Origin of the sequence: Streptomyces sp. NBC_01264 (assembly GCF_026340675.1) — a bacterium.
Classification (GTDB): Bacteria; Actinomycetota; Actinomycetes; order Streptomycetales; family Streptomycetaceae; genus Streptomyces.
Genome location: NZ_JAPEOX010000002.1, coordinates 1 through 57,671 on the forward strand (window position 1 = coordinate 1; position 57,671 = coordinate 57,671).

Consider the following 57,671-nt stretch of genomic DNA (forward strand, 5'->3'; position numbering starts at 1 on the left):
GGTGCCGGTGGGGCCGGAAGTGGGGTGAGATCCGGGTGAGATGCCGCTGAACGCGGCCAGGAACCGTTGGGCTGCGCCGACGGAACGGAACCCCTTCATCGCGCGTTCCGGCGTTGTCAGGTTGAGTGGGGGTGTCGCTCGGTGGGATGATCATCTGTCTGGTCGGGGTTGCTGGAGGGGCTGCTCGTGGAGACGGTGTCGTACCGGGGTTTCCGCTTCCCGCCGGAGATCATCAGCCACTGCGTGTGGCTGTACCACCGCTTCGGTCTGAGTCTGCGTGAGGTCGAGGAGCTGATGCTCGAGCGGGGCGTCGAGGTGTCTCTACGAGACGGTCCACCAGTGGACCCGCCGGTTCGGCCCCGCCTACGCCGGCGCGCTGCGCCGGCGCCGCCCGCAGCCGGGCGACAAATGGCACCTGGACGAGGTCTTCGTCAAGATCAACAAGGTGCAGAAGTACTTGTGGCGTGCCGTCGACCAGGACGGGAACGTCCTCGACATCCTGCTGCAGAACCGCCGCGACGAGGCCGCGGCCAGGCGTTTCCTCCGGAAACTGATGAAGAAGACCCGCTCGGTGCCCAGAGTGATCATCACCGACAAGCTCCGCTCCTACGGAGCCGCCCACCGCATGGTGATGCCCTCGGTGGACCACCGCTCCCACAAGGGACTCAACAACCGGGCCGAGAACTCACATCAGCCGACGAGGCAGCGGGAACGCGCGATGAAGGGGTTCCGTTCCGTCGGCGCAGCCCAACGGTTCCTGGCCGCGTTCAGCGGCATCTCACCCCACTTCAGACCCCGACGCCACCTCCTCACCGCCACCGGCTACCGCACCGAAATGATCACCCGCTTCGCCATCTGGGACCAGATCACCGCCACCGCAGGCCTGCCCGCGGCCACCTGAAACAGACACCACTACCACGGCCAGACACGTCCCTGACGCACCACGAACGATGCCTGCCGAGAATCGACTCAACCTGACAACGCCGTTGCGCCCCACCCGGGCTGCGGAACCCTTTCATCGCGCGTTCCCGCTGCCTCGTTGGCTGGTGGGAGTTCTCGGCCCGGTTGTTCAAGCCCTTGTGGGCACGGTGCTCCACGGAGGGCATCACTTCCCGGTGCGCTGCCCCGTACGACCTCAGCTTGTCGGTCACGACCACCCGGGGTACCTGCCCGGTGGAGGTGAGGAGCCGACGGAAGAAACGCCTGGCCGCAGCCTTGTCACGCCGGCTCTGGACCAGGATGTCCAGGACGTTTCCGTCGGCATCGACGGCCCGCCACAAGTACTTCTGCTTCCCGCCGATCTTGATGAACACCTCGTCGAGATGCCACTTGTCGCCGGGCTGCGGGCGCCTGCGGCGCAGCGCGTTGGCATAGGCCTGGCCGAACTTCAGGCACCAGCGGCGGACCGTCTCATAGGAGACGACCACGCCCTGCTCGAGCATCATCTCCTCCACCTCGCGGAAGCTGAGGGGGAAGCGGAAGTACAGCCACACACAGTGCGCAATGATCTCCACCGGGTAACGGTGATTCGCATACGACGGCGTGCTGGACGACACGAACCCCACCCCTCGCCGGACGGACAACCCGAAGATCATCCCACCCTGCCCCGACAACGTGACAAGGCCTTCTTAGATACTCAGGGCGTAGTCATCCACCAGGCACGTCAGCGCGTCGTCGCCTATCGCCTTCCCCGGACCGATAGCTTCCCTGAGGAGCGCTGCGCGTACCGGCGGGCATGTTCGGGAAGCGTTCATAAACGCGACGAGTTCCTTGAATTTGCTGAGACTCAAGAGTCTGTCAACGTGCTGCAGAAGCACTGCGGAAAGAATTGCGGATCCGTCAATATCACGCGCCATCAGAGTCTCACGACCAAGGGCTGCGAGACTTGCCATGGCCTGTTCACCTGAGGCCTCCAGAAAACACCATGAGATCTTTTCATAGGCCCTGAGAACGTCGAACTCGCGCAGCATTGATGCGTCGGCGGCGTTCTTTTGATGCATCTCGGACAAAGCCTTGAGATAGTCGGTCACGAACAGACTGCGGAGCCGGGTCGCCTCTTTAGAATAAGGGCTGGACCACGTGTTCTCCATACCTGCGATGTTCCAATTCGTCCGCGCGTCGTTCGCGTTTTCGAGGTCGGCACAGACCAAGAGATGGAACGGGCCGCTGAGCCTACCCAGAAGGCCGGTGCAGGAGTGCGGATCGGGAAATGCGCACGCGCCTGTGCAGAGCTTCTCCCCCTCGCTAGCCATAACAAGCCAGCGGTGGGCGCTGTCTGGATCATGTAGAACATCGAAGACCCTCCCGAATTCATCCTCAGTGAGTGGCGAGAATGAAAGATTCGGGACTATGAATGCTTCGTCGACCGGGCCCATTCTGGCCAAATCAACCGTTCGACCTGTCATGGGCTTCGGAAATATCTCAAGGCCTTGGTGTGCATGCCCCCGCGAGATGTCCTGCAATACCTTGAGGGCCGCAATCCCAGCCATAGTCTCCCCGACCCGGGCGTAGAGATGCAAGGACTCAGGGGGGCTTTTTGCGACATGCGTATAGTCGTTAGTGGTGTACCCTGCATGGCCAATGACTACGTGCAAAGTGATCTCCATGGTGAGTGGTTCTGGAGACGCAAGACTATAGAGGAGCCCATTCCACACGCTTCCCTTACAGCTAGGATTTCGGGACACATGCGTGGGGCGTCGGCAGGGCTAATTCATAGTCGTGTTGATCTCTCGGAGTCCGGCGGCGATGTTGTGGTGGCCGGCGTCGCGGCAGGGCGGGGCATCGTCGGCTTCCACCTGCGCAAGAAGGTCCGCACCACCCTCCCCGAGCCGTCGGCGACACCGGTTCCCGACCTGCTGCGGCGCGACTTCACCGCGCAGGCGCCGAACACGAAGTACGTGGGCGACATAACCTATCTCCCCGTCGGGAACGGCCGATTCCTGTATCTGGCAACGGTGTGGGACCTGTCATCGAAACGCCTGGCGGGCTGGTCGATCGCCGACCACATGCGCACCGAGCTGGTCACCGACGCGCTGAAGGCCGCGGCGGCGGCCCGGGGCGCCGGCGGCCTGCTCGGAGCGATCTTCCACAGCGATAACGGGGCGCAGTACGTCTCGAAGGAGTTCGCCCAGGTCTGCACCGACCTCGGCGTGGTCAGATCGCGCGGCGCGGTGGGCACAAGCGCGGACAACGCCGCCGCCGAATCGTTCAACGCGACCATGAAACGCGAGACCCTCCAGGGCAGGAAACGCTGGTCAGGAGCCCGCGATGCCCGTCTCGCGGTCTTCCGGTGGGCCACCCGCTACAACACCAGAAGAAGGCACTCCAGCATCGGCCAGATCAGCCCGAACGCCTTCGAACAACAATCAGCTACGCTGACCGCCGCCGCATGACAACCGGTGTCCACGATCTTGGGTCAGGGCCCATGGCGTAGTCGCTGGTCACAGGAGGGTCCGTATGCAGGGCAGGCATGGTCATCTGAGCCGGGAGCAGAAGCGGCTGGCGCTGAGGTTGCATGCGAAGGGGTGGCGGCTGGTCGATATCGCCCGTGAGGTCGGCTGCAGTGCGCCGATGGTCGGGATCATGGCCCGCGACCGTCGTCACCTCGAGGCGAAGCCGTTCGGCTGGGAGCCTCGTTCCGGCCATCTGACGATCGACGAGCGCGAGCACATCCTGCTCGCCGTCAACCGAGGTGACAGTCTCACAGCCATCGCCAGGCATCTGGGGCGGGCCGTGTCCACCGTCAGCCGGGAGGTCAATCGGGGCGGGGGCCGAGCCGGCTACTCCGCGTGGCGCGCGCATGAACGGGCCCGGGAGCAGGCGCGACGTCCCAAGCCGTTCAAGCTCGCCGCGGGCCGGCTGCTCACGGAGGTCGCCAGGAGGCTCGAGGAGCTATGGTCACCGCAGGAGATCGCTGCGCGTCTGCGGCTGGAACATCCCGGCGACCCGGAGATGCAAGTGAGTCACGAGACGGTCTACCGGTCGCTGTTCGTGCAGGGCCGGGGCGAGCTGCGCCGCGAGCTGGCACGCTGCCTGCGTTCTGGACGAACGACCCGCAAAACCCGGGGAACGACTGACGGCCGGGGACGGATCCCCGGTATGACGATGATCAGCGAACGTCCCGCCGAGGCCGAGGACCGGGCAGTGCCAGGGCACTGGGAAGGTGACCTGATCCTCGGTGAGGGCAGCCGCAGTGCCGTCGGTACGCTCGTCGAGCGCTCCACCCGTATGACCCTGCTGCTGCACCTGCCGGACGGCAAGAGCGCCGAACAGGTCGAAGCTGCCATGCGAAAGGCCATCACCGCACTGCCGACATCACTGGCCCGGACGGTCACCTGGGACCAGGGCGCCGAGATGGCCAGGCATGCCGAGTTCACAACGGCCACCGGGATCCCGATCTACTTCTGCGATCCCCACTCACCCTGGCAACGCGGCAGCAACGCGAACACAAACGGACTCCTGCGCCAGTACCTGCCCAAGGGCAGCGACCTGAGCGCCGTCAGCCGCGATGAGCTCACCGCGATCCAGGACAGCCTCAACAACCGCCCCCGCAAGACACTCGGCTATCTGACACCATCAGAGAAGTTCACAGAACTCCTTGCGGCCACCGGTTGAATCCGCCCATCCTCAAGGCCGCGGCGAGTTTCTTCGCGGCCGAGCTCGACCGGCCACACCTGCGCTCGTAGCGTTCATCGACGAGCACCGGGACCGCTTCGGCGGTGTCGAGCCGATCTGCCGCGGGTGCTGTCACGTTGTCGGTGGTGTGATCTCTGGGGGCGTGAGGAAGCCGTCGGCGGCTGGTTGTTCAGGCCGCGGCGGGCATGCCGGCGGCGCCGGTGATCTGGTTCCAGATGGTGAAGCGGACGGTCATTTCGAGGCGGTGGCGGCGGGCGGTGATGAGGTGGCGTCCGGTCCGGAAGTGGGGCGAGATCCCGGTGAACGCGGACACGAACCGCTGCGCCCCGCCGACGCTGCGGAAGCCTTTCATCGCGCGTTCGCGCTGCCGGGTGGGCTGGTGGGAGTTCTCGGCCCGGTTGGTCAACTCCTTGTGGGAGCGGTGCTCCACCGACGGCATCACCTCACGATGCGCTGCCCCGTACGAGGCGAGCTTGTCGGTGACGACCACCCGGGGCACCTGCCCGGTGGAGGTGAGGAGCCGGCGGAAGAAACGCCTGGCCGCAGCCTTGTCACGACGGCTCTGCACCAGGATGCCCAGGACGTTGCCGTCGGCGTCCACGGCTCGCCACAAGTGCTTCTGCACCGCGCCGATTTTGATGAAGACCTCGTCGAGGTGCCATTTATCGCGGGTCTGTGGCCGCCTGCGGCGCAGGCTGTTGGCGTAGACCTGGCCGAACTTCCGACACCAGCGGCGGACCGTCTCGTAGGAGACGATCACGCCCCGCTCGAGCATCATCTCCTCCACCTCGCGTAAGGAGAGCGGGAAGCGGAAGTACAGCCACACGCAGTGCGCGATGATCTCGGCCGGGTACCGGTGATTCTTGTACGACGGCACCACAGACGACACGGTCGAGCCCCTCCCCGGACACGGACACAGACAACCCGAAGATCATCCCAGACCGCCGGACAAGGTGACAGCGCCCCTCGGACTGCCCCTGACCTGCAACGCAGCATGATCCACCCGACTATGAATTAGCCCTGCCGTCCCGAGGTGCGAAAACGACTGCTTGCCCTCACTTCTGCCCATACGGGATGGCGCTCCCGGGTGTCAGAGCCATAGGACGGGGGAAGGCGCCATCGGGGCCGATCGGGACAAGCCGAAGCCAGACAAGAGGAACCATGGAACAACACTTTGCACGCGCAGCTCTGAAGTCGCTTGAAGGCGCAGATGAATACAAGTCGATTTCACAAGGAATCGTCGCCCGAATCACAAGGAATGGGGGGAGCGAGTGCACTTTGATCGACCAGATCACCGAAGATGCGGTCCTTGAGGCTGTTTTCCCCACCTATACCTCCGGGAGTTTCGGGTGGCTTAATTCTGTAGAGTACAGCCAATTCTGCCAGCTGCGGACCTCTGATTCAGCCACACCTGAAGTGATCGCAGCGTTTTTCGGCGGTGTTCTGACGCGATGGGACTCACGGGCGGCGCACGAGGCGGTTGCAAACACGGGGAATCACCCCGAGGTGACCGAAAAAGGGGTGCAAATTCCTCTTGAATCGACCTCGGCTCAGAGCCTGAAAAGGAAGCATGAGGACCTGGGCGCTGCAACGGGAAGCGAGAATACGGGCAAAAGGGCCAAGGATGCGCATTCGGGTGAGCTGACGGATGACAAGTTCTCCGAAATGTGCGCAAAAATAAAGGACATGATTCGCGGGTCGGTCGACCCGTTCCTGCGCAGGGGTGCGTGGCCGGAATCATTGATTGAGCCCAAGGGGCGCATCCAGGCGGCAGTTATGAAGATGATCCCTCTCCTGCCGAGGGGTGCGGATGCGCGAGACGCCATTAAAGCGGAGGCAGAGGAGTTGGGGAAGGCCGGCATCTCCTTCGCCAAGGCCTACGAAATTCTCCCCGAGGTGAAGGAGGGTAGCGTCGAATGGAAGGCGAACAAGGGGCTCCATGCCCTGTTTGAAAAGAATGTGGATCTCGGAGGTCTCTCCATGATTGCCGTCCTCGGAGGGCCCGCCGAATCCTCGGCAATAGAGAAGAGGTCCGTTGTGGTGACGGAGAGCGAGAAACGGAACTGGGCCAGCTTCAAGCAGTCCTGCGAGAGTGCAGCCAAGGAGGGTGCGCCGCAGCTGAACATTCTACTCACAAAGCAGGCCGAGTGGCCACCGAATGGGAGCATCCCCAGCACGCTGGAAACATTGAAAACCCGCCTTCGGGTTGCCGTCAAGCAGCTGTGTGATATTGCAAACGGAAAATCCGACAATATCAACCTCAGCGCTGATGCTGCAGAAATCGAAGCTGCAGCTCGCAGTTTCCTTGCCGAATATGACAACACCGTTGTCCATCCCGAAGGCGACGCAATCGTAATCCATGAGGCGGTTCGAAGTCTTGTTGTAGTCTCGTCGGCCTCTGGGAATTCCGTGATTGACCTCTATCGGTATATTTCAGGAAATTACTCCGGTAATGTCGCAGACGTAGGGGTGGATTGCGTCGCCGTGGTTTGACCCCAGGGCTGATTTTCGCCCCGATCCGCCAACCTGGTGTCGGGTGGGATTTTCGCGCGACGCCGCGGCAGCGCCAGGCTGCGAAGCACCGGTTTCGTGACAGCGCCCGACAAGGCCGAACGCCGCCCTGTGTCGGTACAGCAAGACCAGGCACCACGTTCGTGTCAGCGAGCACATCACACCTGAAGACTCCGCCGACGGAAGCCGGAGGACCTCTCCCTCAGTCGGGATGCCGGCGTCAGCCGTATGCCGGATAACCGCCCACCGTCGCGGGGTGGTGGCAAGGAAGGCCCCTACTGGGCTTGGGATGCGGTGTCGTCGAGGGGCTGGTGGGATGGCACTGTCACATTGTCGGTGACCGTCTGGGATGATCTTCGGGTTGTCCGTCCGGGGAGGGGCTCGACCATGTCGTCTGGGGTGCCGTCGTACAAGAATCACCGCTACCCGGCGGAGATCATCGCGCACTGCGCGTGGCTGTACTTCCGTTTCCCGCTCTCCTACCGCGAGGTCGAGGAGATGATGACGCGATGGCCTTGTCCCAGCATGACTTACTTCGCCTGATGGAGTCACTGCGCACCGCGGACGGAATCGAGTTGATCAGGGTTCTGGCCCAGAGGTTTCTGCAGGAGCTCATCGAGGCCGAGGCCACTGCCCACATCGGCGCCGAGCCCGGCGAGCACACCACAACCCGCACGACGATGAGCAACGGTCATCGGGAGAAGGTCCTGACCACGCAGGCCGGGGACCTGGACCTGGCGATCCCCAAGGTCCGCACCGGTTCCTTCTTCCCCAGCCTGTTCGAGCGCCGGCGTATCGACCAGGCTCTCTACGCCGTCATCATGGAGGCATAAGCCCTGGGCAGCGACACCGGGATCTCCAAATCCGAGGTCTCCAGGATCTGCGGTGATCTCGACGAGGAGCTCGGCGTATTCCGCACCGCCCTCGGGATCACACCCGCTTCCCCTACATCTACCTGGACGCGACATACTGCAAGGCCCGGGTGAATCACCAGATCGTCTCCCAGGCCGTGGTCATCGCCACCGGCATGAACGAGGACGGCGGCCGCGAAGTCCTCGGACTCATGGTCGGCGACAGCGAGACCGAGGTCTTCTGGAGCGAATTCCTGCGCTCGCTGCGCGAGCGAGGGCTGACCGGGGTCCGCCTGGTCATCGCCGACCACCACTTGGGCCTGGTCAAGGCCGTCCGCAAGGTCATGCTCGGCGCCGCCTACCAGTGATGCCGCGTTCATTTCCTGCGCAACGTCTTCGCGGTGATCCCCAAGGACTCCGCCGAGATGATCGCCGCAACGATCCGCACGATCTTCGCCCAACCCACCGCCGAGGCGGTCCGCACCCAGCTCGACACCGTCGTCGACCTGCTCGGACGACAGTTCCCCAAGGTCAGGGCGATGCTCCTGGAAGCCAAGACCGACCTGACCGCTTTCGCCGACTTCCCCGAGCGACATTGGAAGAAGATCCAGTCGACCAACCCCCTGGAACGGGTCAACCGCGAGATCAAGCGCCGCACCGACGTCGTCCAGATCTTCCCCAACCCCGACGCCCTCGAACGCCTCACCACCGCCGTCCTCATCGAAATGCACGACGAAGGGATCGCCTTCCCCCGCTGCTACCTCCCCGAAGGCAGCATGGACAAGATCTACCCCAACGAAGATCAACCCCACACGGCTACACCACTCCAGGGGACATGACCAGGTCGCGACACTCGTCGACCGAAAGACCCGGTTCCTCCACGTCGTGAAGCTCGCCAGCCGCCACACTGCCGTCGTCGTTCCCGCTCTGGCCGAGGCCTACGCACGTATGGATTCCCGCCTGCACGGCACGCTGACCTGGGACCGTGGCATGGAACTGGCAGCCCACAAGCGTCTGAGCGCCGAGGCGGGCATCGACGTGTTCTTCGCGGCACCACGGAGCCCCTGGCAGCGAGGCACCAACGAGAACACCAACAAGTTGCTGCGTCAGTACCTGCCGAAGGGGACGAACCTGTCGATCTTCAGTCAGGACGATCTCGACGCCATCGCGGCGAAGCTCAACAACCGTCCTCGCAAGTGCCTGGGATTCCGCACGCCAGCCGAGAGCGTTGCCTCGACCGGTTGAATCTAAGGTCCCGGTGCTCGTCGGTGAACGCTACGAGCGTGTGCGTGGCCGGTCGAGCTCGGCCGCGAAGAAACTCGCCGCGGCCTTCAGGATCTCGTTGGCCCGCTTGAGCTCGGCATTCTCCCGCTTCAGAGCCTTCATCACGGCGGACTCCTCCGTCGTGGTGCCTGCCCGCAGGCCGCCGTCGACCCCTGCCTGGCGGACCCACTTGCGCAGCGTCTCCGCGCCCACGTCCAGCTTGGCGCCAACCGAACGGATCTCCTCGAACTCGGTCTTGTACTGATCACGCGTCTCGAGCACCAGGCACGTGGCCCGGTCCCGCACGTCCTTCGGGTATGGCTTTCGCATAACGAACTCGACCCTTCCAAATGATCGAGCCTCGGTCAAACCCGGAGCGATTCAAATGGGGAGAGGCGGGGCCCGCCCGAAAAGCGTGCGCCCGATGTTGCCACCACAATGAACATGTGTCCGACTTTGGCCCCCCCCAAGCGACGCATCAGAGGAGGATCCGATGCCCGCTCAGAACACCCCTCCAGGCTCAAGGCCCCCGACCTCTGGCGGATTGCCCGGCTGGCTAACCATCCTGTTGGCCACAGCCTGCGGGCTGACCGTGGCCAACCTCTACTATGCTCAGCCGCTGCTGGACATCCTTCGCGACGCGTTCGACCTCCCGGTGTCGACCGCAGGCGTCCTGATCACCGTCACCCAGCTCGGCTACGCCCTGGGCATGCTCCTACTCGTTCCGCTAGGTGACACCGTCGAGAACGCCCGGCTCGTACAGGTCCTGCTAGCAATCACCGCGGTCGGCATGGCCGCCGGCGGGCTGGCCCCCACTTTCGCGGTCCTGGTCGTGGCCGCCGCGATCGCGAGCGCGACATCGGTGGTGGCCCAGGTCCTGGTCCCCTACGCAGCCGACCTCGCCCCGGACCACATGCGCGGGGCCGTCGTGGGACGCGTGATGAGCGGACTACTGGCTGGCATTCTCCTATCACGCACGGTAGGCAGCTTCATTGCCGAAATCGCCGGCTGGCGCGCCGTCTACCTGATCTCCGCAGTACTCATGGCTGGTCTCGCCGTCGTCCTGCGACTGGCGCTTCCCCGCCATCCCCCGACCAGCAGCCAGTCCTACGCCGCACTTCTCCGCTCCACTGCACAGCTGGTACGCACCCACCCCCAGTTGCGACGGCGCTCCTTCTACCACGCATGTGTCTTCGCCGGCTTCAGTGCCTTCTGGTCGACCATCGCATACGTACTGACGAGTTCGCCGTTCAACTACTCCCTACTGGGCGTGGGCATCTTTGCCCTCGTAGGAGCAGCTGGCGCGCTCGTGGCACCATTCGCCGGACGCCTGGCCGACAAGGGCTATGTCCGCCGGCTGACTCCGGTCGCCTGCCTCCTCACCGCCACCAGCCTCGTATGGGCCGGGTTCTCGGGGCACCAGATCATCATGCTGGCCATGGCCGCGATCCTGCTGGACACCGCTGTCCAATGCTCCCTCATCTTCGGCCAGCACACCATCTACCTACTCGACTCCAGCGCACGCGCCCGAATCACCAGCGTATACATCGCCGCCTTCTTCGTCGGCGGTGCCATCGGCTCCCAAGTCGGGACCTACGCCTACCACCTGGGCGGCTGGTTCCCTCTGACCCTTACGGCAGCAGCCTTCCCGGCGCTGGCGGCTTTGGTGTCATTCACCGAAAGGCTACCTCGCACCCCGGCCCGTCAATCGAATGTAGACGCCCCGTAGTCGGGCCTGCCGTCGAACGGTGACGGACACGCCGACGGAGCCCTCTATGGGCACTGTCACGTTAACGATGCATGGCATGGGCGCGTCAGTAGATCTTTCGGTGGGCGCCCCGGAGCGCATCGTCAGGCGAGAATTCTCCGTGGCGGATACGTTGGAAACGCCCAGATTTTCTGACGTGGTCACGCCAATTTCAATAACGTGACAGCGCCCACCCCCGGCCCGGCCCCACCACACCCTGACCCACCATCAAACGATCATGCTGGCGACAACGTGACAATGCCCAGTCGGGTCAAGTCCAGGCTGCCCGCCTGTCGCGTCGGTACCGATCCCGCGGCGGGTCGATGCTATTCATGATCCCCTACAGCGCCGATCCAACAGGGAGTGATCTCATGAGACTAGGATTCCCGCGTGGCTGCGTGCGCCACCGCCGCACTGTGCGCAGCCGGAGCCCTTTGAAGTTCCCCCTCTGAGCTGGACAGCCTGATACTGGGACGGACAGTCCCGGAGGAAGCAGTCCCAGGTAGTGAGCAAGAAGAGCAACACGAGCAAGCGGTACACGGCCGAGTTCAAGCGCGACGCGGTGGCCCTGGTGCACTCGTCGGGCAAGACGGTCACCGAGGTCGCCCGGGAGATTGGCGTGAGCCCCGAGGGACTGCGTAACTGGGTCAACCAGGACAAGACCGACCGCGGCCAGGGGCCGACGGGCGCGCTGACCACGGCCGAGCGCGAGGAGCTGGCGCGCCTGCGCCGCAAGGTCCGCGAGATGGAACAGACCATCGAGGTACTGGGAAAAGCGACCGCCTTCTTCGCGAACCGCAAGACGAAGTAGACGCAGCCACGCGCTACGCGTTCGTCGACGCGGAGAAGGCCGGCCCCGAACGCCCTGACGGCTACAGTGTCTCGCTGTTGTGCCGGGCCCTGGAGATCTCCCGCTCCGGCTACTACGCCTACCTCGCCGCCCGTCCGGCCGCCGCCGTCACAGCGCGCGAGGAGGACGAGCTGGTGGCCGAGATCCGGCAGGTCCACGAGGAATCCCGTCGTGCCTACGGCGCCCCGAGGATCACCGCGGCCCTGCGCCGAAAGGGCCGGAGGGTCAACCGGAAGAAGGTCGAGCGGCTGATGCGCGAGCACGACATCCGCGGGATTACCCGCCGCAAGCGCCGAAACCTCACCAAGGCAGACCGCAGGGCGGCACCCTCCCCGGACCTGGTCGGACGCGACTTCACCGCGGCTGAGCCGGGCACGAAGCTGGTCTCGGACATCACGTACCTGCCGACGCTCGCCGGCTGGTGGTATCTGGCGACCGTCATCGACCTGGCCACTCGCGAGGTGATCGGGTACGCGATGGCCGACCACCACCGCGCCGAGCTCGTCACCGGCGCCCTGAAAATGGCCGCCGGCCGCGGCGCCCTCAAGCCGGGCTGCATCGCCCACTCGGACCGCGGATCTGAATACACATCAGGCGAATACCGCACGCTCATATGGGAGTTGAACCTGAGACAGAGCATGGGCAGAACGGGCTCATGTTACGATAACGCCGCAGCCGAAAGCTTTTTCGGATTGCTGAAAGCGGAGATCGGGACCACCGTCTGGGAGTCCCACGAGGCGGCCCGCGCCGACGTCTTCCGCTTCATCGAGGTCGAATACAACCGCACGCGGCTGCGCAAGCACCCCGTGTATGGCTACGTCACCCCACTCGAAACCAGAGCGCTGGCGACCCACGACCTCACCCCCGCAGCGTAACCACCCGCTGTCCAGGTTCAGGGGGGAACTTCACTTTCAGGAAGCGCTCTAGCTGACGATGGACTTGATGGCCGCGGCCACGCGGTGATCTTCAACAGCGGCGCGAACAGCACCATCAACAACGCCGGACGGGATCTCGCCATCGGGGGGCGGCGTTGCAGGGGTTGGGCACTCCCTCGGCCTCGTGCGGGGCGTCAGTCCGGACTTCTTCATCCACAACAACACCCTCATCAGCCTGCACGTGAGGTGCACGACGACGGGGTGTGGTGACGCAATCTCCATCGCGCCGGGAGCGTCACAGGACTTTGAAGATGCCACCCCAGGCACCGTCTACAGCGTGTACGCCTCGAGCACGGCAGGGGATGCCCTCGGCCGCTTCACATGGAACAGTCAGCAACCAGAGTGCGACACCAGCGCGCTGCCGCTGGCCTGTGCTGTCTCTACGGGCCCGGCACCCACCGTTACGTTCTCACCTCGCACCTGACACACTCGCGGCTGTCGAAATGGCGTTGTCACGTTGTCGGCGGCGTGATCGTTTGATGGTGTGTCAGGGTGGCGCCGTCACGTTGTCGGTGGTGTGATCGTTTGATTGTGCGTCAGGTTGTGCGGGGGCCGTCGGCGGCCCGCTGCTCAGGCTGTGGCGGGCATGCCGGTGGCATCGGTGATCTGGTCCCAGATGGTGAACCTGACGGTCATCTCGAAGCGGTGGCGGCCGGCGGTCACCAGGTGCCGGTGGGGATGGAAGTGGGGTGAGATCCCGGTGAACGCGGACAGGAACCGCTGCGCTCCGCCGGAGCTGCGGAAGCCTTTCATTGCGCGTTCACGCTGCCGGGTGGGTTGGTGGGAGTTCTCCGCCCGGTTGTTCAATCCTTTGTGGGAACGGCGTTCCACCGAGGGCATCACCTCGCGATGTGCGGCCCCGTAGGACTTCAGCTTGTCGGTGACGACCACCCGGGGCACCTGCCCGGTGGAGGTAAGGAGCCGGCGGAAGAAACGCCTGGCCGCAGCCTTGTCACGACGGCTCTGCACCAGGATGTCCAGGACGTTGCCGTCACGGTCGACGGCCCGCCACAAGTACTTCGACGCCCCGGTGATCTTGATGAAGACCTCGTCCAGATGCCATTTATCGCCAGGCTGCGGGCGTCGCCGGCGCAACGCGTTCGCGTACGTCTGGCCGAACTTCAAACACCAGCGCCGGATGGTCTCGTAGGAGACGATCACCCCGCGCTCGAGCATCATCTCCTCGACTTCACGGAAGCTGAGGGGGAAGCGGAAGTACAGCCACACACAGTGCGAAATGATCTCGGCCGGGTACCGGTGATTCTTGTACAACGGCACCACAAACGACACGGTCGAGCCCCTCCCCAGACACAGACAACCCGAAGATCATCACAGACCGCCACCGACAACGTGACAAGGCCTGTAGCCGGGCAAGACGGCGAAGAGCATGCGGTCCGCGCACCGGTTGAGGTTCTCCACCTTGCCCTTCAGATGAGGGCTGTAGGCAGGCAGATCCTCGAACTTGGTATCCAGATCGGTGAAGGCGGCCAGGACCGTCTTCGACAGGAAGTCCCGGCCTCGGACGACCCGCACACGCTCGGGTATGCCACCCGCGGGTCCGTACGGGCCGGCGCGCAGCACCGCGGCACGCAGAGCTGCCAGGATCGAGGCCCGGGACGGATGGCCAGGGGTGACTTCGGTACCCGTGATGGTCTTCGTCGCGACGTCGATGAACCACGTCACCCACGGGCGCACCAGCTCCCCGTCCGCGTCGACTACAAGCGGCGTCTGGACGTGGTCGGCCTCCCAGTTACGGTTCCGCCACTCCGTCGGGCGACGCCCGAACACATCGTGGGCCCGGGCTGCCTCGGGCCCCCGGGCCAGACCCGCGCGCTCGCCTGCGGTCAGGTCACGGCGCACCGCGCGCAGGAACGTCGACAACGACGGCACGGGATCGATTACTGAGGACTTCAGGGTGGGATCGGTGGGTTGATAGCCAGGCCGGTGGCGGTGAGGCAGCCGTCGATCAGGTGTGAAGTTCCCCCCTGAACCTGGACAGCGGGTGGTTACGCTGCGGGGGTGAGGTCGTGGGTCGCCAGCGCTCTGGTTTCGAGTGGGGTGACGTAGCCATACACGGGGTGCTTGCGCAGCCGCGTGCGGTTGTATTCGACCTCGATGAAGCGGAAGACGTCGGCGCGGGCCGCCTCGTGGGACTCCCAGACGGTGGTCCCGATCTCCGCTTTCAGCAATCCGAAAAAGCTTTCGGCTGCGGCGTTATCGTAACATGAGCCCGTTCTGCCCATGCTCTGTCTCAGGTTCAACTCCCATATGAGCGTGCGGTATTCGCCTGATGTGTATTCAGATCCGCGGTCCGAGTGGGCGATACAGCCCGGCTTGAGGGCGCCGCGGCCGGCGGCCATTTTCAGGGCGCCGGTGACGAGCTCGGCGCGGTGGTGGTCGGCCATCGCGTACCCGATCACCTCGCGAGTGGCCAGGTCGATGACGGTCGCCAGATACCACCAGCCGGCGAGCGTCGGCAGGTACGTGATGTCCGAGACCAGCTTCGTGCCCGGCTCAGCCGCGGTGAAGTCGCGTCCGACCAGGTCCGGGGAGGGTGCCGCCCTGCGGTCTGCCTTGGTGAGGTTTCGGCGCTTGCGGCGGGTAATCCCGCGGATGTCGTGCTCGCGCATCAGCCGCTCGACCTTCTTCCGGTTGACCCTCCGGCCCTTTCGGCGCAGGGCCGCGGTGATCCTCGGGGCGCCGTAGGCACGACGGGATTCCTCGTGGACCTGCCGGATCTCGGCCACCAGCTCGTCCTCCTCGCGCGCTGTGACGGCGGCGGCCGGACGGGCGGCGAGGTAGGCGTAGTAGCCGGAGCGGGAGATCTCCAGGGCCCGGCACAACAGCGAGACACTGTAGCCGTCAGGGCGTTCGGGGCCGGCCTTCTCCGCGTCGACGAACGCGTAGCGCGTGGCTGCGTCTACTTCGTCTTGCGGTTCGCGAAGAAGGCGGTCGCTTTTCCCAGTACCTCGATGGTCTGTTCCATCTCGCGGACCTTGCGGCGCAGGCGCGCCAGCTCCTCGCGCTCGGCCGTGGTCAGCGCGCCCGTCGGCCCCTGGCCGCGGTCGGTCTTGTCCTGGTTGACCCAGTTACGCAGTCCCTCGGGGCTCACGCCAATCTCCCGGGCGACCTCGGTGACCGTCTTGCCCGACGAGTGCACCAGGGCCACCGCGTCGCGCTTGAACTCGGCCGTGTACCGCTTGCTCGTGTTGCTCTTCTTGCTCACTACCTGGGACTGCTTCCTCCGGGACTGTCCGTCCCAGTATCAGGCTGTCCAGCTCAGAGGGGGAACTTCAGGTGGGGTCGAAGCTGGATTCTGCGTAACTCGCGGCGAAGTGTGCGGTCGAGGTCGTCGGGGGTGTCGAAGGCGGTGTTGGCCGTGGCTCTGCGCACGAGGGACCAGACGGCTTCGACGGGGTTCAGGTCTGGTGCGTATGCCGGGAGGCGGATGGTTGTGAGCCAGTCGTGTTCGGCCTCGTAGCGCTTCAGCCCGGCGGCCAGGTGGGTGTTGAGGTTGTCCCAGACCACGATGATGGGGCCGCCGAGCTGGCTATGTGCCCTCACCAGCAGGTCGCGGTAGTCCTGCCAGGAGAAACTCTTGCGGGCGCCCTTGAGCAGGAGATGGTTGCGGGGGCGGTGGATGAGACGGCTCTTCTCTCCGGGTTTGTAGCAGCACAGGGCCGCGACCGAGGTCCTGCGGCGGGAGCGTCCGCGGACGCGGATGACAGGGGTGTGTGTCCGCGCCGGCCCCAGGTGCGGGCGCGGGGCGGCGTCATGGAGAATCCGGCCTCGTCCTCGAAGACGATCCAGGCCCCGGACGTCGCCGCGAGGCGTTTGCCTCCGGCCACACCTCCTTCTTCCAGAGCTCGACGGCGTGCTCGTCCCGCTCGAGTGCTCTGCGGGCGGGTGCCTGCCAGGACCAGCCGTGCCGTTTCAGCAGCCGCCACACCGTTGCCACCGACAGGCTCACCCACAGCCGGCGGCGGATCAGCGTCTGAACCCGGACCAGAGTCCAGCGTTCGTCCTCGAAGCCGTGCGCTGAGGGCCCTTTGCCGAGTTCCTCCTCGAGTACGGCGAACTGGGCATCGGTGACGGTCGGGGAGTTGGCCGGGCCCGTCGAGTGCAGGGCCTCGATTCCGCCCTCGCGCCAGGCACGGCGCCAGCGCTCCACGGACCGCACACTCACCCGCAGGTCCTTCGCGATCACGATGGTCTTCTCGCCCGCCGCGAACCGCTCACCGGCCTGAAGCCGGTTCCCCTCACGAAACGCCCGACGCTCAGCGGTCAGGCCCCCACCCTCCGGATACCTCACCCCACCGGCATACCGCAGGGATCATGAACCGTCACCACCCGACGGCAACCCGCAAAGCTCAGTAGATAGCTGCGCACTCGGCGGCGGTTGCGCTGCGTTCGATCCAGGTGGGCGAAGAAGCCTGGGAGGTCGTGGGTTGGGTCCAGGTCCAGGGGACGACCGTGTATGCCTGTGACTTATTGATCCATACCTCCGCCTTCCCGGAGAAGATCTTGAGGGCGGGGGTGATGTAGAGCGTCTCCACCTTGCCGGGCGGCACGTTCACCACGACCTGCTGGGTGAACGTGGTGGTGTCCGTGACGCTCTCCGACCAGGTGTTCTTGATCGTGTTCGTTGCGCTGATCTTGAACCAGTCCGCGGCCGCCACCTCCACCGTGCTGCTGGTCTCCCAGCCGAAATCATGCGAGTGGGTGCTGGAGAGCGTCTTGGTGTACCAGAGGGTCTGAGTCTGCGCAACTGTTCCGCAGTTGATGCCGTGGGTCGCGTACACCTTTGCGCCGGTCCCGAAGGTTTCAGGACTCAGCGGTCTCCTTGCAGTACGCGGTTCCGTTGGAACACGCGATGATCGCTTCCTTTTGGGTCGGCGCGTGCGCAAGACGGACAGAGCTGATCTCGTTGTAGAGGCTCGTTCCAGCCGTGTGGTAGTCGATCGACTGCAGCGATGACATGTTTCCGGTGTAGCCGGGGTGCTGGGCGCCGCCGATGGAGCAACCGTTCATACCGATCTCTGAATTGACCTTGTTGTCGTACAGGCCTCCTGTGGAGCCCGTGGCGTCGACGCGGTTGAGGTCGATGGTGATGGGCTCGGAGGAGATGGACGCGCAGGCGGAGCGGCTGGGGTGGATGAGGATCATGGCGTCGCCGGTGAAGTCGGGATTCTTGAACCACATTCCTATGATCCGAGAGTCCGCGGCTGCGATCTTCTTCACGAGGTCGGGACTCAACCCGCCGCTCGGGAGCGTGTCGGGGACTCCCGCGACCGGGGTGCCACCCAGGACGCTCAGCAGATTCGTTACGGCAGCCTGGAAGGAGGGGAAGCATCTCCGCAGCCCACCGTCCTCGCTGCCGGCGGCCATGAAACAGGTGGGCGTTCCCGTAGCGGCCTGGGCAGGCGCCGGAGCCATGAGTCCGACCGACGCTGCGAGCAGGGCCGCCGACCCCAGGGGTAAGAACTTCAACATCTCACTCTCCACTTCTGTGCGCATACATGGGCCCACAGTCGAGACATTGCAACGGCTGTCTGAATGCTCGACAGGTGCGTGATTCCGTTGCCGCGCGGCATGCGTGCTGCCTACGCGCAAATCGGAACCGGGTGGGGGTTCCTCGCGTTTGGTTCCGTCGAAGCAGCCTTGGAGGGGATTCTGATGGCCACCGCGTGCTACGCAGGATTCTTCCGGGCATCGGTACCTCGGGGGCATCCACCGATCTGGGTCGACCACCCGGCGGTGGTGCACACGATGGATGGCCTAGCCTCGCCGTGGCGTTGTCACGTTGTCGGCGGTGTGATTGTTGATGGTGTGTCAAGCCGTGCGGGGGCCGTGGGTGGCCCGCCGCTCAGGCTGTGGCGGGCGTGCCGGTGGCTTCCAGATGGTGAAGCGGACGGTCATCTCGAGGCGGTGGCGGCCGGCGGTCATGAGGTGGCGGTGGGGCCGGAAGTGGGGTGAGATTCCGGTGAACGCGGACAGGAACCGCTGCGCTCCGCCGGGGCTGCGGAAGCCTTTCATCGCCCGTTCGCGCTGCCGGGTGGGCTGGTGCGAGTTCTCCGCCCGGTTGTTCAGGCCCTTGTGGATCCTGCTGGCCAAATGTGGGGGGCAGTCAGGCCGTGAGGGTGAGGTCAAGTCTCGCGAGGTGACTGGTGCGGGTGTGGTCGAGGGGTTGGTTGTTCCACCAGGCGTCGAGGCGGATGAGGTTGAGGGCGACGGCGGAGTAGACGTGTTCGAGGTGGGTCTTCGCGAGGCCGCGATAGCGGGCCCTGCGGTTACCGGTGACGGCTGTGGCCTGGCGGATGGTGCCCTCGACGCCGGCGCGCAGGGCGTATGTGGTCTGCCAGTCGGCGTCCTGCTGGGCGGCGTGGTTCGTGTTGATCAGTTCCTGCAGGTCCCGTGGGCGCAGGGTGAGCTGGCGGCCCTGGCGTGTGGCGTCGGTGCATGCCGCTCTGACCGGGCAGGGGCCGCAGTCGGCCTCGTCGAAGCGGACCGCGATCCCTTCGCGGCCGTGTTGCCGGGCCGGGCTCCAGAACCTGCTGGTGGCGCCCTGGGGGCAGGTGGCTTGCTCGGCGTCCCAGTCGATGGTGAAGGCTTCGCGCTGGTAACCGGCGTTCTCCCGGTCCTGGCGGGAGGTGCCCGCCAGGAGCGGTGCGACCAGGGTGATCCCGAAGGCGGCCCGGGCCCCGGCGAGGAGTTCCGCGCTTGCGTAGCCGGAGTCGAGGTAGTGCTCGGCGGGCAGCAGGCCCCGGTCGGCGAGGGCCCGGTGGACGGGCTCGACCAGCTTCACATCGGGCACGGTCGCGTCCGTGGTCGCGACATGTGTGATCACGTTCGGGATGTCCGGACGCGCCCGGCGTCCCGGCCGCGGGGTCCCTCCGCCGGGCCGGGGCCGCTGGCAGACCTCGCTGATGTGCAGTTTGTACCCGGTCCAGTGTAGGGCGTTCTTGGTGCCGTTGCGGGCGTCGAGGTCGTAGGGCGAGGCCAGGCGCAGTCTGCCGGGCGGGAGACCCTCCTTGTCCGCCTCCCGCCGCTTGACCACCTCCCGCCCGTCGCCGCCGGTGGTGACCAGGTAGTTCTGCACAGTGATCCGGCGCAGGACCTGGACCGCGGGCAGCTCGCGCAGCCACAGGGGCGAGTGAGGGTTGTGGACCGCCCGCAGCAGGGCCACCGCGTCACGGCCGTAGTCCAGTACGAGTTCGTCCCGCTTGGCTTTGGAGCTGGCGGGACGCCAGCTCTCGTCGATGCGCCGCCCGTAGCGGCGGTTCCACCCACGGACGTCCACGGCCTGCGCCACCCAGTGCGGGGCCGCGGCGGACAGCGCCTCCAGCGCGGCCCGCACCGACTCCCCGCACAGCTCGAGGCGGTTCAGGTCCCGCACCGCCGCCAGCACGTGGGTGGAGTCGGTCCGCTGCTTACCCCCAGCCTTGACCAGGCCCTTGCCCTTCAATGCCGCCAGCAGCAGATCCAGTACCCGCTCCTCCAGGCCGTGCTCGACCACCCGGGTGCGGAACTCCGAGAGCACCGAGGCATCGAAGCCGACGTCCTCCAACTCCAGGCCAAGGCAGTACTTCCACGACAGGTCGAACCGGACCCGGTGGGCGGCGGCGCGGTCGGTCAGGTTCTCCGCCATCTGCAGCACCGTCACCATCGCCAGCCGCCCCGGCGACCAGCCCCGCCGGCCCCGCAGACCGAACGCCCCGGCGAACTCGGCATCCGCGAACAGCCCGCCCAGCTCATCCCGCACCCGCATAGCCAACGGCGGCGCCCCACGACCAGCCACCGCCCGCGCGACCCGCACCGTCACCTCAGGGACCTCGGGCCACTGCTCCGGCAGCAACGACATGACTCCCACCCCACCAGCCGGGAACGACAGAACCGGCCACCACCATGCCAACCGCCCGCCCTCACCGCAGGACACGACATTTGGCCAGCAGGATCCCTTGTGGGAGCGGTGCTCCACGGAGGGCATCACCTCGCGGGGAGCTTGCCGTTTAACCTCCGGTGCCCGACGGGGCAGGTTCGCTCGGCGTGGCGAGGGTTACTTGGGCGGTCCATGACCAGGGCTCCGTGGGCGGATCCCAGGTCACCTCGACGTCGGCGTCGTGGACGTCGCGGGCGAGTTCCAGCACCATGACTGCCGCAGCGGCTCGTGCGTCCTGCGGGGTCGGTGTTGATCGGAATGTCCAGGCGCCCGCAGAGCATGCCGCCTTCGACGGGTTGGATCATGAAGCGCCAGCCCTCCGGCGTCGCCAGCAGGACGATCACCTTCGGAATGCCCCAGGCGGGCCGCTTCTTCTTTTCTTGCGTCTCACCATGCCGCTATCCAACATCGTCGGGATCGTGGCGGTGAACGGGGGTAGCGGGGCTGCTGCCTCGGCGCGGTTTGGTGCCGACCTTGTGGTGCGCGGGGCGGGCGTAGGGCTCGCCGGTGGCGAGGACGCGTCCGACGTCGTAGCGGGTGGCGGGCTGTCGGTTCTTCGAGCCGGCCGGGCGACCGGGGCCGGGGCGGGTGCGTTTTGGTGCACTGGCTGGCGTGCCCGGAGGCTGTCGCACGACTTCCGCCGGCCCGGAGTCAAGAGCGATTTGATGTTCGGTTCAGCTCTTCATGGGATCGTCGGAGTGTGAGTTGGTGGGGCGGAACTTTCTGGTGTGCGACCGTGAACGTGATCTTGAGATGCCGGTGAATCCCCGGGACTGGCTGCCACCGGGACACCTGTGCTAGAGAGTGCTCGATGTGGTAGACGAACTCGACCTGTCGGCCTTCGAGAACGGCCACCGTGCTGATGGCCAGGGCGGTGCCGCATATCCGCCGGCGGTCCTTACGGCGCTGCTCATCTACTGCTACAGCAAGGGCATACGCTCCTCACGCGGTATCGAGCGGGCCTGCTGGGACGATCTCGGATGCCGGATCATCACGGTGAACCGCCCTGCGGACCACTCCACTGTCGCGCGCTTCGCCCAGCGGGCACTGTCACGTTAACGGTGCATGACATGAACGCGTCAATAGATCTTTCGGCGAGCGCCCCGGATCGCATCATCAGGCGAGAAATTTTCCGTGACAGATGCCTCGAAGGGATCCAGATTTCCTGACGCGGTGAAAGGATCGAGTCATGGCACGCCCTTCCTCCTATCCCCTTGAGCTGCGCAAACGAGCGGTCCGCATGGTCGCCGAGGTTCGTGGCGACTATCCGAACGAGTCAGCCGCGTTCAAGGCGGTCGCCGGCAAGCTGGGCATCGGCTCGACCGAGACACTCCGTAAGTGGGTCCGGCAGGACCAGGTCGACTCCGGGGCCCGTCCGGGAACGAGTACGGAGGAATCTACCCAGCTCAAGGCGATGAAGAAGGAGATCGCCGAGCTGAAGCGGGCGAACGAGATCCTGAAGGCGGCGGCGAGTTTCTTCGCGGCCGAGCTCGACCAGCCACACACACGCTCGTAGCGTTCATCGACGAGCACCGGGACCGCTTCGGCGGCGTCGAGCCGATCTGCCGCGTGCTGACCATGCATGATTGCAAGATCGCCCCCTCCACCCACTACGCCCATCACAAACGGCTTGCCGAACCGTCCGCCAGGACCGTGCGGGACGCCGAACTCAAGCCCCTGATCCACCAGGTATTCAAGGACAACTACCGTGTTTATGGAGCGAGGAAGGTCTGGCGGGAGCTGAACCGGCAGGGATATGCGGTGGCCCGCTGCACCGTCGAGCGCCTGATGCGAGAGCTCGGAATCGCCGGAGCGGTCCGCGGCAAACGAGTGATCACCACGCTTCCCGGCGGCCAGGCCGGGCGGGCTCCCGACCTGGTGGACCGAGACTTCGCCGCCGGCGCCCCGAACAGGTGCTGGGTCGCGGACTTCACCCACGTCAAGACCTGGGCCGGTATCGTCTACGTCGCCTTCGTCGTAGACACCTTCTCCCGCCGGATCGTCGGCTGGTCCGCGGCCACCGCGAAGGAAACGGTCTTCGTGCTGGACGCCCTGGAGATGGCGATCTGGCAGCGCGACCGCGATCAACACCCAATCCAGCCAGGCAAGTTGATCCACCACACGGATGCCGGGTCGCAAGGCGGATTCAACTGGTCGTCGCAACACCTCGTGATCGTGGAGGTGTGGGGTGGTTCGTCGTCAGCAGGCAGCGGACAGGGCGGTGCGTCCGAAGTTGAGGTCTCCGGGGCATCCGAAGTACCAGCGTCATGTCGAGGCGGCGTTCTGGACGGAGATCGCCAAGGGCCTTCTTGCCGAGGAGGCCGCGGCCGTCGTCGGCGTGGCGCCGGCGGTCGCGACGCGCTGGTACCGCCAGTGTGGCGGCATGCGACCGTTCGATCCGAAGCCGCCTTCGGGCAGATACCTGTCGTTTCGCGAGCGGGAAGAAATCGCGCTTCTCAAAGCCCAGGGCAAAGGAGTGCGCGAGATCGCTCGAGATGTCGGTCGTGATCCTGGAACGAGTTCCCGGGAACTGAGGCGCAACGCGGCCACGAGAGCCGGCAGGCGTGACTATCGGGCGTCCGTTGCCCAGTGGAAAGCCGACATGGCTGCACGCCGCCCGAAAGCGGCAAAGCTCGTTGCCAACCCGCGGTTGCACGCCTACGTCCAGGAGCGACTGTCCGGTCAGATCAGCACGCCATGCGGCAGGGCTATCGCAGGTCCTGCAACAGGCAACTGGACGGGACGGAACAAGCCGCATCGCGCGGATCGGGCATGGGTCCAGGCTTGGAGTCCGGAGCAGATCGCGAACCGGATCAAGCTGGAATTCCCGGATGATGAGTCCATGCGCATCAGCCACGAGGCGATCTACCAGGCCCTCTACATTCAGGGCCGCGGAGCGCTGAAACGCGAGCTCATTCTGTGTCTTCGAACCGGTCGCGCTCTGCGTGCGCCGCGGGCGCGTTCACGCCGGAAGACCTGGGCGCACGTGACGCCGGAAGCGTTAATCAGCGAGAGGCCCGCCGAGGTCGAGGACCGTGCTGTTCCCGGCCACTGGGAAGGGGACCTGATCATCGGGCTGGAGCGTTCCGCGATCGGCACCGTAGTCGAGCGGTCGACCCGGTTCACGATGCTGGTCCACCTGCCCCGCGAGGAAGGGTTCGGGACAATCCCCCGAACGAAGAACGGCCCCGCCCTGGCCGGTTACGGAGCGATCTCCATGAAGAACGCACTCGCCAACACGATGTCGACGCTGCCCGAGCAGCTGAGGCGCTCTGTGACATGGGACCGCGGCAAGGAGATGTCGGCACACACGCAGTTCCGCATCGAGACCGGTATCCCTGTGTTCTTCGCCGATCCACACAGCCCATGGCAGCGAGGCACAAACGAGAACACGAACGGGCTCCTGCGTCAGTACTTCCCGAAAGGCACCGACCTTTCACGCTGGTCCGCCGAGGACATCGAAGCTGTCGCCCACGCACTGAACACCAGACCACGCAAGACACTCGGCTGGAAGACCCCAGCCGAGGCACTCAACGAGCAAGTACTGTTGCTCCAACAGGCCTGTGTTGCAACGACCGGTTGAGTCCAAGCAATACACGAGCTTCCGGCTCGCCGAGCACCTGGACGCCGCCGGCATCGCAGCCTCGATCGGATCGGTCGGTGACGCCTACGACAATGGGGCCTTGACCCCGGATTTTGAACACGTCTATGCGGCTTGGGTCAGGGTAGTTGCAGCTGGCTGGAGGTCGTTCTCGTAGGCGATCGGGGACCGGTGGCCGAGGCGGGAGTGTCGGCGGCGGGTGTTGTATCGGGTCAGCCAGCGGAACGCGTCCAGCCTGGCCTCGCGCTCGCTCGACCAGGCTTTGCGGCCTTTGAGTGTCTCCCTCTTGAAGGCGGCGTTGAAGCTTTCTGCGGCTGCGTTGTCGGCGCTGGATCCGATCGCGCCCATGCTCTGCCGGACCCCGGCTGACCTGCAGATTTCAGCGAAGGCCCTGCTCGAATATTGGGATCCGTGGTCCGTGTGCATGATCGCTCCGGCCAGGTTTCCACGGGTCCGCTCGGCTGCCGCCAGGGCGTCGATGACGAGTTCGGTTCGCATGTGATCGGCGATCGCCCACCCGGCCAGCCGGCGCGAGCACAAGTCGATGACGGTCGCGAGGTAGAGCGGCTTCGCGCCGCTGACCGGCAGGTATGTGATGTCGCCGACGTATTTTCTGTTGACGTCGGCTGCGGTGAAGTCGCGTCCGATCAGGTCCGGTGCCTTCGACGCGGCTTGGTCCGCGACGGTGGTGCGGTGCCGGCGGCGCAACCGGACTCCCTCGAGCCCGATGGTCCGCATGATCCTGGCGACCCGCTTGTGGTTGACCACCGGACCCTCCTCGTCGCGGAGTTCCGCGGTGATTCTGGGGGCTCCGTAGGTGCCGTCGGAGTCCTGGTGGATCTTGCGTATCCGGGCCGCGAGCCCGGCCTCGACGCTCTGCCTGGCCGCTCTCGCGGCCGCGGTGCGACGCCAGTAGTAAAAGCTCGACCGGGCCAGGCCGAGGATGTCGCAGAGCCGCTTCACGCCGTGACGGCGCTGGTGATCGTCAACGAACTGGTAGCGGTTCACCAGCGCGTCTCCGTCGCGAAATACCGGGCCGCCTTGCGGAGAATGTCCCGTTCTTCCTCGAGCTCGCGGATCCTCTTGCGGGCGGCGGCCAGCTCCGCCTGAACGGCGTCGCCGACGGCCTGCGAGGCGGCCGGCGGTGCGGAGTGGGCGCCAGGTCGGCGGCCGTCGGCGGCCCGGATCCAGTTCCTCAGCGTCTCGGTGTTCACCCCGAGATCAGCGGCGACCGACTTGATCGTCGCTCCCGGCCTCGACCGGTACAACGCGACCGCGTCCGCCTTGAACTCGGCGGGATAGTGCTTCATCCCCACAGGGACTCCGTTCTCCTGGACCATCAAGATCCAAGTGTCTCCGGTGTCCAAAACCTGGGGTCAAGGTCCATGCCCTGATGGAGAGCGCGATCGGCCTGTTCAAGACCGAGCTGATCAAGCCCCGACGGCCCTGGAAAACACTGTCCGACGTCGAGCTCGCCACCGCCGAGTACACCGACTGGTACAACCATCGGCGACTCCATGGTGAGATAGGCCACGTCCCACCCGTCGAATACGAGAACAACTACTGTCGCGCAACCACAAAACCCCAGGTCACAACCACAATCTGAAGTCTCTACCAAACACGGAACGGTTCAGCTTCTCGGGTCAAGGACCATGACCGAGCTCTGTTCCAGGGGATTGACATCTTGAGGTTAGGCGGGCGTGATTCCCTCCTTCGCCCAGCGGCCGTAGATGAATATGCGGAAGTGCTCCCACCATTCGTGCATGTACCCGTCGACGACCACCTCAAGCTGACGTAGGGTCATGACGTTCCTGACCTGCGCTTCGTGGTACGTGGCTGTGATGTCCCCGCCGCACTGCGCGAGCAGGTCCAGGTCGTCCTGGTCGAAGGACTTCATGGAGATTCCCCGCTCCCGGGAGCCCTCAGGGAGGGAGGCCGCTGCAGAGAACCTGCCGACCCGCCCGATGGAATCCTCGAGTGCTGTGTGGTCGATGCCCGGGTACATGCCCGTGCTCTCTCCTTGGCCCGTCAACATGTCCAGGATGTGGCTGTCGAGGACTTCAGGAGCAGAAAGCGTCAGCCCCGTGTCAGTCGGGAACACCGTCGGGTTGAAATGCTTCTTGACGGCGATCCACAGCATCAGCCGGCAATGGCTGACACCGTCGATCTGTTGGGGACCGTGCATGTACTTCCAGAAGAGGTTGCGCCAGCCGTTTACGAGCCAGGCCTCGGTCAAGGTGGTCGGGGGGTGCCCGAGCCTCCCCCACAACGGACCGTACTTGAACGCCGCGGGTTCGTCCTTCTTGGGCCATTCCTTCTCGGGGAGGCTCGCGTCCTTCCATTCGTACGCCGCGGTGAGCCCTATGCCCGCTAGGGCCGCCCTGGTGGCCTGGGGGAGGGCTTCGTACTCGGAGAGGAAGGTGGCGTAGTCGACCCCCATGGTGCGCATCTTGTGGTATCTGCGCGCCAGCAGCACGATGTACCGCTGGTCATCGGGGGCGTACTTGAGGTCCCTCACGTTGCCCAGCGTGGCCTTCTCATTGGCAGGGGTCTGCTCGTGTCCGAGGGAGACCGTCGTGGGGAGGTCCCGGAACCGCCCTACTTCGGGTCGGCACGCGACGAAGTGGATCTTCGCGCCGCCTGCGATGTCGCCGGCCAGCAGGGCGAAGACCTTGGCGAGTCCGATCGAGTCGGGCAGTGACTTGATCTCCTTCGCGACCGGATTTTTCACACTCGCCTTGCGGAGGACCTCGTGCACGTCCGCACCGACGACGTAGACGACTCCGTCCGTGGCCGCGGAAAGGGACGCCAGGTGCTGGATCAGCTCGAAGTCGCTCCACTTGGTCAGGTGGATGTCGCGCTTCATGGACCCGCGGTACTGACTGTGGCTTCCGATGCTCGATCCCGCATTCAGGACGGCGAGGCCGACGGAACGCAGGGTGTAGGAGTCGACGTCCGTGTGGAGGTTGACCTCGACGCCCTCGGGGATCTTCACCTCTCCCTCAACGTAGGAAGTGCCGTGCGAAAGCACGTAGATCACCCTGCCGGAGGAGCCAGCCGTCCCCTTGGGGGAGAACGCGGGCGCGACGTATGTGGTCGGCGTTGGAGCCGGCCGCTTCGCCTCGTCGGAGGTCGTGTCGTCGCCTTCGAGGCGGCGCTTCATGCCCCGTCCGCCTTCACTCGGGCTATGTGTCGGGTCGATTTCCATGTCAACCTCTCGAAGCGCGCTGCTGCGCGACGTGCGGGCCTGTGGCAGGTGTTTCTTGATCAGCCGCATGCTCTCGCCGTATCGAGGCCGTCGCCTTTCGCCCTGCCGTAGCAAAGTCGCACGGGGTCCCCCGGGGCGCGACAGCCGTTCGGACAAGAGGGCAGGCAGGGACTGTCAATCCCCTGGAACAGAGCTCAGTCATGGTCCTTGACCGAGTGCGTCTTCGCGGAAGCGGTGGCACGCGGGGCATCGCCAGATGGTGCTGATCAGGGCCACTTGGAGGAAGGCCACGGCTTGATAAAGGGCGAAGCTCAGCCGCTCTCCCTGTTCCGCGTCGGCGAGGGCCAGATCGAGGGCTGTCAGGACCCGCTCGGTCCCTCCAGCATCGCGGCTGCCGCGTGTCGTGGTGAAGAAGTCCCGGAAGCCATTGCGCGCCGCTGCCTCCGCGTCGGGGCGAGTGGCGCTCCAGCGCGGCCACGTGATCTGCGTGCGAATGCGCAGCCAGCCGGCGAGAGCATCCTGCTGCTGGTCAGATGCGGACGTCACGGGTTTCCGTCCAGGGTTCGGGCAAACCGCGAACTCACTGTGTCGACCACCACGACGTCCGGTGAAGTCCAGCTGCCGAACCGGCCGCCGATCGCGCTTTCCACGATCTCCCGGGCGCGCTCCTCCTCGATGCCGTTGTAGGCGAGGAACCAGCCGAGGACTTGCTTGGAGTGCGTGTACCAGCCGCTCTCGGCCTGCGACCGTCGGCCACCACAGTCACCAGGCGCGTGCATGCCCGCTCCCAAAGCCAGGGGTCCACGGGGACGAGGACACCTCTGACTGCGACGGCGGCGACAAGACAGAGAAGCGCTCTGCCAGATCCTCTATCCAGTCACGCCACTCGAGCAGAGCCGCGACCCCTTTCAGGCCACCTCTACGCAGTTCGAAGTACCTCTTCGGCACAGACAGCGGCAAACGGTTCGGCGGATGCCTCTGCATAGGACCGGCTCCTTTCAGGAGTCGCGACCACCGATGGAAACCGCCCCGCGTCCAGAGGCCGGTTCTGCCAGGTCACGAGCTCGTCAATCACCGCGTCGGTGACCTTGCTGATCAGGTCCGGGCTGACCTCGATCCCGTAGATCTGGGCGAGGTGGGAGCGGATGTCACGCACGCTCATCCCGCGAGCGTAGAGCGAGAGGATCCGGTCGTTGAACCCAGCGAGACGGCGGGCGTTCTTCGGGACCAGCCTCGGTTCGAAGTCGCCGTTTCGGTCACGCGGCACCGCCAAAGTGACCGCTCCGGCATCGGTCAGGACCGTCTTGGGCGAGGTTCCGTTGCGGGAGTTCCCAGACCCGTGACCTCCGGAATCTCCGCGCTCGTAGCCGAGGTGTTCACTCATCTCGGCTTCCAGAGCCCGCTCCAGGACGGCCTTGGTGATCTCGGTCACGAGCCCGCCCTCACCGAGAAGGGCCGCCCCGGAGGCGTCAGCTTTGTCGAGCAGCCGCTCGACCACCTCGTCGACCGTATTGTCGCTGGCCACGGACGCGGCCGCTTCGTTTTTGTCTGCCATGACTCGTCCGATCCGCCCGGCCCACAGGCCCGAGGCCGAGCCCCGGGCCAGGCTTCCACATCACGGACTTACACGATCTTTCAGACACGCTCGGAAGCCCCAAAGGACAACTCCGATGCACAGAACAGGAGCAGGTGGAGGCGACGTGGTCGATGGCTGGCCATTCGTCGCTCAGGGCAGTCAGGCCCAGGGGTCATCGGACGGTTCGGGTGCTTCGGGATGGAGCATGCGGCGGACGCAGTCCAGGAGCCCCGGCACGCCGCGTCCAGCGGCGGCCATCCAGGGCAGGGCGTCCATGGCACGGGCGCGTTCTTCGGTGGCGAGGGCTTCGACGGCGGCGTGCAGGGCATCGGGGACGGGTTCGTCGGTAAGACAGAGCCAGCCGATAGCGGCGGCAAGGCGGACTTCAGGTGCCTGCGGCTGGTCCTGCCACAGCTCACGGTTCCATGCGGTGGCCGGCTCGTACGGGTGGGCACGTGTGCTCTCTGCCGTGGCGAGAACCTGGGCGCAGCCGTCCCTGGCGTACACGTCACGGAAGCGCGGTCAGAACCTTCTAGGTGGCCCAGCTGGGCTACGCGGCGGGCGCTCGAATGGCAGCCACGGTGCGTCTCATCTGCGATTTTGGCCATCTGGGCTACGGAGTGATCCTGTCCGTATGGACCATGCGCTCGCTTTCTGGGACAGCCCCTTCATCAACTTCAGGCACTTCGACTTCCCCGACGGGCTGGGCCACGGCTACCGGTGGGTCCACATCAAGCGCTTCCACCTGCCACCCGCTTCACCGGCCGACCAGGACCTTCTGGCCGCCTTGATCGCCCACCCCGAGTTCCGGGACACCTACGACGGGAGCCGGCGTCTGGCTCGAACCGCGCCACGGCCAGTGGCGGTCCGATCGGATCGCTCCCAACACATACACGGCCGTCGACGAGACGAGGGCGGCCGGCACGATCCGCATATGGGCCACCAGTGGCGTCCCGCTTCCCCCTGACCTGGACGCGAGGCTACAAGAGGCGGTCTACGCCCCAATCGGCCAAGCGACGAGTCGATACGCACTCGGAGCCCTCCCCGAGGATGCACACCACGACTACGGCCCCATCCACATCGAGTTCCATGAACTCGTGCTGATCGACCGCCGCCTCGGAACCCTCACCCTCCTCGTAGCTGCAGACGACTGAGACGGCTGCTACGGCCGAGTCCCCGGACCGGCCGACGCGTCGCAGCACACTGAGCGTCCTACTTGGCCAAGCAGGCCAAGTAGCGCGCTAAGTCACTGTGCTGTCTCATCGAAGACTGAGCGATGTCACCGAAGGTTGAGCGGCCGGACCTGAGCGGCACTGGGAGGACATCCTGCGGATCATCGGCTCCATTCGCACCGGAGCCGTCCGCGCCCACGACGTGATCCGGATGCTGTCCCGCGACGGGCGCCCGACCCAGCTGGGGGACGCGGTCGCGCACTACGGTCGGATCGCCAAGACCCTGCACATCCTGCGCCTGGCCGACGAACCCGCCTACCGCCGCAAGATCAAGGTGCAGGCCAACCTCCAGGAAGGCCGTCACGCGCTCGCCCGGAAGATCTTCCACGGCAAGGCCGGGCAGCTCTACCAGCGCTACCAGGACGGCATGGCAGACCAGATCGGCGCCCTCGGCCTCGTGCTGAATGCCCTGGTGCTGTTCAACACCCGGTACATGGATGCCGCTGTCACTCAGCTGCGGGCAGACGGATTCGACGTACGCGATAAGGACGTCGCCCGCCTCTCTCCATTCGTCCGCCACCACATCAACATGCTCGGCCGGTACTCCTTCCAGCTCCCTGACCTGCTTGGAGGAATGCGGTCCCTGCGAGACAAGAACGCCCCCAAGGACGAGTAGCGGCGTGGCCGCCTACTCGCTCAGCACGTTAGTGCTAGTCAGAGGCGTGGAGAGCGTGGCAGCGTTTCCGCCAACCCATAACGCCTTGTTGCTCCGCGCGGCCAGGAATGAGGCTGCCCGGCACGGAAGGGGCGCGTCCAGGGGAAAGTCATACGGGGCGGCCGGCCGTTGGCTGGAGGCGGCATCGGCTGATTGGTGAGGTTCCCCAGGCGCCTCTGTGGGGCCAAAGGGCCTACAGAGGGAATGCCGCCCGGGAATGGCTGGACGAGGGTGGCGGTGAGGCAGTTCCCCGCCGTCACTGAGGGAGACCCGGTTCGTGGCCACATACAGATCTCTTCGCGTCCTGGTCAGCGTGAACGCCGGTGTCGCGATCCTGCTGGCCGGTGCGTCCGGCAGTGCGCAGGCGGCGCCGGGCGAGGTGGCGGATTTCCAGCAGGTCGTGGCGGATGCCGCCAGAGAGTTCCAGGTGCCGGAGGAGGTGCTGCTCGGCGTCAGCTACCAGGCTTCCTGGTGGGAGGGGAACGGGGGCCGGCCCAGCACGCTGGGCGGCTACGGCCCGATGCACCTGACCGACACGACGGCGGGCAAGGCCTACGCCAACCGTGCCGGTGAGGGGCCCGTCGACTCGACGGGTACCAAGGACCCCTCCGAGCACACGTTGAACGTCGCGGCGGAACTGATCCATGTGCGCCCCGACAAGCTGCGGACGGATGAGAAGGAGAACATCCGGGCGGGCGCGGCCCTCCTGGCCTCCTACCAGAAGGAAGTATCGGGAACACGCGCCAAGGAGCCCGGCCGGTGGTACGCGGCGGTCGCCCGCTACAGCCAGGCCGGCGACCAGGCCAACGCGGCTGCCTACGCCGACGCCGTCTACACCTCCATCCGCACCGGGCTGGAGCACACCCGCAAGGACGGCCAGCACATCGTTCTGACCGCCGACCCCGCGGTCACGCCCGACAGGGACCAGCTGCCGAAGCTGCGCCTGCGCCGAGGGGTCCCGCTGCCCGCGCAGGCCGAATGCCCGAAGTCCCTGATCTGCCGGTTCGTTCCGGCCGCTGCGAACAACTACCAGGTCGCCTCACGGCCCGGAAACAAAATCAAGATCGACACCATCGTCATCCACGATATCGAGGGCAGCTACCAAGCGGGAATCAGTACGTTCCAGAATCCCTCCAGCGGGGTGTCCGCCCACTACGTCATGAAGTCCGACGGCAGCCAGACCACGCAGATGGTGCCGAACAAGGACATCGCCTTCCACGCGGGCAACTACTGGGTCAACATGCACGCCGTCGGCATCGAGCACGAAGGCTTCGCCGCGCAGGGCGCCACCTGGTTCACCCCCGCCACCTACGAATCCACAGCCAAGCTCGTGCGCTATCTGGCGGCGAAGTTCGATGTGCCGCTCGACCGGCAGCACATCATCGGCCACGACAGCGTCCTCACCGCTACAGCGGCGGGTATCCCCGGAGCCCACTGGGACCCCGGACCCTATTGGGACTGGAAGAAGTTCATGATCCTGCTCGCCTCACACGGCAAAGAGGGCGGGCACGAGGGCGGCGGGCACCGCCATGGCACAGGTCGCCCCGGCCAGGCGGTGACCATCGCACCGGGCTTCCGCCACAACCTTCAGACCGTCCAGGTGTGCAGCACCATGCCTTCGGCCGGTGGCGCGGGCCGCTCCACGGCCGGCGGCGGCGCAGGAACCGGATGCACCACGCAGACCCAGCCCTCGAACTTCCTCTTCGTACGCACCGCACCACACCACGACGCGCCCCTGTTCGCCGATCCCGCGATCCACTCCGACGGGACGCCGGGGAGCGACAGGATCGACGACTGGGGCAGCACCGTCGTCGCAGGCCAGCAGTTCATCGTCGCAGACCAGAAGGGCGAATGGACGGCGATCTGGTACACCGGCAGGAAGGCCTGGTTCCACAACCCCCACGGTCACCACACCAAACCGGCACCCCACGCACGCGTCATCCGCCCCAGAACAGGCCCAGCAGCCGTACCCCTGTACTCGACCGCCTACCCACAGCCTGATGAGTACCCCAGCGGCCTGTCTCCCTCCGCCCAGACGCCCCTCGGCATCTACACCTTCCCCCAGGGCCAGGCCTACGTCGCCACCGCACCTCCGCATTACACCGTCGACTTCTTCAAAGCCACCCCCACCCGCCCGGAAACTGTCGTCACCGGCCGCGGCACCTATGACGTGATCCAGTACAACCACCGCTTGGCGCTCGTCGACCACCACGACACCATGACCCCGCAGGGGAAAGACGGCGAAAAAGGGGCACAGCTCAGGGCGCCAAATGCCTTGGGGATGTCAGACTTCCGGTTCTCACCTACCGCGGCCCTGTGCTCCCGCATCCAGGCGACGGCTCCCCTCAGCAGCTGCGGAGGATGGTGATGACCTGCCTTTTACTGCGTTCCCACCCCAGAACCCCGACATGAGGGAACTTATGGAGATCCCTGGATCTCGATGACGGTGACCCCGTTGGCAGCGGTGACCTGGGGTACGGCCTGCTCACATTTAGCGTCTGCGGTTCCGGTGTCCTGCGGATTCAATTTGATGGTGCAAGAGATTCCGTCCGAGTTCTGTGCGGTAACGGTCGCCGGAGCTTGATCCACGTCCGTCCAAACGGAAACGACTTCCGCAGGTTTCCCGGGGTCTCCGTTATCGGACAGCGGCACTTTATTTGGGCTGCTGTCCCATGTCTGACCTCCCGCGGAGGTGGAGTAGGTCAAGCCCAGAATCGTCCGGCTCCCTGTAGAATCCACGATCTGATACGTTCCGGTGACCAATCCGGGACCCGGCGTATCGGCGAATGCAGATCCGGCCGGAGCGACGAAAGCAGCGGAGATCGCAACGGTCATCAATCCGCCACGCAGTGACGAAACTTGCACGAGAATCACCATCCCAAATGGTGCCAGTCCGAGTGAAATCTGTCAGTCCGTCGATTCCGCGACCACTCAAGGTTTCGAGGCAGCAAGGCACCCATTTTAACCTTCTCCCCCAGCCCACCGCAGGTCGACGCGGAAGGCGAAGCGGCACCCAGCCGCCAGCACCAAATTTGACACAGCGTAGCCAAGTGGCCCGTTTCGCGCGTATTCTCCTCCCCCAAGCCGTAGACATCCCTGCCGGCCATGTGGACCGACGCATCGCGGCCGTCCACCAGGAGATCTGCCGGCTCGCGGCACGACCAACCGTCTGGTCCTTGACCAGCAACAGCACTGCCCGTCGCCGTCCTCAGCGCCGGGTATCACCCGGTGCCAGGAGACTGGTGAGCTCGGCGATGGCCTCAGGAGACGGTTTGAAGTAGCGCCGGACGTTCTCCGGCTTCTTGTGCCGTGACTTGGCCATCAGCATCAGCAGGGATGCGCCTTGTTCACCCAGGTGAGTCCGGGAGGAGGGCGGTATTCCTGCAGGTCCCAGCCCGTCCCGATCCCGCGTACGGCTGTGTGTTCGTCGAGCAGCGCACGGGCCTGCCCGTACGACAGCCGGGCCCGCCCGGTGTCCGGGCAGACATCGCGGGCGCTGACGACCTTGCCCGGCCCCGGGCGGCGGTGGGTGACGAACACCGGTCCGCGGGTGCGGCCCTTGAGAAGCCGGGGCAGCAGTCGGGCGGTGCCGGCATCCCAGTAGACGGTCTCCAACACATGGTCTCCAACACGTGGTCCGCGCCGGCCTGGCCCCGGCGGCGGGACTTGGATTTCGCGCCCTTGGCCTTGACCGGGCAACGACGCCCGGCGAAGTCCAGCTCCTCGATGTTCACCCCGAGGACCTCCTCCGCGCGACCGGCTGTCTCGTAGACACGGCAGCTGTAGATAGCCGCTGGCGTGGTTCTGATCATGGTGTGGTGTCGGCGTAGGCGTGCCATCGGCGGTGGCGGAGGCGGGCGTGGTGTTGATGACGGCGGCGCCAGGTGGACCACCACAGCAGGTGCTCGCGGTCTCGTCGCGGCGGTGGCAGGATCAAGGTTCTGAGCAGGCGGAGGAGTTCGTGGCTGCTGAGGGGGACGAGGCCGGTCTCGTCGGGGTCCCGGGCGGTCTGTGCTGTGCGTTCGAGGGCTGCGGCGGTGGCCAGGAACGCGTATGCGACCAGGGTGATCACGCTCCAGCGGTGCCAGGAGTTCCAGCAGGTGACCTGGCCCTTGTCGAGGTGGCAGGTCTCTTTCGCTTTCTGGAAGTCGTCTTCCACCCGCCATCTTCGGCACGGCAGTGACACCAGGCGGGTCAGGGTCACCGGTCCGGGGGCGAAGCAGCGGTAGTAGGATACGGTGCGGGTGTGTCGGTGGCGGCGGACCAGCAGGACGGACGTACCCGCGTCGCGGCCGTGTCCGTCAGGGGTGTCGTCGGCGGTGACCTCGATCATCGCCCAGTCGTAGTCGCGTGTCCCCTTCTGGCACGTGCCGGTCTGCATCCGGTGCCAGGCCCGCTTCGGCAGCCGGGCGGCGGCCCTGGCCGCGTTCAGCTCCCGTCCGGGGTGGTGACCTGGTGGTTCGAGCGCACGGCCACGACGTAGCCCAGGCCCAGCTCACGGCAGACACCACGTAGTTCCCGTCCTCCATAGACCTCGTCCCCCAGGAAGAACGAGGCGGGTATCCCCTGGCCGGCAGCGCGGAGCATGTCCGCCGCGAGCTGCGGCTTGGTCGCGAAGCGCAGCCCGACCGGGACGCCGGTCAGCTCGCGGCGTTCCTCATCTGCGGCCCACTCCTTGGTGAAGTACAGGCGCCGGTCGATCAGGCAGTGCCCGACGGTGGTCCTCGAGCTCCATCAGCATGCCCCGCGTCATCCGGGCAAACGTCTCCCGGGTCTCCGAGCGGGCGAAGCAGCCGGCCAACGAGGCCAACAGGTCCCCGAACGCGGTCTCATGGACTCCGCGGTCTACGATGGCCGAAGCGGCCGTCTCGTTCTGATGTTGCGTCACACCACGTCATGATCAAGGCGGCCGCCCTCATGCCCGCAGCCACCCCCGTCACAACTTCCCGGAGAGTGCCCGCGGAAGGTTCTTGCGGTTTCTCTCGTTGAGGCCCTTGCTGTGAAGGCGGGTGAGGATGCCGAGAAGGTGGTTGCTGCCGAGGATTGTGAGGACCGTCGAGAACTCCTCGCGAGAGACACCGGCGGCCGCTCCGCGCCGTCGATCCTTCAGTAGATCCATCACTGCGGTCGTCCGCTCCACCCCTTGCTTCAGGTGGACGTTCGCCGTGACTGCCCGGTTCACCAGGTCGAAGGAAGCCTTGCTCTTGATCAGGTCGCAGAAAAGGACCACGTCCTGAGATGTCAGATCGGCTAGGGGGCCAACAACTTCGACCGGCAGGTCACAGAGCTGGTCAAGGAGTACCAGGCGACGGTCGTACAGGCTGGCCCGTGGCCCGTGCGTCTCCACGCCTTTCTGTGCCTGGGCAACGCGAATACTGTTCATGTTTTGTGCCTGATGTCGGTCGTTGTCCCGCCCTTCATCCATGACCTGGCACGTAATGGCGAAACCTTTGACGAATTCCTCGTAAGCTGCGTCGAAAATCCTGCCTCGCCCAATCCGCTTGAATTCCTCCCGGATATAGGAGACCGCAACTTCGTTGCGGAAGTCGTCGTCCTTATCGTACATCTTGACGAGCTGCGGCAGATATTTCTTCACCACATCGATCTTAAAGCCGAAGAGAAAGCCCTTGAACTCGTCCGCCAGTGCGGGGTGCTTGTCCAGCTCTGCGGAATGCCGACCCGAATGCTTCTTTAGCATTTTCACGCTCTTCGAAGAATAGAGTCGCTCGCAGCTGTCGGGGCTCTGGGGCGCCTGCCTGGCACTCGGCTGGGACACCCTCTTGGACTGCCATCCACTCTCGGGAACAGACCTTCCGTGCTCCGGAGGCTCCTGATCCCACGACCTCGTGACACCGAAGACGTCCTGGGGCCTCGGTTGCGATCCGGTACGGTGAAACTCCACGACGAGTTTGAACTCGTTGAAGACTTCGAATCCCCTTTCCTGGAGTATCTGGTCAGCTTCCACGGACAGCTCATCATTAGGGTCGAGCTTCCTGGGCTTTGGCCGGCCGGAATCCTTGCAGGTGTGGAACGCGACGCGCTCGCAATGCGTCCGAAACGCCTCGACGAGGTCGAGATCTCCATTGCTGAGCATGTCCTGAACGTGGCCGTAGTTCCACAAATTTGCCATCTGTGTCGGATCACACCGGAGCAGCGCTGCATTGAAATCTGACTCGATTTTTGCTTCCTCTTCCGAGTCCGACCCGAGGGGCGCTTCGATAGAGTTTTCCATTTGAACGACCTGTTTTCCTCAACGGCACCCTCTTCAGTGAGGGAGGAACTCGAATGGTGCTGAACACGCCGGAGTCTGGCACTGCCTTCTACACCCACCAGGCCCGATCGGGCAGTCCTCCGAGCACGCTGGTGACCGGGGAACAGCCAGCCAGCGCTGGTGTTCGCGGCCCAGCCCTGGGGAGCGGGGCGGTCGGCGAGAGTGTTGAGGAGGTCGGCGAGGGGGATGGGCAGCGGGATCGGGGTCCTGCCCAGGGTAAGGAACGTCGTCCCGTCATGAGTGGTCAGGGCGGTGGCGGGCAGTGCTGCGATCCGGGTGAGGTGCTGGCCGAACAGCAGGAGGATCGCGCCCGCGGCCCGGACGTCGAGGTCAAGGCGGGTGTCGGTGAGGCACTGGTGGAAGAGGTCCCAGTGGGAGTCCTCGTCCATACCGACCGGGTCGGCCTTCGGGCGGTGCGGTACGAGGCGGCCGCGGGCGTGGTGGCGGCGGTGGGCCCAGACGACGAAGTCGCGGACTTCGTAGCGGGTGCCTGGGTTGGCCGCGAGCCAGGCGTCGAGACGGCCTTGGTCGAGGGTGGCGATGGTCAAGCCGTGGTCGGCGGTCGTGGTGAGGAGTTCGGCGGCGAGGTTGATGCGGGTGTAGGCCCAGCGGAGTCGGTGCTTGACCCCGCCGACCCGGGCGGCCTGGTGGCGTTTGGCGCGGGGCAGCAGGGACCAGCGGACGTAACCGCGGAGCAGCACGCCATGCTCAGGGTGCCGGGCCACCGTCCGTTCCAGAGGGCGGACGATCCGCACCGCGAGTTCGTCCCGGGGCTCCAGGACCTGGTAGGCAGTCAGCAGGCCGCGCAGATACTCGGCGGTCATCGCCGTGGATCGGCCGGCGATCGTGGCGCCGAGGTCAGTGTGGGAAAGCGGGCGACCGGTGGTCATGAGGTCGCGGAGAAGACGAGCGGAGCGGGAACCGCGCAGCCAGTTCAGGACCGTTCCCGAATCGGGGGCCTGAGCCAGCGCCGTCCGCATCGCTGTGAGCGACCCGGTACCCACCCCTTCGGGCAGGCCGGTAAACAAGTCCTCCAGGTGGTCGGCGACGGCGCAGCGGTCGCAGAGTCGGCCGACCTTGTAGGAGCGCGGTCCGGCGCATCGTTCGCAGGCGTAGGGGTCGGGGACGTCGGCGCACGGCCCGCAGACCTGACGCTGGTCGACATCGCCAATCAGTACCCGGGTCCGCTCGCACCCCGGGCAAGGCATGGGGTGGCTGCGGGCGGTCCGGTAGCAGGAGGTGCAGACCGGGCCGAGCGGCCAGCGTGCGGTCACGGGCGCGGTGGTGTGGCAGAACGCGCATGCGGTCGCCGGCTGGGGGCGGCAGTTCGAGCAGGGGTCCAGTTCGGCCGGTTTACCGCAGGCAGAACAGGTGCGCGTCGCCATGGTCTGCCGGCGACGGCAGGCCGCGCAGGTGTTCCGGCTCGGTCGCGGTCTGATGGATCCGCAGACCGTGCAGGCGCCGATGTTGCCTCGGTTCGCGAGGATCCCTTCACACCCGAGACAGACCCGGCCCCCCGCCACTTGGAACCGCCGACAGGTCGGCAACCAGCTCCGCTCCTTGCTCCGCGAGTACTACCCCGCGGCCCGGACCGCCGTCGCGCACTGGAAGAACGTCCTCTGCCGGCCCGAAGCGCTCGCCCTGTTCAGGGCAGCTCCGACCCCCACCGACGCCGCCCGCCTGACCCGCCCCCAGATCGCTGCAGCACTCCGACGTGCCGGCCGCCAGCGCGGAATCGAGGCCGAGACTGAAAGGCTCCGGGAGATCTTCCGAGCCGAATGGGCCCACCAACCTACTCTCGTAGAGAAGGCCCTGGGCCAGCAGATGCTCGCGCTGCTCGCCCAGCTCGAAGCCGCGTGCACCGCCGTGAACGACCTCGCCCAGGCCGCGGAAGACGCCTTCCTGCAACACGAGGACGCGCAGATCATCCCGAGCTTCCCCGGACTGGGACCTCAGCTCGGAGCCCGCGTGCTGGCCGAGCTCGGCGACGACCGAGACAGATTCGCCGACGCCCGCGGCCTCAAGGCGTACGCGGGGTCCTCGCCCATCACCCGGGCTTCCGGCAAGAAGTCGAGCATCTCCCGCCGCCGCATCAAGAACGACCGGCTCAACCACGCCGGCTACCTGTGGGCCTTCTCAGCCTTACGAGCCTCACCTGGGGCCATGGCCCGATACCGGCAGCGCCGTGACGAACGCGGAGACTGGCACGCCCCCGCCCCGCGCAACGTCTTCAACAGTCTGATCGGACAGCTCTACCACTGCCTCCAGCACCACAAACAGTTCGATGAAGCCGCGGCTTTCCGGCCTCGGTCACCCAGATCTCGCAGGCTGCGTGAGGCAGGGCAAGACTGTTTCCGCCGGCCCAGAAGGGCCAAGCGCCAGTGCCGTGCGGGGCTACCGCAGGGCCGGGCAGTTGGCCGCCTCGTACTCATCCGAGACGGTGAAGACGCTGGCACATCTCGGGCACTCTGCCTTGCCGAAAAGGTGGGCAATTCCCTCGGCAAGTCCGAATTCCCCATCCCGGAAAGCCACCTCGCGCATCCACTGGCCGACACCCGAGAGCTCCTCGTCGGGCGCCGGCCGGAGGTCGCGCCGGTCCACGTCGCCCAGGTTCCAATCGCGGATCGCCGAGTAGCGCCCGTAGTCCCCGATTGCGATCGTCACCTGCGTCGCGCAGTGAGGGCACGATAGGTCGTAGAAGTCATCCGTGAAATCCTCCAGGACGTTGGCCCAGTGGTACTGCTTCTCGACCGCGAGGAGTGCGCGGAAGGTCACCAGGCAGTCGGCCGGCCGGGACTGCAGGTGCTGGTCCAGGAGGATGCCGAACTCGGCGATCGCATCGGCGCTGTCGGCCAGGAGCTCGTCACAGCCGTGGTGTCCTGCCGCGCGCTCCATGATTTCTCCGGCCAGGTGTCGCGCCTCCATGCTCCCCGAGGCGAGGTGCACAAGACGGGGCAGGCAGCGAAGCCGGCGGGAGACACCAGGTCGTGCTCCAGGATCAACCGGTATCCCAGCTCCAGCCAGGCCTCGTCTCCGCCCTCGCACTCCACGCGGTCCAGGAGCTCGGGGACTCGGTCCACGTCAGATTGCCAGTCGTACATCTGTGCCCAGTTCACCACCCGGGCATTGAACCGTCCTACGAGCCCCCAGTCGAACCCGCCCCCACGGCGTCGCCATCGGGAACCCTCGTCAACTTGACGCCTAGCGTCGTGAGGTGTCTGCGGTGAAACCGGCCACCCGGCCGAGTGAGCTGCCCGCTTCAGCGGAGCTGGAAGGCGTCGGCGAGGAGTGTGGTCTGTACGTCGAGGAGGAGGGCCGGGTCGTGGCCCATGCCCGTGAACTGGCCCGAGACTTCCAGACTCACCGTCCCGTGCATCTGCGTCCAGGCCATGACCGCCCCGGTCAGTGCGACGGCCGCTGCGGGGGCGTCGGCGGACAGGTCCGTCCATTGTCCGACCCAGGCCGCTACCTCCGCTTCCCCGGACAGCCAGGCCCGCGGCCCGTCCAGCAGCGGGTCCACTGCGGGCTGCGGGCGTCCCCGGGCGAAGACGGACAGGAACGGTCCGAGGACGGCACGCGCCTGCAGCAAGGTCTCCGCCGGTGCGGTGAAGCCCGCCACGGGGGTGCCCTGGATGAGCAGGTACAGGTGGGGCTGCGCCATCGCCCATGCACGGTAGGCGCTGGTCAGAGCATGGAGCGCGGTGCGACTCGACCCGCCGGCGTCCACCGCGTGCATCACCTCGGCCGCGCCCCGGTAGGCGTCCAGCACCATCTCCGACAGGAGGTCGTCGCGGCTGGCGAAATAGCGGTAGAGCGCCGGACCGGACATGCCGATCTCCTTGGCGATCCTCAGCAGCGCCACGCTCTCGACACCGCCGGCGGCGAGCTGACGGACCGCCGCCGCCTTAATCTCGGAGCGGGTCTGCTCCCGGTACCGCTCACGCGGACTGCTCACGCGCGCCGCCATTTCCGCACCTCTTACCGATCTCCCCGGCGCTGCGGGGACGGTTGCCGGGTGTGGTCCTACCGGACCAATTCACCTCTCGCGAACGCTTCACCCTATCGCTTCTGCTATAGGTGCGACTCCTCCCCGGCCTTTGCCAGGAAGGAGCCGCACCTTGCTTTGACCTGCATAGATGCGGGTCAGCCGCGCGACTGGGCGGCGAGGAAGCCGCGGTACCACTCCAGGGTTTCCTCCAGGGTGGCTTCGATCGCGGTGGGCTCGACGCCGAACTTCTGCTGGAAGGCGGTGGAGTCCATGATCTGCGGTTCGGTGTGCTGGTAGAAGAGCTCGGCGTAGGAGTTCATGAACGTCTCGTCGAACGGCCCGAAGGGACGCGGCTCGTCCATGGTGACGGTCTCCGGGGAGTGGCCGACCAGGTCGCCCAGGAGGCCGAAGATCTCCCGGGTGGTGCGGGCCGGGGCGGTGGGCAGGTGCCAGACCCGGCCGTCGCCCTGCGGGTTCTCGCCAAGCGTGGCCAGGCCGCGGGCGACGTCGAGGATGTTGGTGTAGCTGTGCTTGAGGTCGATGTCGCCCAGCGCCAGTACCTCGCCGCCCATGAGCGCGGCGGGGAACACGGTTCCGCCCATCGTGGAGTTCAGCACGCGGGGCCCGACGAAGTCCGCCGAGCGGCCGAGAGCCACCTTCGCGCGGCCTTCCCTGTGGGCGGCGAGGTAGTTCTCGTCCAGGGCGGCGCGCATCTTGCCCTTGGCGGTGGTCGCCCGCCACGGAGTGTCCTCGGTCATGACCTCGCCATGGGTCTCGCCGTACGGGTACAACGTGTCCAGCACAACCAGGCGGGCGCCGGTGCGCTTCACCGCGCCCAGGACGGCTTCCTGGATGCCGGGCATCACGTCGACCTGGAGGTGGTAGGCGACGTTGACGCAGTGGTAGACGACGTCCGCGCCCTCGATCGCGGCGAGCGCCCCCTCCAGCGTGGCGACGTCGCCCGCGACTCGCTCAACGCCGTCCAGCGGCTCACCCGAGCCGGAGCGGTCCACTAGGCGTACCGCATGCCCGCGTCGCACCAGCTCCAGGGCGACGGAGGTGCCGGCGGGACCGGATCCCAGAACGGTGTGGAGCGAACCCTGTGCTGCAGCCATGACGGAGTCCTTTCAGGACAGGAAGAACGGAAAACCCTTACCGTTATTGACGAACACTTACGTTATACATCGTAACTAACGTGTTGGTGCATCGCAACACTGGTGCGGCTAGCGCGCTAGCGCAGCAGGTAGCGACCGGCAGGGAGAGTCGGCGGAGGGTCGGGCGGGGTGCCTCTGACAGCAGGGCGAGATGTGGGCGTCCGATCGCTGATGGCAAGCGAGCCTTCCAGCCGCCGGCACCTTCGAGACGGGCAGGGCGGCTCGGGTGGATTCCGGCCGTCTTCGGGCCGTGCCACAGAGAGCGCTCTGCCCCCTGGAGGCGGGCTACCCCGTGGCGGACCAGGAGCGTGGGGACAACCAGCGCGCCAGCGCTCGACCATGGAGAGCCTTCAAAGGCGTCCCGATATCGATGCGCACGCAACAAAGCGATGCCGAACTCTTGTTCGACCCGTGAGGCTCGCACCTGCTGTCCGGATCAACTGACCGGACGTCAGAACGGAAAGGGATCTCCATCGTGCGTTCCGCAAGACTCCGACCCGTCTCCGTGTTCCTCACCACCCTGGCGCTCGCCACCACGGCGGCCGTCGCGGCCCCGGCTTCCTCCGCTGCCCCGCGCCCTGAACCCACCGCCTTCGTGACGGTCGACGGCCACAAGGTGGTCAAGGGCACCATCATCGGCGAGTGGGGCAAGACCGCCGACGGGCAGGCCTTCTCCTACACCTACACGGCCGGCGACGCCAAGCCGGCAGAGGCCGCTTCCAGCGCTGCCGCCGCGGCCATCTGCTCGGTGTACATCTCGGACGTCGGCTTCTATGGTGCAGGGTCCAGCGCCTACTTCCAGTGGGAAACCTCCCACGCGTGCTCCGGCTCCTACGGCTCGCAAAAGCTCCAGACCCAGATGTGGCGCAGCTCCTGGAGCGGACCGCGCGGATACAACTCCTGGACGGGAACCTCGACCACGACCAGCAACTTCATCGATTACGGCTGGTCCGTCGACTGCAACGACGGCGGAGGAACCTACGACTACTACCCTGTAATGCAGGGCTACGCCAGCGGCATCGGATGGGGCCCCAAGACCCGTTCCGACAACCAGCTGCGGAAGAACTGCGGAACCTCCGCCCCCTAGGGAGGCACCATGACCGGGCAACCTCACCCGCGCTACCCGCGTGAAGGCCAGCGGCTCGATTCCGGCACTACGGCCGACGTCGACGCCGAGCACACCGGCCGTGTCACGTACTCCAGCGGCACTCCGCTGCGTCAGCGCCTCATCTGGCGACTGCGTGACCTCCTCAGGCGCCCTGTGAGGAACACCCCCCGCCGCTGAACGCCTGCGCACCTCCCGGCACCCGTTGCCTTCCGGAAAAGTGAGCAGAATGGCCCCCGCCCTGCGATACCGGCAAGGCGGGGGCCTTCGCACACCAGATGACGGCTACGTCACCTCCGCAATGCCGGAGAGGGGTATCGTTCTTCAGCTGCATCCGGGCCTTCACCAGGGCATCGCCGGGGATTGTTTCGCCAGGGGCGAGTGGGCCAAGTTGAAGCCCGCGGGCCATCCCGAGAGGCGAGGAGCCGGGCTCAGCTCAGCGTGGCGACCAGGCTGGCCGACAGTAGTCCGGAACTGCTGTCAGTCCGCTTGCAATACGGAGCGGTCAGTGGCGGAGCGCGTAGTGGGTCAGGCGCGAGTCGGCCTTGTGCGGGGAAAGGCCAAGCCCAGTTCCGATCGCTTCAGCGGTGAGCTCGTCGTCCCTGGCGTTGTAAGCGGCGGTCCTGGCTGTCTGTCGGGTGCGTTCCAGGGCGGCCACGGCCCGGAGCGCGGACAGCGGGGCGGGGTCGTCAGCCGGGCGATGCCCTATCTCGTGGCAGCCCGCCTGGTATATGTCATCGGCCGCGGGAAACTCCGGATCCGCCCTATGCTCGCCCGCCACCTCACCCCACAGGACCGGCGCGCGGCCCTGGCAGCTCTTGCTCCGGAAGACCGGCTCGATGTCGGCCACTTCGAGGAGGAGCACGAACGGCGCCTGGCCCCCTTTACCAGGAGGAGAAGGCCCGCAAGAAGGCGAGCGAGCCGACAACCATCTGCGCAGCGTCCACTGACCTCCGGCCAGAGATGCGGGCGGCGGGGCGGTACCCAACTGGGCATCGCCCCGCCGTAGACCTGGCAGGCCGGGGAGTCCCGACAACGTGGGGTGCGCGGTGCGTTGGGCGCCGACATGCTGGCCCCTCGAACATCAGGTGCGACTCTCGTCCGCGCTCGCCCCGCCGACCTGACGATCGGCGGGGCTCCTTCCATAGCCCCGGCGATTCCCCAAGACCTCGGGGGTCCTTTCGACCGCAATCAGCACACCCGTCAGGGCGTTCTCATCGAACAGATCATCGTAGAGTTCACCGGTGAGCATCGTGGTGTTGATGGTGACGGAGGGGGTGCCTGGTCCAATCGGATCCTCCCCGGTCTGCCGGTACGCCGTCAGCGACGCGGTCACAAAATCGCTGTATTTCATCGTGGACACCGCGGTGTCGAAGGCCTCGCTCCGCAATCCCGGTACCTTGTCCGCAAGGCTCAGCAGGCGCTGCGTGGAGTAGCCGCCGGACGCCTCCGCCTCTGCCTGGTTCTCCATCAGCACGGCGTGGAACTCGGTGAACTTCTGCGCATCGAGAGCCGCACGTAGGGCATTGACCGCGCGTTTAGAGCCGTCACCACCAAGGCTGCCGTCCTTGAACGAAGCAAGTACATACTCCGTCCGCGTCCGCCCCTGGATGGTCTGAGCGCGGATTGCTTTGGCCCCGGTCGACTCGAAGTCCGCGAGGACCGGGCAACGCGGGTCCTCATAGAACCGGACGACCGTCTTTGCCTTCGGGTCCCCCACCACGATCTTCGTGCCGTCCGACGACAGCACCTCAGGCAGTTCCGTGGTGTCCGCGTATGCCTGTGGTGCGGGTGCGGGCGCGACGTCGGGGCTCAAGCCCGCCAACACCCCCGGACCGAAACTGACCGCAGCGACCGCGAGCGCCCCCCACACCGCCACGTACGCCAACGTTCTGACATATGTGACCTGCATCGATTCCCTCCCCTTGTGAATGCGCACACCCTAGTAGGGCTGTTCCGGTTGGGGCTGGTGTGGGTATGCCGCGGTGACAGGCACAGACGCAGGTTCATGCGACCATCGCCCTTGACGGGCCGGCGTCCCCCGGACTCTGATCGAGCGGACGACCTCGTAACCCCCTTCGTCCAGGACGCGACGGAGGTGAACCACACCAGGTCGTGCTCGGGCTGGATGACGACGAAGGTGTTGTCCGAGTCGTTGAGGTCGTCGATCAGCATGAACAGCGCGTCCTCGGAAGCCGCTTCCTTCGCCCGGACCAGCGTGCTCATCGGTACGGGCTCCACCGTCCGAAGCGAGCCATCAGCTTGCGTACCGCGTCCTCGTCGAGCTCAAGGTGGGTGGCGGCCTGCACGGTGTCGGTCGACCGCGATGCCGCCCAGTAGCCGACCCGCTGGGCCACCACCTGGCGCCGGCGGTCCGACCGTGCTGCCGCATCCGGTTGGTGGACTTCTGCACAGCACTGGGGCAATCGCGCCGATAGAGAGCCTCAGATCCAATTATCTCCATTCAGTAGGCGTCCTGCGGAGTTCAGCTTGGTTGGTCGCGGCGGCGGCGGTGAAACAATTTGCTCAGAAGGTTTGCACTCTGCTCATCGGCAGCTGATGATCTCCTGGGCAGGGAACGAGGACGCAGCAAAGTTCGGGGTTCTCTCGGCTAGCCGCCTCCTTTCCACCATCACATCTGCGGCGTGTAACGGGGTTGGGTGGCGATTGGCAGTTTCATGCCCTGGGATCCAGGCGCCGTGTGGCTGGCTCTGGCCGGGCCCCGCGCCTACAACGGGACTCTCCGCTGTCTGCGGACGTCTCTCACTCGAAAGTCAGGACCAGTTGAAGAGGACTCTGCGCAGAGCAGTCTCCATAGCCGCCGCGGCGTCCGCTGTCGCGGCCGGTCTCGGTGTCATGGCGGGCCCGGCAGTAGCCGTTGACGCCGCTCCCATCACCGGCCATCCCGGGGACGAAGTCATGATGCCCGGTACCTTGTGGCAGAACGGGGTGGGGTTCGGTGTCACGCGCGGCACGATGATCTACGCGTTCTCCACGAAGCCGCTCGACGGGCCGGTAGCGGCGGCCGACGGACTGCCCGCTTCCCTTACCAGGGAGCCCAATGCATGCGAGAAGGTCGCCGGGGCGACCTCCGTCTACGCCTGCTCGGTGTGGGAAAGGGCCTCTCCGGACCTCTTCATCGGCAAGGACACCGTCGACATGACGACGGTCTACCAGGGCTACGCCTACGTGCCCGCCGGCGGGGACCTGAAGGCCGCCATAAGACCGTGTCCTATGTGGTGAGGCGTCGTTGAGCTTTGCATGGGGCGGGGTACTTGGAGTTGGATTGTTCCGGACGGGCTGTGGGATATCGCGGAGCCGCTGATCCCCCCCCTCGAAGGTGCGGGCGCAGGGTGGCGGAACTGCGGATACGCCTGATGAGACGCTGTTCGCAGCGATCATCTACGTGCTGGTCAGCGGATGCGCTTGGCGGTCACTACCGCCGTGCTTCGGGATATCGAAGTCGACCGCCCACCGCAGGTTCCTGATCTGGTCGAGAGCCGGAGTCTGGGGCCGGCTACACGAGGAGATCCTGCACCGCCTCGACGACGCCGGCCTCCTCGACCTCTCCCGCGCAGTCCTGGACTCCGCCCACGTCCGCGCTAAAAAGGGGGCGAACTCACAGGTCCGAGCCCCGTGGACCGGGGCAAGCCGGGCTCCAAGATGCACGTCCTGTCGGATGCGAACGGACTGCCCCTCCTCGTCGGCATCAGCGCCGCCAACACCCACGACAGCCTCGCGCTCAAGCCCATGATCACGGGCCACCAAACGAGACACGACCCCCACCGTGGCCGCTACTTCAAGCCCCGGCGCCTCCACGCCGACAAGGCCTACGACATTCCCCACCTGCGAAAATGGTTACGCGGGAAACGGATCGGGGTCCGTATCGCACGCAAGGGCGTCGAGTCATCGGAACGACTCGGCCGGCGCCGGTGGGTGATCGAGCGGACCATGTCGTGGCTGACCGGCTACCGCCGCCTCAACCACCGCTACGAACGCCACCCCCGCAACTACCTGGCCTTTCTGAGCCTCGCCGCAGCCATCTGCTGCTACAAACGGCTCGCCCGCCTCACCACATAGGACACGGCCTAAAGGTGGCGCAGAGTGCCGGCACCCGCCCCGACAGCTCGACCGGCGGCTCGTCGAAGGTGACGGTGAAATCCCTGAAGCGGGCCGCCCGCAATACGGTCACCTTCCACACACCCGATGTCCCGGCCGGGAAGTCGGTCCGCCACCGCATCGACGTGCACGCTCTGGACGCGGGTTGGCGGAATCTCGTCTACCTGCCGGGCGCGGGTGCACCCGAGTGGGGATCCGGCTCGCTCGCCCAGCTGAGCGATCTGCGCACCAGCAAGGGCATGTCGTGCACGCTCGACCCGGCCATCACCTGGCGCTGGGCGAACGCCACCTGCAACTACACCGCAGGCGAGCACTGGATCGAGTTCACCGTCACGGTACCCAAGGGCAGCGGCACGACTCCCCTCATCGTGGACAGCACCAGCAACATCTACACCGGTAGCCCCAGTAAGGGTTCCAGGCGGGATGCGGCCTCCTTCAAGGTGGGCAGCGGGCCGCTGCGTCGGCTCAACCAGCTCCTCGCTCGCGACGGCAGCGGCCAGATGTTCGCGTACGGCGCGAGCGAGGAGGGCTCGCTGTCCAGTGACGAGTATCTGGTCGGTGGAGGCTGGAACACCTACGACCAGCTGACCAAGCTGACTCCGGTCACCGAGCGGCTCTGGTACCCGTCCGGCACCCCCGCGAGCGCGATGGCCGGGAACGGTGAACTCGTCGGGCGCGACGCCGCCGGTGTGCTCTGGCACTACCAGCGCCAGTTCTCCGGCAATGGCCCGTACGCGCCCCGCACCCGGGTCGGCGGCGGCTGGAACATCTACAACCAGCTCATCGGCGCCGGTGACATCTACCGCGACGGCAAGCCCGACCTCCTCGCCCGCGACACCACAGGCGTCCTGTGGCTGTACAAGGGCACCGGCAACCCGACCGACCCGTTCGACGCCCGCACCCGCATCAGCCTCGTGTATTCAGCTACGAGGGCCGTTCGTCAGTGATGTGACGCCCTGACAGTGGAAGGGTGCCCCTGACCTGCGATGATCTGGATTTCCTAGATCAAGAACGTCGCAGAGTGGGGGCACCCAACAGGTGCAGGCTACCGAATGGGATCACCGGCTCGTCGTGCGGGCCGACGGCAGGAACCTGGTCGGGCACGCGGGCGTGGTGCTGCTGCGCCGGACAGCGGACCGCGTCGGGCTGACCCGGGCCCTGACCGTCGCGCTGCCGCAGGGCGTCGGGCCGGGGTGGCGGGATCGCGGGATGGTGCTGGTCCAGCTGGCCTGCGCGATCGTCCTCGGCGCGAGGAACATCCTGCAGGCCGAGCAACTGCAGCATCACTGGCGGCCGTTGTTCCCCCGTCCGGTCTCGGACAGCACTCTGTGGCGCACGCTGGAAGCCATCGACGGTCCGGTCGTAGCCCGGGTGGAGCGCGTGCGCGCCGTGATACGGCGTGGGGTGTGGACGCTGCTCGCCCTGCGCCCCGGCGGGTTCCCCTGGATCTCGGTATGCGGGCGCAAGCTCACCGGCTGGTACGTCCTCGATCTCGACGCCACCCTGGTGACCTGCACCAGTGGCAAGGAGGGCGCGGCCGGCACGTTCAAGGGCGGCTATGGGCATCATCCGCTGGGCGCGTGGGTGGCCAACACCCGCGAATGCGTGACGATGCTGCTGCGGCCGGGCAACGCGGCGTCCAACGACATCGCCGACCACAAGAGCGTCCTGGCCGCCGCGCTACGTCAGCTCCCGCTGCCGCTGTGGTCGAAGCTGCTGGTGAGGATCGACGGCGCGGCCTTCAGCCACGGCCTCCTTGAGCATCTGCAGGCGCTGAGCACCAGCCGCCGCCGGGTGCGCTGGGTGACGGGCTGGGCCATCAACACCGCCGACGAGGCCGCGATCGCGCTGCTGCCCGACAACGTATGGAGTGAAGCCCTGCGCCAAGACGGCGAGGTCCACGAGATCAAGGGGCCGGACGGACAGAAAGTCACCTACCAGGCAGCCGAGCTGACCGGGGTCCGCGACCTTGGCGGCTGGCCCGAGGGGATACGGCTGATCGTGCGCCGGGTCAAACCCTCGCGCCGCGACCTGAAGAAGCTGACCGCTTTCGAGCAGCACACCGGCTGGCGCTACCAGATCATCGCCACGAACATCCCCGCCCACCAGGGACTTTCCGGGGTTCCGGGCTCCGGACAGGTGTGGTTCGTCGACGCTCTCTACCGTGATCACGCCGAGGTCGAGGACCGCGTGAAAGCGATCAAGAGGGTCGGGCTCGGGCTGCTGCCCTCCAAGTCCTTACAGCTCAACGCCGCCTGGATGCTGGCCGCCACGATCGCCGCCGACCTGGACGCCTGGACCCGGCTCCTCCTCCTGCACGACGAACCCGAACTCGCCGCCGCCGAACCGGAGACGATCCGGACGAAGCTCTACCACTTGCCCGCCCGCCTCACCACCCACGCCCGCCGGCGCACCCTGCACCTCGACCGCGCCTGGCCCTGGGCGCCGGCGTTCGCCACCGCCTGGCAGCGGGCCACCCAGCTCCCATCCCTCACCTGACGGACAGCCACCACCCCAACGACACCGCAGAGGAGAGGACCCGCAGCACCCTCGGGCCCGTGGAACCCGACGCCCCGCAGCGTCACGCGACGGCCCATCCTCGAACGACAGAGGACATTACGGGCAAACCACCGAGCCGACCAGCGTCACACCGCAAGTGAAGAATCGAGGCCAGCTCGGGCTGGAACACCTACAACCGACTCCTCTGAGCACAACCCCAGGCACCAACTGATACCGGCCCACGGAGCCTTGAAATGCGAACAGCCCCCTCGGCCTGATGGCCGAGGGGGCTGTTCGCATTGATAGCGGCTACAGGATTTGGACCTGCGACCGGTCGGGCTGTCTGCGGGCTGCTCCGATGCCGGCCACGACCGTGCGGACGGTCCCGGCGCCTGCAGACCTGGACACGGCGTGGCGCTACGAGTGGCGCTGCGACCCGCTGACGTCCCCGTCGGCGTCTGTTCGGCGCTCACGAGCCGGGAATACCGCACGATTCGAATAGCGCTTCCTGCCAGTTGAACGAACCCCCTGGTCAGCGGCACGGCGGGAGGCCTACGCCAACGACCAGGCCAGCCCCGACACCCTGATCGCGGTCTCCGCCGCCTCCAACCGCAGCAAGTCCGACAAGGACCCGGCGGAGTGGATGCCGTCGGATGGCTCGTATCACTGCTCGTACGCCGCGAGCTGGGTCGGGACCAAGCTGAGTGGGGCCTCGCGGCCGACGAGGCTGAGGTCCAGGCGCTCCTGGGGCTCGCCAAGGACTGCCCCACCACGACCGTCGTCTACGAGAGCGCCCTGTAGGCCGCAGGACGGGACCCGTTTCCCCGGAGCAGCGTGGCCGCAGCGTGCGGATGTGCTGTCCTGGCAGGCTGGTTGGTGGAGCTCGTCCGGGTCTTCCTTCGCACGTCGGTCCGGGCGGGCCGCCTCCTTCGCCCGGACCAGCGTGGTCATCGGTACGGGCTCCACCGTCCGAAGCGGGCCATCAGTTTGCGTGCCGCGTCCTCGTCGAGCCCTAGGTGGGTGGCGGCCTGCGCGGTGTCGAGGTCGGCGGCGGTGCCGCGGGCCGCCCAGTAGCCGACCCGCTCGGCGACCACCTCCAGGCGGCGGGCCGCCCGCACCCCCGCGACCGGGGAAGTCTTCGTCAGCCGCTCGATCTCCTCCTCCAGGCGCTCCAGCAGCGTGGTGACCGTTTCCGGCAGCGGGACCGTCGTCTCCTCGACCTGGGCCGTGTGGCCGTCCCAGTCCCGCTCGCAGGCATCCGCCTCCTCGGCCCCGCCATCCAGCAGGTCCTGGTCACCGATCGTCTCCCAGTCGAGGAGCCGGTCGGGGCCCGCCCAGCCGCACGAACACACCCCACGCAGTCCGGCCGCGCGCTCGACGCGGGGCCGGCGGCCGTCGTAGAGGTGCCACTGCGAGATAGCCTCCCCTCCCCGCCCGAGGAGGTGTCGAAGTACACCGGGCCGGGAACGGTGCCGTCGGCGAGGACGACCTCGACGGCGCCGGTGTGGGATGTGCCGAACTCTTCCGTCGTCCAGGTCTCGCGCCTGCTCACGACGCCCTCCCCGTCCTGCCTTCAGGCGGCCCACCGCTCGGGGCTGCCTGCCCAAGACGATGCCGCAGCCGCCGCGTCGGGCGGGCCGGTACCGGCGAAATGCTGGCGGAACTCGGCGCGGTTCACCCCTCGGTGTCGGTAAGCTTGTCCAGCCTCCGGGCCGCGGTCTCCGCCTGTGCCCGTGCCTTCGTGGCCGCCCGGCCGGCCGCTCTCAGTCCGGCGGCAGCCTCCGAGCTCGTCGTGCGCACCGTCGCCAGCCGGTCCTTCGCCGCCCGTACCTCGTCCTCGGCCGCGGCCACCGCGGCGGCCGCACGGGCCGCCCGCTCCTGCGCGGCTGCATGTTCCGCCTCCAGGCGCTCCGCCTCCGCCCCGGTCTTGGCCAACCGTTCACGACGTGCCCGCGCTGCAGCAGCGTCAGAGGCCTGTTCCGGCTCGGGGGATGCCTTGGGTCGCGATCGGGTCCCGGCGGCGGCCGGCTGTTCCCGTAGTGGTGGGGCCGCACCGGGCAGCGGTTCAAGGCCGGTGAACCCCGACGTCGCCTCCGGGGCCTTGGCCAGTCGGCCCGCCTGCCACCGCTCAGCGACCTCCGCATCGGCCAACACCGTGTGGAGGATCTGTTCGAGCTCGTGCAGTACCGGCTCGCTCACCTGCTGCCCGGACTCGGCGGCCAGGGAGCGTGCTGTGCGCGCGAGCTCGCCGATCACCACATGCTGATCATGCGACAGCTTCCGCAGCTGCCCAGCATCCAGCGCCCGGTGGGCGGCACGCAGCGCGTCACCGAGTTACACCAAGGCCCGCGCCTCCTGCGGTCGGTGTCGGGGCAGCAGTCCGGTGGTCCACGCCGCGAGCGTCGGCTTGCGCATCGCGGCGATCGCCGTGGCGAGTTGCTTGTCTCCGGCCTTTTCGGGCCTGGGCCACGTACGCGTCCCGGGCCGCGGTGAACTCCGACGGCTTCAGCCCGTACAGCTCCAACTCCAGCTCCAGCGACTCCACGTCCATGACCGGAAGTGTCCCGCCCGCCCTGCCGCACGGCGGACACCCAGCACGACACCGCGCGTCGGCCGGCACAGAGCCGAAGCTGACGTTTCAGGGGATGTGGGAGGGCGCCGACGGGCCGGTCGACGCCGGGGTGCACTCCAGCGGCCAGGCGCGCACGGACATCGGTGACGCGGCACAAGCGCCCCTGGGGCCGACGCAGCAGGACGGCTCGAATCCGGGTCTTCGGTGGAACAGGACGCGGGCCGGCTGGTAGAACCGGTCCATGCGTCCACGCCCGGGGGAAGTCCTGCACTTCTCGGAAGACCCGACGATCTCCGTGTTCCGCCCGCACATCGCTGCCACCGCGCGGCACCCGGAAGCAGTCGTGTGGGCCGTCGACGCCGGTCAGGCTCCCCACTACTTCTTCCCCCGCCAGTGCCCCCGCGCCATGGCCTGGGCCGGCCCGGACACGGCCGAAGCCGACGTCGAGCGCATCATCGGCCCCGGTGGCGGCCGGCGGGTCCACGCCATCGAATACGGGTGGGTGCACCGCTTCCTCACCGTCGACCTCTACGCCTACCGCCTCCCGGCCGCCCCCTTCCGCCCCATCGGCGAACCTCTCCCCCACGCCCACGTCGCCAACGAGCCCGTCGAGCCGCTGGGGCCCGCCGAACCGGTCGGCGACCTCCTGCAACTCCACCACGACGCCGGCATCCAACTCCGCATCCTCAACAACCTGTGGGAATTCTGGGACACCGTCACCACCAGCACCCTCGCCTACAGCGGCATCCGCCTGCGCAACGCCCAACCCCGACACGACCACGAGCCTGCTGCGCGCCCAGGGTAGGGTCGGACGACACGGTCCTGTCGAGGAAGAGCAGACGGCCGTGATTCAGGCGGCCGGAACGGGCACGGACTACGCCATGACGGCAACCCGCCCACGTTGCGCGGCGAAGGTGGTGCAGCAGATCCCGCCGCCAAGGTGTGCCCCTGAGACCGCCCTGAGCACCCCGCTGGTGCGCGCCCGCGCGGCGCCCCGGCCGCGACGTCGAGGGCTCGGACATGGGTGGAAGGGGATCGACACCCACTGAGTCGAACCGTGTCGACCTCAAGCGGCCTCATTTCCGGGCAGCGCAGGCCGGAGGGCCCCGGCTCTACCCATCCAGGTGCGGCCGTTCCACTCGCGCCGCTGGGCCACTGTGGCCTTGGGTCAGGCGCTGCTGGGTGACGTCTTGCGGGCGCGGGCGGCGGTCTTCTTCGCCGCCGTCTTCTTCGCTGGGGCGTCGGTGTTGATCTCGTGGACGGTCGCGTCCTCCTGGCCGTGCTCGCCGCGGGCCGCCTTCGCATCCTGCACCGACTTCTCCAGAGCGGCCATGAGGTCGACGACCTGCCCGCTGGGCGCTTCGGCCGGCTCAGGACTCTGGGCCCGGGTGCCTTCCGCCCCAGGGCTGATTCATAGTCCTGGTTGCTGGGGGAAACAGCAGGTCACGGGGGTGTGACGAACCTTCACTACGGCAGTTACGTACGCAACGAAGCTCTGATGATCAAGGTGACTCTCCAAGTTCGGTTGAGTGCTCTGCCCGATCCGCGTGACCGGCGCGGACGTGGCCATACCCTCGCCTCGGTATTACTGACGGCCGCGTGCGCAGTCCCTGGCCGGCGCCCGTTCTTATCAATCGATCGGGCAGTGGGCCCGTCACGCACCCCAGGACACCCTCTCCCGCCTGGGGTTTCATCCGCGAGGGCCCCTCGGCGCGCACCAGAGCGGACCAGGAAATGAGCGCCGGTGGCGCTCACCTTCTCCAGCATGTCGCGGGCGTCGAATGCGGCGTCGGCCAGCAGCAGCATCGAGGCATCTAACGCGCCGGTCAGACGGGTGGCGTAGCGAATCTCGCCATCACTCTCGGGGCCGAAGGCAGCAGCGAGCAGGGTCCGGGTGCCGCACTCGACGATCACCAGCAGACGCAAGAGCGGGTAGCAGGCCGCTCTGTGCTCCCCAGCCCGCTTGGGGTAGCGCCAGGTGACCTGCTCGTCCTCGGGCACATGCAGGCAGGTGCCATCGACCGCCACCGTGCGCAGGTCCCGGTAGTAGACGCCGGGACGGTGGCGCTCGCCGACGGGACCGGCTACCGCCTCGAACAGGGCCCTGAGCGGGCGGGCGCCCAGCCACCGCCGGGCCCGGGCCAGCGAGGACACGGCCGGACGCGCGAGGACCGTCCCGGGTAGGCGGGCGGTCAGCTTCTCCCAGACCACCCGGTAGGAGCAGTGCTCGAACAGGGCCAGGGCCAGGACGAAGTACACCACCACACGGGCAGGCAGCAGCCGTACCCGCTACTCCCGCGCTCCCGTCTCCTCAAGAACTGCGTCCACCAGCTCGAAATCGACGATCTGGGTCAACTCGCCCAGATGACCCGGTGCGTACACACCCGGTGCACTCCCGGCGCCGGGCATGGTGGCAGACTGCTCCTGCAACGGGACTCCCAACGATCTTCTCGCTTGGTCGCAAGATGATCTATCAGGAGTACCGTTCGTCTTTCATGACCGGGTTGCGCCGCCGGCCATAGGCTTAACGCAACGGTGTTGGTACTTCCGCACCCCGCTGATCTTGATGAACACCTCGTCCAAGTGCCATTTGCCGCCAGGCCGCGGGCGCCAGCGGCGCAGGGCGTTGGCGTAGGCCTGGCCGAACTTCAGGCACCAACGCCGGATGCTCTCGTAGGAGACGACCACACCCTGCTCGAGCATCATCTCCTCCACCTCGCGGAAGGAGAGAGGGAAGCGGAAGTACAGCCGCACACAATGCGAAATGATCTCCACCGGGTAACGGTGATTCGCATACGACGGCGTGCTGGACGACACGAACCCCACCCCTCGCCGGACGGACAACCCGAAGATCACCCCAGACCCCCACCGACAACGTGACAATGCCCAGACAGACGATGTCAGACTGACGACACACCGAAGCTCCGGTGATCGGGTGACTTGGTCGGTCCCCTTGATCATCGGAGCTTCGATGCATGCACCAAATGCCGCACTGAAGGTTCGCCACATCCCTGTGCCCAGCAGGTTCACCAGGCCATCAGGATTATTGAGTCAAAAAAAGGTTCGGTTGCCTGTTCTTTTGGTTCGTCGTCGCAGGTCAGCGAGCTCTCGGCAGGCAGTCGAACTATTTCGATTCAATATGAATCAGACCTGGCCATTGACGCTTTCCGCGAAATGCTGGATATTGTAAGCGGATTTCGCGGCCGTCCCCGTATCGGAATGGGCGATGAGTCGTGCGCCAGGCCTGCTGGTTCCATTGGCCCGAGACAGGTCATAGTCCAAGATGGCCCCGTCTACATAGTGGCTCGATTCGTGGAGTATCACAAAGGCCTGCTGATCGCTTGAGAAGTCACTGAAGAACGTGTCCGTCACGTACACAGCCTTCCCGGTATCGGTCCACGCGGTGAATTTTGCCTTCAAATCCCCGCCACCACCGTAGCGATAGACAGGAATGTCACCGAGCACGCTAGTCATTCCTGTGAGCGTTACCCTTATCTCTCCGAGAGATTTCTCTCTCCATGATTTTCCGAACCAGTCGACGAGCAACTTCTCCTCGCCCCCACTGACCGCAGTCTCAAAGTATGTGAGGGCATTCTGCGCGAAGCCGGCAGCGTTCTTCTTGGCAGCCTCCACCTGACCATTCTGGTCATCGTTCATCTCACCGGGCACGATCGGATCATTCTTCGCCTCTTCATCCTTCTTGCGTGGCGGCTCGTCATCCGAAGTGGCACCGCCCAGCAGTGTTTCTTCATTCCTGTAAATCGCCCGCGCGAACCATTCGATGTTGTAGGCACGCTCTAGACCCAGCCCCTCCCTGGCATTCGTCTTGATGCCACTAAGACCTGACCCTCCCTCGTCCGTCGTGGAGTAGTACATGTGGGTTGATTCATGCAGAAGATCCAAAGCCTGCATCTGCGGATCGGTATCGTAGAACGAAGACGTCACATGCACGGGTATACCGGAATTCCCCGCGACGGTGAACGCCCTGACTGAATCCGTGACATCAGGTCCTTGGCGTTTGTGATTTTTGTGCCAATTCTTCACCGGGATTTTAGCAAGTTTCACTGAAAGTTCTTCGTAGAGTTTCGCCGCTGCCGATACGGATTCTGGGGTCGGCTTCGCGTTCAAGAGGGTCGTGTAGAGCTTGTGAACCGTCTTCACATCCGGGTCCATTTCCTCGTGCAACCCGTTGGCAAGCTGCTCAAGGTAAACCGCGGCACTACGCGCAAGCTCTGAAGCGAACATCCTGGCCGCTTCGACCACTGACTTTTGCGTGTCATCAAGCTCGGGAGAATCCGCCCACTCCGCCTTGCGATGCCAATTCGATTTCTTGGTTGGCCGCGATCCCTTCTCACCCCGGACGTACGCCTTTTCCCCTCGCTTGTCCTTGATCAGAGCCTTCCACGTCCCCTCCTCTACTGGATGTCTTGTCGACACGCCACTGATGGTGGCATCGATCACCTCTGGGTATTTGATACCCGCCGGCTTCATTGCGGCGACCCGGCGCTTCAATTTCGCGTCGAGCCGCGCGACACAAACTTCACCATTGTCCGTGGCCCAGCGCGGCACCAGCGCGGCAAGAATATGGAACGGGTTTCCCCCTGGCCAGAGAACCTCAATCGTGCTCTCATGCTCAGGGGTAAACCAGGTTGGCCTATTCTCCTCGCTGAGTTCGTCATCATTGAACGTCGAAATGATATACTGCAGAGAAGGAATGAATGCATCTTGGTTGCGTCCACCCCACAGTCGAAGTACCGCTCCGTTCAGCATGGAGCCGCTGTCTTGGGTCAGATAGGCGGTGTGACCCCGACGATACAAATCCCAATCCTCTTCGCCTATCTCGGTCATGTTCTCTTTGATCTCGTCTCGAATGGCACGGTTTTGATTCAGCCATACATTCATTTTCAGGAGATCGGCTTGCGGCAGGGGGGGCGTTTGGGAATCATCCACCTTTTCCCCG

Annotated in this window: 45 protein-coding genes and 17 pseudogenes (1 of these 62 running past the window's edge); 26 read left to right on the plus strand and 36 right to left on the minus strand. The window is 66.1% G+C overall.

The features are described 5' to 3' along the window. The first annotated feature begins 186 nt into the window (after nt 1-186). Nucleotides 187-901, plus strand: a pseudogene (locus OG435_RS32725) (IS6 family transposase). A 58-nt stretch (nt 902-959) separates the two neighbouring features. Here OG435_RS32725 and OG435_RS32730 read toward each other — a convergent pair. Together OG435_RS32730 and OG435_RS32735 are read right to left on the minus strand one after the other, a co-directional pair. Then, nucleotides 960-1,595, minus strand: a pseudogene (locus OG435_RS32730) (IS6 family transposase); the annotation flags it as partial. A gap of 33 nt (nt 1,596-1,628) precedes the next feature. Further along, entirely contained in the window at nt 1,629-2,606 is a 978-nt protein-coding gene (locus OG435_RS32735; protein WP_266886584.1) for a hypothetical protein, read from the minus strand. 63 nt (nt 2,607-2,669) lie between these two features. Here OG435_RS32735 and OG435_RS32740 point away from each other — a divergent pair. Next, nucleotides 2,670-3,392, plus strand: a pseudogene (locus OG435_RS32740) (IS3 family transposase); the annotation flags it as partial. Between the two features lie 64 nt (nt 3,393-3,456). Continuing rightward, nucleotides 3,457-4,614, plus strand: a complete 1,158-nt coding sequence (locus tag OG435_RS32745; RefSeq protein WP_266882427.1) for an IS30 family transposase — start codon at nt 3,457-3,459, stop codon at nt 4,612-4,614. Nucleotides 4,615-4,804: 190 nt separating this feature from the next. Here OG435_RS32745 and OG435_RS32750 read toward each other — a convergent pair whose 3' ends face one another. After that, the gene (locus tag OG435_RS32750) at nt 4,805-5,524 is read right to left on the minus strand and encodes an IS6 family transposase (RefSeq protein ID WP_266882428.1); all 720 of its coding nucleotides are present in this window, start codon (nt 5,522-5,524) and stop codon (nt 4,805-4,807) included. A 389-nt stretch (nt 5,525-5,913) separates the two neighbouring features. Between OG435_RS32750 and OG435_RS32755 the strand changes: the two genes are divergently transcribed. From OG435_RS32755 to OG435_RS32770, 4 genes and pseudogenes are all read left to right on the plus strand, one after another. Beyond that, nucleotides 5,914-7,128: a hypothetical protein gene (locus tag OG435_RS32755; protein WP_266882429.1), complete on the plus strand. Its 1,215-nt coding sequence runs from the start codon at nt 5,914-5,916 to the stop codon at nt 7,126-7,128. Between the two features lie 405 nt (nt 7,129-7,533). Further along, a pseudogene (locus tag OG435_RS32760) lies at nt 7,534-7,650 on the plus strand (IS6 family transposase); the annotation flags it as partial. A 5-nt stretch (nt 7,651-7,655) separates the two neighbouring features. Beyond that, nucleotides 7,656-8,836 (plus strand): annotated as a pseudogene (locus tag OG435_RS32765) (IS256 family transposase). Nucleotides 8,837-8,882: 46 nt separating this feature from the next. Further along, on the plus strand, nt 8,883-9,242 hold the full coding sequence (locus OG435_RS32770; protein ID WP_266882430.1) for an IS30 family transposase: 360 nt from the start codon (nt 8,883-8,885) through the stop codon (nt 9,240-9,242). 45 nt (nt 9,243-9,287) lie between these two features. Here the strand turns inward: OG435_RS32770 and OG435_RS32775 are convergent. Then, nucleotides 9,288-9,590 (minus strand): annotated as a pseudogene (locus tag OG435_RS32775) (transposase); the annotation flags it as partial. A gap of 163 nt (nt 9,591-9,753) precedes the next feature. On the opposite strand from OG435_RS32775, the gene OG435_RS32780 reads away from it, so the two are divergent. From OG435_RS32780 to OG435_RS32790, 3 genes and pseudogenes are all read left to right on the plus strand, one after another. Beyond that, complete coding sequence (locus OG435_RS32780) at nt 9,754-10,989, plus strand: MFS transporter (RefSeq protein ID WP_266882432.1); 1,236 nt, start codon at nt 9,754-9,756, stop codon at nt 10,987-10,989. A gap of 523 nt (nt 10,990-11,512) precedes the next feature. Then, nucleotides 11,513-11,818 carry a transposase gene (locus OG435_RS32785; RefSeq protein WP_266882433.1) on the plus strand — a complete coding sequence of 102 codons (306 nt, stop codon included), beginning with the start codon at nt 11,513-11,515 and terminating at the stop codon, nt 11,816-11,818. Between the two features lie 35 nt (nt 11,819-11,853). Continuing rightward, nucleotides 11,854-12,732 (plus strand): annotated as a pseudogene (locus OG435_RS32790) (IS3 family transposase); the annotation flags it as partial. A gap of 630 nt (nt 12,733-13,362) precedes the next feature. Here the strand turns inward: OG435_RS32790 and OG435_RS32795 are convergent. From OG435_RS32795 to OG435_RS50200, 10 genes and pseudogenes are all read right to left on the minus strand, one after another. After that, a complete protein-coding gene (locus OG435_RS32795) occupies nt 13,363-14,082 on the minus strand; it encodes an IS6 family transposase (protein WP_266882434.1) in 720 nt (239 codons plus the stop codon). Nucleotides 14,083-14,121: 39 nt separating this feature from the next. After that, complete coding sequence (locus OG435_RS32800; RefSeq protein WP_266882435.1) at nt 14,122-14,682, minus strand: hypothetical protein; 561 nt, start codon at nt 14,680-14,682, stop codon at nt 14,122-14,124. A gap of 116 nt (nt 14,683-14,798) precedes the next feature. Then, a pseudogene (locus OG435_RS32805) lies at nt 14,799-15,677 on the minus strand (IS3 family transposase); the annotation flags it as partial. Between the two features lie 35 nt (nt 15,678-15,712). Next, nucleotides 15,713-16,018, minus strand: coding sequence for a transposase (locus OG435_RS32810; RefSeq protein ID WP_266882433.1), 306 nt, complete (start codon nt 16,016-16,018; stop codon nt 15,713-15,715). 53 nt (nt 16,019-16,071) lie between these two features. Beyond that, nucleotides 16,072-17,104, minus strand: a pseudogene (locus OG435_RS50770) (IS630 family transposase). 58 nt (nt 17,105-17,162) lie between these two features. Next, nucleotides 17,163-17,594: a hypothetical protein gene (locus OG435_RS32825; protein ID WP_266882437.1), complete on the minus strand. Its 432-nt coding sequence runs from the start codon at nt 17,592-17,594 to the stop codon at nt 17,163-17,165. Nucleotides 17,595-17,616: 22 nt separating this feature from the next. After that, nucleotides 17,617-18,309, minus strand: a complete 693-nt coding sequence (locus OG435_RS32830; protein ID WP_266882438.1) for a hypothetical protein — start codon at nt 18,307-18,309, stop codon at nt 17,617-17,619. A gap of 315 nt (nt 18,310-18,624) precedes the next feature. Continuing rightward, a pseudogene (locus OG435_RS32835) lies at nt 18,625-18,897 on the minus strand (hypothetical protein); the annotation flags it as partial. Between the two features lie 22 nt (nt 18,898-18,919). Next, entirely contained in the window at nt 18,920-20,653 is a 1,734-nt protein-coding gene (locus tag OG435_RS32840; protein ID WP_266875295.1) for an IS1182 family transposase, read from the minus strand. 476 nt (nt 20,654-21,129) lie between these two features. Then, nucleotides 21,130-21,342: pseudogene (locus tag OG435_RS50200) on the minus strand (hypothetical protein); the annotation flags it as partial. A gap of 202 nt (nt 21,343-21,544) precedes the next feature. On the opposite strand from OG435_RS50200, the gene OG435_RS32845 reads away from it, so the two are divergent. From OG435_RS32845 to OG435_RS32855, 4 genes and pseudogenes are all read left to right on the plus strand, one after another. Continuing rightward, nucleotides 21,545-21,790, plus strand: coding sequence for a transposase (locus OG435_RS32845; protein WP_266882439.1), 246 nt, complete (start codon nt 21,545-21,547; stop codon nt 21,788-21,790). A gap of 130 nt (nt 21,791-21,920) precedes the next feature. Next, nucleotides 21,921-22,247 (plus strand): transposase, encoded by a 327-nt coding sequence (locus tag OG435_RS32850; protein WP_266882440.1) that lies wholly within the window; start codon nt 21,921-21,923, stop codon nt 22,245-22,247. Between the two features lie 5 nt (nt 22,248-22,252). Then, a pseudogene (locus tag OG435_RS50775) lies at nt 22,253-22,858 on the plus strand (IS3 family transposase); the annotation flags it as partial. 61 nt (nt 22,859-22,919) lie between these two features. Next, nucleotides 22,920-24,314: an IS30 family transposase gene (locus OG435_RS32855; RefSeq protein WP_430625551.1), complete on the plus strand. Its 1,395-nt coding sequence runs from the start codon at nt 22,920-22,922 to the stop codon at nt 24,312-24,314. Between the two features lie 123 nt (nt 24,315-24,437). Here the strand turns inward: OG435_RS32855 and OG435_RS32860 are convergent. Beyond that, nucleotides 24,438-25,648, minus strand: a protein-coding gene (locus OG435_RS32860) for an IS3 family transposase (RefSeq protein ID WP_266882441.1) whose coding sequence is annotated in 2 segments (ribosomal slippage) — nt 24,438-25,357 and nt 25,357-25,648 — 1,212 coding nt in all. Because the reading frame shifts where the segments join, the coding sequence is not laid out codon by codon here. Between the two features lie 77 nt (nt 25,649-25,725). Between OG435_RS32860 and OG435_RS32865 the strand changes: the two genes are divergently transcribed. Next, entirely contained in the window at nt 25,726-25,938 is a 213-nt protein-coding gene (locus tag OG435_RS32865) for an IS3 family transposase (protein ID WP_430625791.1), read from the plus strand. Nucleotides 25,939-26,022: 84 nt separating this feature from the next. Here OG435_RS32865 and OG435_RS32870 read toward each other — a convergent pair whose 3' ends face one another. The 5 genes from OG435_RS32870 to OG435_RS32890 all read right to left on the minus strand — a co-directional run bounded on the left by OG435_RS32870 (nt 26,023) and on the right by OG435_RS32890 (nt 29,623). Next, nucleotides 26,023-27,495 (minus strand): hypothetical protein, encoded by a 1,473-nt coding sequence (locus OG435_RS32870; RefSeq protein WP_266882442.1) that lies wholly within the window; start codon nt 27,493-27,495, stop codon nt 26,023-26,025. 243 nt (nt 27,496-27,738) lie between these two features. Beyond that, nucleotides 27,739-28,086: a hypothetical protein gene (locus tag OG435_RS32875; protein ID WP_266882443.1), complete on the minus strand. Its 348-nt coding sequence runs from the start codon at nt 28,084-28,086 to the stop codon at nt 27,739-27,741. Next, on the minus strand, nt 28,083-28,319 hold the full coding sequence (locus OG435_RS32880) for a hypothetical protein (RefSeq protein WP_266882444.1): 237 nt from the start codon (nt 28,317-28,319) through the stop codon (nt 28,083-28,085). The genes OG435_RS32875 and OG435_RS32880 overlap by 4 nt, the downstream gene beginning before the upstream one ends. A 140-nt stretch (nt 28,320-28,459) precedes the next feature. After that, a complete protein-coding gene (locus OG435_RS32885) occupies nt 28,460-29,095 on the minus strand; it encodes a transposase (protein ID WP_266882446.1) in 636 nt (211 codons plus the stop codon). A 180-nt stretch (nt 29,096-29,275) separates the two neighbouring features. Next, entirely contained in the window at nt 29,276-29,623 is a 348-nt protein-coding gene (locus tag OG435_RS32890; protein WP_266882447.1) for a hypothetical protein, read from the minus strand. Between the two features lie 127 nt (nt 29,624-29,750). Here OG435_RS32890 and OG435_RS32895 point away from each other — a divergent pair, with 127 nt between their 5' ends. The 3 genes and pseudogenes from OG435_RS32895 (at nt 29,751) to OG435_RS32905 (ending at nt 33,371) form a co-directional block, all read left to right on the plus strand. Then, nucleotides 29,751-30,083, plus strand: coding sequence for a hypothetical protein (locus tag OG435_RS32895; RefSeq protein ID WP_266882449.1), 333 nt, complete (start codon nt 29,751-29,753; stop codon nt 30,081-30,083). A gap of 338 nt (nt 30,084-30,421) precedes the next feature. Then, nucleotides 30,422-30,964, plus strand: a pseudogene (locus OG435_RS32900) (Tn3 family transposase); the annotation flags it as partial. A gap of 316 nt (nt 30,965-31,280) precedes the next feature. Beyond that, complete coding sequence (locus tag OG435_RS32905; RefSeq protein WP_266882451.1) at nt 31,281-33,371, plus strand: peptidoglycan recognition protein family protein; 2,091 nt, start codon at nt 31,281-31,283, stop codon at nt 33,369-33,371. A 50-nt stretch (nt 33,372-33,421) separates the two neighbouring features. On the opposite strand, the gene OG435_RS32910 is transcribed toward OG435_RS32905, so the two are convergent. The 5 genes and pseudogenes from OG435_RS32910 to OG435_RS32930 all read right to left on the minus strand — a co-directional run bounded on the left by OG435_RS32910 (nt 33,422) and on the right by OG435_RS32930 (nt 37,235). Further along, complete coding sequence (locus OG435_RS32910) at nt 33,422-33,880, minus strand: hypothetical protein (RefSeq protein WP_266882453.1); 459 nt, start codon at nt 33,878-33,880, stop codon at nt 33,422-33,424. A gap of 331 nt (nt 33,881-34,211) precedes the next feature. Further along, nucleotides 34,212-34,773, minus strand: a pseudogene (locus OG435_RS32915) (site-specific integrase); the annotation flags it as partial. 38 nt (nt 34,774-34,811) lie between these two features. Next, nucleotides 34,812-35,384, minus strand: a complete 573-nt coding sequence (locus OG435_RS32920) for a hypothetical protein (RefSeq protein WP_266882455.1) — start codon at nt 35,382-35,384, stop codon at nt 34,812-34,814. Nucleotides 35,385-35,431: 47 nt separating this feature from the next. Next, nucleotides 35,432-35,707, minus strand: a complete 276-nt coding sequence (locus tag OG435_RS32925) for a transposase (RefSeq protein ID WP_323188019.1) — start codon at nt 35,705-35,707, stop codon at nt 35,432-35,434. 232 nt (nt 35,708-35,939) lie between these two features. Further along, nucleotides 35,940-37,235, minus strand: coding sequence for a hypothetical protein (locus OG435_RS32930; RefSeq protein WP_266882457.1), 1,296 nt, complete (start codon nt 37,233-37,235; stop codon nt 35,940-35,942). A gap of 1,557 nt (nt 37,236-38,792) precedes the next feature. On the opposite strand from OG435_RS32930, the pseudogene OG435_RS32935 reads away from it, so the two are divergent. Next, a pseudogene (locus OG435_RS32935) lies at nt 38,793-39,581 on the plus strand (IS110 family transposase); the annotation flags it as partial. A gap of 87 nt (nt 39,582-39,668) precedes the next feature. Here the strand turns inward: OG435_RS32935 and OG435_RS32940 are convergent. The 3 genes from OG435_RS32940 to OG435_RS32950 form a co-directional block, all read right to left on the minus strand. Continuing rightward, nucleotides 39,669-40,169 (minus strand): hypothetical protein, encoded by a 501-nt coding sequence (locus OG435_RS32940; RefSeq protein WP_266886586.1) that lies wholly within the window; start codon nt 40,167-40,169, stop codon nt 39,669-39,671. A gap of 364 nt (nt 40,170-40,533) precedes the next feature. After that, the gene (locus OG435_RS32945; RefSeq protein ID WP_266882459.1) at nt 40,534-41,241 is read right to left on the minus strand and encodes a TetR/AcrR family transcriptional regulator; all 708 of its coding nucleotides are present in this window, start codon (nt 41,239-41,241) and stop codon (nt 40,534-40,536) included. Between the two features lie 176 nt (nt 41,242-41,417). After that, nucleotides 41,418-42,377, minus strand: coding sequence for an NAD-dependent epimerase/dehydratase family protein (locus OG435_RS32950; protein ID WP_266882461.1), 960 nt, complete (start codon nt 42,375-42,377; stop codon nt 41,418-41,420). A 514-nt stretch (nt 42,378-42,891) separates the two neighbouring features. Between OG435_RS32950 and OG435_RS32955 the strand changes: the two genes are divergently transcribed. After that, nucleotides 42,892-43,503, plus strand: coding sequence for a hypothetical protein (locus OG435_RS32955; protein WP_266882463.1), 612 nt, complete (start codon nt 42,892-42,894; stop codon nt 43,501-43,503). Between the two features lie 523 nt (nt 43,504-44,026). Here the strand turns inward: OG435_RS32955 and OG435_RS32960 are convergent. Further along, the gene (locus OG435_RS32960) at nt 44,027-44,386 is read right to left on the minus strand and encodes a hypothetical protein (RefSeq protein ID WP_266882465.1); all 360 of its coding nucleotides are present in this window, start codon (nt 44,384-44,386) and stop codon (nt 44,027-44,029) included. Between the two features lie 219 nt (nt 44,387-44,605). Continuing rightward, nucleotides 44,606-45,433 (minus strand): DsbA family protein, encoded by an 828-nt coding sequence (locus tag OG435_RS32965; protein WP_266882467.1) that lies wholly within the window; start codon nt 45,431-45,433, stop codon nt 44,606-44,608. 1,007 nt (nt 45,434-46,440) lie between these two features. On the opposite strand from OG435_RS32965, the gene OG435_RS32970 reads away from it, so the two are divergent. The 5 genes and pseudogenes from OG435_RS32970 (at nt 46,441) to OG435_RS50205 (ending at nt 50,940) form a co-directional block, all read left to right on the plus strand. Beyond that, nucleotides 46,441-46,764, plus strand: a complete 324-nt coding sequence (locus tag OG435_RS32970) for a hypothetical protein (RefSeq protein ID WP_266882469.1) — start codon at nt 46,441-46,443, stop codon at nt 46,762-46,764. Nucleotides 46,765-46,782: 18 nt separating this feature from the next. Next, a pseudogene (locus OG435_RS32975) lies at nt 46,783-47,601 on the plus strand (IS5 family transposase). A gap of 14 nt (nt 47,602-47,615) precedes the next feature. Continuing rightward, nucleotides 47,616-48,587: a hypothetical protein gene (locus OG435_RS32980; RefSeq protein WP_266882471.1), complete on the plus strand. Its 972-nt coding sequence runs from the start codon at nt 47,616-47,618 to the stop codon at nt 48,585-48,587. A gap of 91 nt (nt 48,588-48,678) precedes the next feature. Further along, a complete protein-coding gene (locus tag OG435_RS32985; protein ID WP_266874726.1) occupies nt 48,679-50,139 on the plus strand; it encodes an IS1380 family transposase in 1,461 nt (486 codons plus the stop codon). Nucleotides 50,140-50,778: 639 nt separating this feature from the next. Then, nucleotides 50,779-50,940, plus strand: coding sequence for a hypothetical protein (locus OG435_RS50205; protein ID WP_323187959.1), 162 nt, complete (start codon nt 50,779-50,781; stop codon nt 50,938-50,940). Nucleotides 50,941-51,086: 146 nt separating this feature from the next. On the opposite strand, the gene OG435_RS32995 is transcribed toward OG435_RS50205, so the two are convergent. Then, entirely contained in the window at nt 51,087-51,491 is a 405-nt protein-coding gene (locus OG435_RS32995) for a hypothetical protein (RefSeq protein WP_266882473.1), read from the minus strand. 322 nt (nt 51,492-51,813) lie between these two features. Then, the gene (locus OG435_RS33000; RefSeq protein WP_266882475.1) at nt 51,814-52,398 is read right to left on the minus strand and encodes a hypothetical protein; all 585 of its coding nucleotides are present in this window, start codon (nt 52,396-52,398) and stop codon (nt 51,814-51,816) included. 554 nt (nt 52,399-52,952) lie between these two features. On the opposite strand from OG435_RS33000, the gene OG435_RS33005 reads away from it, so the two are divergent. Further along, nucleotides 52,953-53,516, plus strand: coding sequence for a DUF6886 family protein (locus OG435_RS33005; RefSeq protein WP_266882477.1), 564 nt, complete (start codon nt 52,953-52,955; stop codon nt 53,514-53,516). 363 nt (nt 53,517-53,879) lie between these two features. Here OG435_RS33005 and OG435_RS33010 read toward each other — a convergent pair whose 3' ends face one another. The 4 genes and pseudogenes from OG435_RS33010 to OG435_RS33025 all read right to left on the minus strand — a co-directional run. Then, the gene (locus tag OG435_RS33010; RefSeq protein ID WP_323187960.1) at nt 53,880-54,044 is read right to left on the minus strand and encodes a hypothetical protein; all 165 of its coding nucleotides are present in this window, start codon (nt 54,042-54,044) and stop codon (nt 53,880-53,882) included. Between the two features lie 143 nt (nt 54,045-54,187). After that, nucleotides 54,188-54,991, minus strand: a complete 804-nt coding sequence (locus OG435_RS33015; protein ID WP_323188020.1) for a transposase domain-containing protein — start codon at nt 54,989-54,991, stop codon at nt 54,188-54,190. A gap of 246 nt (nt 54,992-55,237) precedes the next feature. Beyond that, nucleotides 55,238-55,528: pseudogene (locus OG435_RS33020) on the minus strand (IS6 family transposase); the annotation flags it as partial. A gap of 327 nt (nt 55,529-55,855) precedes the next feature. Then, on the minus strand, nt 55,856-57,671 hold the 3' portion of the coding sequence (locus tag OG435_RS33025) for a hypothetical protein (protein WP_266882479.1). 572 nt of this gene lie beyond the right edge of the window; 1,816 of the gene's 2,388 nt are visible here — the last part of the coding sequence; its start codon lies beyond the right edge, outside the window — the gene reads right to left on this strand; its stop codon occupies nt 55,856-55,858.

Bases quoted from the DNA above. Each gene is read 5' to 3' on its own strand.
- OG435_RS32735 (WP_266886584.1), bottom strand. From the start codon at position 2,606: ATGGAGATCACTTTGCACGTAGTCATTGGCCATGCAGGGTACACCACT.
- OG435_RS32745 (WP_266882427.1), top strand. From the start codon at position 3,457: ATGCAGGGCAGGCATGGTCATCTGAGCCGGGAGCAGAAGCGGCTGGCG.
- OG435_RS32780 (WP_266882432.1), top strand. From the start codon at position 9,754: ATGCCCGCTCAGAACACCCCTCCAGGCTCAAGGCCCCCGACCTCTGGC.
- OG435_RS32830 (WP_266882438.1), bottom strand. From the start codon at position 18,309: ATGCGCACAGAAGTGGAGAGTGAGATGTTGAAGTTCTTACCCCTGGGG.
- OG435_RS32840 (WP_266875295.1), bottom strand. From the start codon at position 20,653: ATGTCGTTGCTGCCGGAGCAGTGGCCCGAGGTCCCTGAGGTGACGGTG.
- OG435_RS32850 (WP_266882440.1), top strand. From the start codon at position 21,921: ATGGCACGCCCTTCCTCCTATCCCCTTGAGCTGCGCAAACGAGCGGTC.
- OG435_RS32865 (WP_430625791.1), top strand. From the start codon at position 25,726: ATGGAGAGCGCGATCGGCCTGTTCAAGACCGAGCTGATCAAGCCCCGA.
- OG435_RS32870 (WP_266882442.1), bottom strand. From the start codon at position 27,495: ATGAAGCGCCGCCTCGAAGGCGACGACACGACCTCCGACGAGGCGAAG.
- OG435_RS32880 (WP_266882444.1), bottom strand. From the start codon at position 28,319: ATGCACGCGCCTGGTGACTGTGGTGGCCGACGGTCGCAGGCCGAGAGC.
- OG435_RS32885 (WP_266882446.1), bottom strand. From the start codon at position 29,095: ATGGCAGACAAAAACGAAGCGGCCGCGTCCGTGGCCAGCGACAATACG.
- OG435_RS32895 (WP_266882449.1), top strand. From the start codon at position 29,751: ATGGACCATGCGCTCGCTTTCTGGGACAGCCCCTTCATCAACTTCAGG.
- OG435_RS32910 (WP_266882453.1), bottom strand. From the start codon at position 33,880: ATGGTGATTCTCGTGCAAGTTTCGTCACTGCGTGGCGGATTGATGACC.
- OG435_RS32920 (WP_266882455.1), bottom strand. From the start codon at position 35,384: ATGCAGACCGGCACGTGCCAGAAGGGGACACGCGACTACGACTGGGCG.
- OG435_RS32930 (WP_266882457.1), bottom strand. From the start codon at position 37,235: ATGGAAAACTCTATCGAAGCGCCCCTCGGGTCGGACTCGGAAGAGGAA.
- OG435_RS32940 (WP_266886586.1), bottom strand. From the start codon at position 40,169: ATGGAGCGCGCGGCAGGACACCACGGCTGTGACGAGCTCCTGGCCGAC.
- OG435_RS32945 (WP_266882459.1), bottom strand. From the start codon at position 41,241: ATGGCGGCGCGCGTGAGCAGTCCGCGTGAGCGGTACCGGGAGCAGACC.
- OG435_RS32950 (WP_266882461.1), bottom strand. From the start codon at position 42,377: ATGGCTGCAGCACAGGGTTCGCTCCACACCGTTCTGGGATCCGGTCCC.
- OG435_RS32965 (WP_266882467.1), bottom strand. From the start codon at position 45,433: ATGCAGGTCACATATGTCAGAACGTTGGCGTACGTGGCGGTGTGGGGG.
- OG435_RS32970 (WP_266882469.1), top strand. From the start codon at position 46,441: ATGATGCCCGGTACCTTGTGGCAGAACGGGGTGGGGTTCGGTGTCACG.
- OG435_RS33005 (WP_266882477.1), top strand. From the start codon at position 52,953: ATGCGTCCACGCCCGGGGGAAGTCCTGCACTTCTCGGAAGACCCGACG.
- OG435_RS33010 (WP_323187960.1), bottom strand. From the start codon at position 54,044: ATGGCCGCTCTGGAGAAGTCGGTGCAGGATGCGAAGGCGGCCCGCGGC.